53 protein-coding genes (2 of these 53 cut by a window edge) are annotated in these 56,342 nt (G+C 68.0%); 34 read left to right on the forward strand and 19 right to left on the reverse strand.

The genetic code is table 11. The features are described from left to right. On the forward strand, window positions 1-426 hold the end of the coding sequence (gene yczR / locus ABIC21_RS12265) for a MocR-like transcription factor YczR (RefSeq protein ID WP_354350673.1). 1,089 nt of this gene lie to the left of the window's left edge; 426 of the gene's 1,515 nt are visible here — the last part of the coding sequence; its start codon lies beyond the left edge, outside the window; it ends in the stop codon at window positions 424-426. 193 nt (window positions 427-619) lie between these two features. Here the strand turns inward: yczR and ABIC21_RS12270 are convergent, their stop codons facing one another. Beyond that, window positions 620-1,312: an SRPBCC family protein gene (locus ABIC21_RS12270; protein WP_354350674.1), complete on the reverse strand. Its 693-nt coding sequence runs from the start codon at window positions 1,310-1,312 to the stop codon at window positions 620-622. After that, window positions 1,305-1,985 (reverse strand): helix-turn-helix domain-containing protein, encoded by a 681-nt coding sequence (locus tag ABIC21_RS12275; protein WP_354350675.1) that lies wholly within the window; start codon window positions 1,983-1,985, stop codon window positions 1,305-1,307. Before ABIC21_RS12275 ends, ABIC21_RS12270 begins: the two co-directional genes overlap by 8 nt. 269 nt (window positions 1,986-2,254) lie before the next feature. Between ABIC21_RS12275 and ABIC21_RS12280 the strand changes: the two genes are divergently transcribed. Both ABIC21_RS12280 and ABIC21_RS12285 read left to right on the forward strand, forming a co-directional pair. After that, entirely contained in the window at window positions 2,255-3,232 is a 978-nt protein-coding gene (locus ABIC21_RS12280) for an RluA family pseudouridine synthase (protein ID WP_354350758.1), read from the forward strand. A gap of 106 nt (window positions 3,233-3,338) precedes the next feature. Continuing rightward, window positions 3,339-3,965, forward strand: a complete 627-nt coding sequence (locus ABIC21_RS12285; RefSeq protein ID WP_354350676.1) for a DedA family protein — start codon at window positions 3,339-3,341, stop codon at window positions 3,963-3,965. Between the two features lie 14 nt (window positions 3,966-3,979). On the opposite strand, the gene ABIC21_RS12290 is transcribed toward ABIC21_RS12285, so the two are convergent. From ABIC21_RS12290 to ABIC21_RS12300, 3 genes are all read right to left on the reverse strand, one after another. Then, entirely contained in the window at window positions 3,980-4,285 is a 306-nt protein-coding gene (locus ABIC21_RS12290; protein WP_354172546.1) for a hypothetical protein, read from the reverse strand. A gap of 43 nt (window positions 4,286-4,328) precedes the next feature. Then, a complete protein-coding gene (gene ppc / locus ABIC21_RS12295; protein WP_354350677.1) occupies window positions 4,329-7,145 on the reverse strand; it encodes a phosphoenolpyruvate carboxylase in 2,817 nt (938 codons plus the stop codon). A 142-nt stretch (window positions 7,146-7,287) separates the two neighbouring features. Further along, window positions 7,288-7,968, reverse strand: coding sequence for an NADPH-dependent F420 reductase (locus ABIC21_RS12300; RefSeq protein ID WP_354350678.1), 681 nt, complete (start codon window positions 7,966-7,968; stop codon window positions 7,288-7,290). Window positions 7,969-8,114: 146 nt separating this feature from the next. On the opposite strand from ABIC21_RS12300, the gene ABIC21_RS12305 reads away from it, so the two are divergent. Both ABIC21_RS12305 and ABIC21_RS12310 read left to right on the forward strand, forming a co-directional pair. Beyond that, window positions 8,115-8,726: a TetR/AcrR family transcriptional regulator gene (locus ABIC21_RS12305; RefSeq protein WP_354350679.1), complete on the forward strand. Its 612-nt coding sequence runs from the start codon at window positions 8,115-8,117 to the stop codon at window positions 8,724-8,726. Next, window positions 8,723-9,580, forward strand: coding sequence for a DUF1684 domain-containing protein (locus ABIC21_RS12310; protein WP_354350680.1), 858 nt, complete (start codon window positions 8,723-8,725; stop codon window positions 9,578-9,580). Before ABIC21_RS12305 ends, ABIC21_RS12310 begins: the two co-directional genes overlap by 4 nt. On the opposite strand, the gene ABIC21_RS12315 is transcribed toward ABIC21_RS12310, so the two are convergent. Next, complete coding sequence (locus tag ABIC21_RS12315; RefSeq protein ID WP_354350681.1) at window positions 9,577-10,803, reverse strand: acyl-CoA dehydrogenase family protein; 1,227 nt, start codon at window positions 10,801-10,803, stop codon at window positions 9,577-9,579. The two genes, ABIC21_RS12310 and ABIC21_RS12315, sit on opposite strands and share 4 nt — an antisense overlap. After that, window positions 10,800-11,633 carry an SDR family NAD(P)-dependent oxidoreductase gene (locus ABIC21_RS12320; RefSeq protein WP_354350682.1) on the reverse strand — a complete coding sequence of 278 codons (834 nt, stop codon included), beginning with the start codon at window positions 11,631-11,633 and terminating at the stop codon, window positions 10,800-10,802. The genes ABIC21_RS12315 and ABIC21_RS12320 overlap by 4 nt, the downstream gene beginning before the upstream one ends. A 139-nt stretch (window positions 11,634-11,772) precedes the next feature. On the opposite strand from ABIC21_RS12320, the gene ABIC21_RS12325 reads away from it, so the two are divergent. From ABIC21_RS12325 to ABIC21_RS12345, 5 genes are all read left to right on the forward strand, one after another. Beyond that, window positions 11,773-12,981, forward strand: coding sequence for a glycoside hydrolase family 76 protein (locus ABIC21_RS12325; RefSeq protein WP_354350683.1), 1,209 nt, complete (start codon window positions 11,773-11,775; stop codon window positions 12,979-12,981). A 145-nt stretch (window positions 12,982-13,126) separates the two neighbouring features. Continuing rightward, window positions 13,127-14,182, forward strand: coding sequence for an iron ABC transporter substrate-binding protein (locus tag ABIC21_RS12330; protein WP_354350684.1), 1,056 nt, complete (start codon window positions 13,127-13,129; stop codon window positions 14,180-14,182). A gap of 4 nt (window positions 14,183-14,186) precedes the next feature. Continuing rightward, window positions 14,187-15,779: an ABC transporter permease gene (locus ABIC21_RS12335; RefSeq protein WP_354350685.1), complete on the forward strand. Its 1,593-nt coding sequence runs from the start codon at window positions 14,187-14,189 to the stop codon at window positions 15,777-15,779. After that, on the forward strand, window positions 15,776-16,951 hold the full coding sequence (locus ABIC21_RS12340) for an ABC transporter ATP-binding protein (protein WP_354350686.1): 1,176 nt from the start codon (window positions 15,776-15,778) through the stop codon (window positions 16,949-16,951). The genes ABIC21_RS12335 and ABIC21_RS12340 overlap by 4 nt, the downstream gene beginning before the upstream one ends. A 61-nt stretch (window positions 16,952-17,012) precedes the next feature. After that, window positions 17,013-18,929, forward strand: coding sequence for a glycogen debranching N-terminal domain-containing protein (locus tag ABIC21_RS12345; RefSeq protein WP_354350687.1), 1,917 nt, complete (start codon window positions 17,013-17,015; stop codon window positions 18,927-18,929). A gap of 9 nt (window positions 18,930-18,938) precedes the next feature. Here ABIC21_RS12345 and ABIC21_RS12350 read toward each other — a convergent pair whose 3' ends face one another. Then, window positions 18,939-19,538: a YdeI/OmpD-associated family protein gene (locus ABIC21_RS12350; RefSeq protein ID WP_354350688.1), complete on the reverse strand. Its 600-nt coding sequence runs from the start codon at window positions 19,536-19,538 to the stop codon at window positions 18,939-18,941. Window positions 19,539-19,631: 93 nt separating this feature from the next. On the opposite strand from ABIC21_RS12350, the gene ABIC21_RS12355 reads away from it, so the two are divergent. From ABIC21_RS12355 to tgt, 5 genes are all read left to right on the forward strand, one after another. Further along, window positions 19,632-20,405 carry a VOC family protein gene (locus ABIC21_RS12355; RefSeq protein ID WP_354350689.1) on the forward strand — a complete coding sequence of 258 codons (774 nt, stop codon included), beginning with the start codon at window positions 19,632-19,634 and terminating at the stop codon, window positions 20,403-20,405. Between the two features lie 43 nt (window positions 20,406-20,448). Further along, window positions 20,449-20,988 (forward strand): NUDIX hydrolase family protein, encoded by a 540-nt coding sequence (locus ABIC21_RS12360; RefSeq protein WP_354350690.1) that lies wholly within the window; start codon window positions 20,449-20,451, stop codon window positions 20,986-20,988. Window positions 20,989-21,080: 92 nt separating this feature from the next. Then, complete coding sequence (locus ABIC21_RS12365; protein WP_354350691.1) at window positions 21,081-22,142, forward strand: DUF6707 family protein; 1,062 nt, start codon at window positions 21,081-21,083, stop codon at window positions 22,140-22,142. Between the two features lie 48 nt (window positions 22,143-22,190). Next, the gene (locus tag ABIC21_RS12370) at window positions 22,191-22,916 is read left to right on the forward strand and encodes an SRPBCC family protein (RefSeq protein WP_354350692.1); all 726 of its coding nucleotides are present in this window, start codon (window positions 22,191-22,193) and stop codon (window positions 22,914-22,916) included. 33 nt (window positions 22,917-22,949) lie between these two features. Beyond that, complete coding sequence (gene tgt, locus ABIC21_RS12375) at window positions 22,950-24,248, forward strand: tRNA guanosine(34) transglycosylase Tgt (protein ID WP_354350693.1); 1,299 nt, start codon at window positions 22,950-22,952, stop codon at window positions 24,246-24,248. A gap of 172 nt (window positions 24,249-24,420) precedes the next feature. Here tgt and ABIC21_RS12380 read toward each other — a convergent pair whose 3' ends face one another. Together ABIC21_RS12380 and ABIC21_RS12385 are read right to left on the reverse strand one after the other, a co-directional pair. Next, window positions 24,421-25,440 carry a sugar phosphate isomerase/epimerase family protein gene (locus ABIC21_RS12380; protein ID WP_354350694.1) on the reverse strand — a complete coding sequence of 340 codons (1,020 nt, stop codon included), beginning with the start codon at window positions 25,438-25,440 and terminating at the stop codon, window positions 24,421-24,423. After that, entirely contained in the window at window positions 25,437-26,615 is a 1,179-nt protein-coding gene (locus ABIC21_RS12385) for a Gfo/Idh/MocA family protein (protein WP_354350695.1), read from the reverse strand. Before ABIC21_RS12385 ends, ABIC21_RS12380 begins: the two co-directional genes overlap by 4 nt. A gap of 154 nt (window positions 26,616-26,769) precedes the next feature. On the opposite strand from ABIC21_RS12385, the gene ABIC21_RS12390 reads away from it, so the two are divergent. Continuing rightward, window positions 26,770-27,783 (forward strand): LacI family DNA-binding transcriptional regulator, encoded by a 1,014-nt coding sequence (locus ABIC21_RS12390; RefSeq protein WP_354350696.1) that lies wholly within the window; start codon window positions 26,770-26,772, stop codon window positions 27,781-27,783. A gap of 86 nt (window positions 27,784-27,869) precedes the next feature. Next, a complete protein-coding gene (locus ABIC21_RS12395; RefSeq protein WP_354350697.1) occupies window positions 27,870-28,811 on the forward strand; it encodes a type IV toxin-antitoxin system AbiEi family antitoxin domain-containing protein in 942 nt (313 codons plus the stop codon). 106 nt (window positions 28,812-28,917) lie between these two features. Here the strand turns inward: ABIC21_RS12395 and ABIC21_RS12400 are convergent, their stop codons facing one another. Then, window positions 28,918-29,613, reverse strand: a complete 696-nt coding sequence (locus ABIC21_RS12400) for a queuosine precursor transporter (protein WP_354350698.1) — start codon at window positions 29,611-29,613, stop codon at window positions 28,918-28,920. A gap of 146 nt (window positions 29,614-29,759) precedes the next feature. Between ABIC21_RS12400 and ABIC21_RS12405 the strand changes: the two genes are divergently transcribed. Continuing rightward, window positions 29,760-29,954: a hypothetical protein gene (locus ABIC21_RS12405; protein ID WP_502935992.1), complete on the forward strand. Its 195-nt coding sequence runs from the start codon at window positions 29,760-29,762 to the stop codon at window positions 29,952-29,954. Between the two features lie 94 nt (window positions 29,955-30,048). Here the strand turns inward: ABIC21_RS12405 and ABIC21_RS12410 are convergent, their stop codons facing one another. After that, window positions 30,049-31,461: an MFS transporter gene (locus tag ABIC21_RS12410; RefSeq protein ID WP_354350700.1), complete on the reverse strand. Its 1,413-nt coding sequence runs from the start codon at window positions 31,459-31,461 to the stop codon at window positions 30,049-30,051. Between the two features lie 141 nt (window positions 31,462-31,602). Between ABIC21_RS12410 and ABIC21_RS12415 the strand changes: the two genes are divergently transcribed. After that, entirely contained in the window at window positions 31,603-32,490 is an 888-nt protein-coding gene (locus ABIC21_RS12415; RefSeq protein WP_354350701.1) for a hydroxymethylpyrimidine/phosphomethylpyrimidine kinase, read from the forward strand. Window positions 32,491-32,725: 235 nt separating this feature from the next. Here ABIC21_RS12415 and ABIC21_RS12420 read toward each other — a convergent pair whose 3' ends face one another. Together ABIC21_RS12420 and ABIC21_RS12425 are read right to left on the reverse strand one after the other, a co-directional pair. Continuing rightward, a complete protein-coding gene (locus ABIC21_RS12420) occupies window positions 32,726-33,505 on the reverse strand; it encodes a serpin family protein (RefSeq protein ID WP_354350702.1) in 780 nt (259 codons plus the stop codon). Window positions 33,506-33,809: 304 nt separating this feature from the next. Continuing rightward, entirely contained in the window at window positions 33,810-35,321 is a 1,512-nt protein-coding gene (locus ABIC21_RS12425) for a helix-turn-helix domain-containing protein (protein ID WP_354350703.1), read from the reverse strand. Between the two features lie 142 nt (window positions 35,322-35,463). Here ABIC21_RS12425 and aceA point away from each other — a divergent pair, with 142 nt between their 5' ends. Together aceA and aceB are read left to right on the forward strand one after the other, a co-directional pair. Then, window positions 35,464-36,777 (forward strand): isocitrate lyase, encoded by a 1,314-nt coding sequence (gene aceA, locus ABIC21_RS12430; RefSeq protein ID WP_354350704.1) that lies wholly within the window; start codon window positions 35,464-35,466, stop codon window positions 36,775-36,777. A 105-nt stretch (window positions 36,778-36,882) separates the two neighbouring features. Next, window positions 36,883-38,547, forward strand: coding sequence for a malate synthase A (gene aceB / locus ABIC21_RS12435; protein ID WP_354350705.1), 1,665 nt, complete (start codon window positions 36,883-36,885; stop codon window positions 38,545-38,547). A 206-nt stretch (window positions 38,548-38,753) separates the two neighbouring features. Here aceB and ABIC21_RS12440 read toward each other — a convergent pair whose 3' ends face one another. Then, on the reverse strand, window positions 38,754-39,947 hold the full coding sequence (locus ABIC21_RS12440) for an MFS transporter (protein WP_354350706.1): 1,194 nt from the start codon (window positions 39,945-39,947) through the stop codon (window positions 38,754-38,756). Window positions 39,948-40,055: 108 nt separating this feature from the next. Further along, entirely contained in the window at window positions 40,056-41,267 is a 1,212-nt protein-coding gene (locus tag ABIC21_RS12445; RefSeq protein WP_354350707.1) for an ROK family transcriptional regulator, read from the reverse strand. A gap of 201 nt (window positions 41,268-41,468) precedes the next feature. On the opposite strand from ABIC21_RS12445, the gene ABIC21_RS12450 reads away from it, so the two are divergent. From ABIC21_RS12450 to ABIC21_RS12500, 11 genes are all read left to right on the forward strand, one after another. Next, window positions 41,469-42,209, forward strand: a complete 741-nt coding sequence (locus tag ABIC21_RS12450) for a sugar phosphate isomerase/epimerase family protein (RefSeq protein WP_354350708.1) — start codon at window positions 41,469-41,471, stop codon at window positions 42,207-42,209. Beyond that, window positions 42,206-43,348 carry a Gfo/Idh/MocA family protein gene (locus ABIC21_RS12455; RefSeq protein WP_354350709.1) on the forward strand — a complete coding sequence of 381 codons (1,143 nt, stop codon included), beginning with the start codon at window positions 42,206-42,208 and terminating at the stop codon, window positions 43,346-43,348. Before ABIC21_RS12450 ends, ABIC21_RS12455 begins: the two co-directional genes overlap by 4 nt. A 55-nt stretch (window positions 43,349-43,403) precedes the next feature. Beyond that, complete coding sequence (locus ABIC21_RS12460; protein WP_354350710.1) at window positions 43,404-44,723, forward strand: ABC transporter substrate-binding protein; 1,320 nt, start codon at window positions 43,404-43,406, stop codon at window positions 44,721-44,723. Window positions 44,724-44,778: 55 nt separating this feature from the next. Further along, window positions 44,779-45,810: a carbohydrate ABC transporter permease gene (locus ABIC21_RS12465; RefSeq protein ID WP_354350711.1), complete on the forward strand. Its 1,032-nt coding sequence runs from the start codon at window positions 44,779-44,781 to the stop codon at window positions 45,808-45,810. Next, window positions 45,803-46,642, forward strand: coding sequence for a carbohydrate ABC transporter permease (locus ABIC21_RS12470; protein ID WP_354350712.1), 840 nt, complete (start codon window positions 45,803-45,805; stop codon window positions 46,640-46,642). The genes ABIC21_RS12465 and ABIC21_RS12470 overlap by 8 nt, the downstream gene beginning before the upstream one ends. Before the next feature lie 205 nt (window positions 46,643-46,847). Then, window positions 46,848-47,990, forward strand: coding sequence for a Gfo/Idh/MocA family protein (locus ABIC21_RS12475; RefSeq protein WP_354350759.1), 1,143 nt, complete (start codon window positions 46,848-46,850; stop codon window positions 47,988-47,990). Between the two features lies 1 nt (window position 47,991). Then, complete coding sequence (locus ABIC21_RS12480) at window positions 47,992-48,987, forward strand: sugar phosphate isomerase/epimerase family protein (RefSeq protein WP_354350713.1); 996 nt, start codon at window positions 47,992-47,994, stop codon at window positions 48,985-48,987. Between the two features lie 32 nt (window positions 48,988-49,019). Then, window positions 49,020-49,934, forward strand: a complete 915-nt coding sequence (locus tag ABIC21_RS12485) for a TolB family protein (protein ID WP_354350714.1) — start codon at window positions 49,020-49,022, stop codon at window positions 49,932-49,934. 106 nt (window positions 49,935-50,040) lie between these two features. Beyond that, window positions 50,041-50,583 (forward strand): GNAT family N-acetyltransferase, encoded by a 543-nt coding sequence (locus tag ABIC21_RS12490; protein ID WP_354350715.1) that lies wholly within the window; start codon window positions 50,041-50,043, stop codon window positions 50,581-50,583. Window positions 50,584-50,638: 55 nt separating this feature from the next. Further along, complete coding sequence (locus ABIC21_RS12495; protein ID WP_354350716.1) at window positions 50,639-51,358, forward strand: DsbA family oxidoreductase; 720 nt, start codon at window positions 50,639-50,641, stop codon at window positions 51,356-51,358. Between the two features lie 136 nt (window positions 51,359-51,494). Beyond that, window positions 51,495-52,133, forward strand: a complete 639-nt coding sequence (locus tag ABIC21_RS12500) for a TetR/AcrR family transcriptional regulator (RefSeq protein WP_354350717.1) — start codon at window positions 51,495-51,497, stop codon at window positions 52,131-52,133. 15 nt (window positions 52,134-52,148) lie between these two features. Here ABIC21_RS12500 and ABIC21_RS12505 read toward each other — a convergent pair whose 3' ends face one another. Both ABIC21_RS12505 and ABIC21_RS12510 read right to left on the reverse strand, forming a co-directional pair. Continuing rightward, window positions 52,149-52,817: a LytR C-terminal domain-containing protein gene (locus tag ABIC21_RS12505; RefSeq protein WP_354350718.1), complete on the reverse strand. Its 669-nt coding sequence runs from the start codon at window positions 52,815-52,817 to the stop codon at window positions 52,149-52,151. Continuing rightward, on the reverse strand, window positions 52,810-53,109 hold the full coding sequence (locus tag ABIC21_RS12510) for a type II toxin-antitoxin system VapB family antitoxin (protein ID WP_354350719.1): 300 nt from the start codon (window positions 53,107-53,109) through the stop codon (window positions 52,810-52,812). The genes ABIC21_RS12505 and ABIC21_RS12510 overlap by 8 nt, the downstream gene beginning before the upstream one ends. Before the next feature lie 179 nt (window positions 53,110-53,288). On the opposite strand from ABIC21_RS12510, the gene ABIC21_RS12515 reads away from it, so the two are divergent. Together ABIC21_RS12515 and ABIC21_RS12520 are read left to right on the forward strand one after the other, a co-directional pair. Next, a complete protein-coding gene (locus ABIC21_RS12515; RefSeq protein ID WP_354350720.1) occupies window positions 53,289-54,203 on the forward strand; it encodes a hypothetical protein in 915 nt (304 codons plus the stop codon). A gap of 118 nt (window positions 54,204-54,321) precedes the next feature. Next, window positions 54,322-55,956, forward strand: a complete 1,635-nt coding sequence (locus ABIC21_RS12520; RefSeq protein ID WP_354350721.1) for a stealth family protein — start codon at window positions 54,322-54,324, stop codon at window positions 55,954-55,956. Window positions 55,957-55,959: 3 nt separating this feature from the next. Here ABIC21_RS12520 and ABIC21_RS12525 read toward each other — a convergent pair whose 3' ends face one another. After that, a protein-coding gene (locus tag ABIC21_RS12525; RefSeq protein ID WP_354350722.1) for a phosphodiesterase crosses the window boundary here: on the reverse strand, window positions 55,960-56,342 show its 3' portion. 559 nt of this gene lie beyond the right edge of the window; only the last 383 of its 942 coding nucleotides appear in the window; the start codon falls outside the window, past its right edge; its stop codon occupies window positions 55,960-55,962.

The raw sequence follows: 56,342 nt of genomic DNA on the forward strand, positions 1-56,342 counted from the left end.
CTCGGCGGACCGGTGGTGGAACAGCTCGCTGCGGCACACCTGGTCAACGCACTCGCCGAACCGCTCCCTGCGCGCCTGGACTCCCTGCGGGACAACCGGGACGCGCTGCTGGACCTTATCGCCGGACGGTTGCCGGGCTGGCAGAGCGAACGGCCCGACGGCGGCTTGTCCGTGTGGTGCCGCCTCCCGGCCCCGATCAGCACAGCCCTCGCCGTGGTGGCCCCGGACTTCGGCATCCGGCTGGCGGCCGGACCCCGCTTCGGCACGGGCGGCGCCTTCGAGCACTACCTCCGCGTGCCGTTTACGCTCCCTCCGGAGCAGCTCGAGACCGCGGTGGCAGCGCTGCGTTCCGCCCAGGACAAGCTGGAGGCGTCCCCGCAGTTGCGGCGCAGCCTCGGAGCCCCGCCCGCGGCAGCCATCGCCTGACACCCGCCGCCCGGGCTCGGACCGCGCGGGGGCCGCCCGGGGGTGGCCCGGCGACGCGGAAACTACTCCACGACGCGCAAAAGTCCTGGCGCGCCCTTACTCCGACGTCGCCAGGACTTTTGAGTGTCGCCCGGGATGTTCGGTGTCACCAGACAGCCTGCGCCTCGCCGCGATACCAGGAGCTGCGGACGGGTTAGGCGAAGACCTTCGCCAGGAACCCGCCCCACGCCTTCGCCGTGGAATCGGAATCCCCGCCGCCGCTGAAGTCGTGGACCGTCATGCCGACCGTGGCACCGAAGGCATTGCGGCCGAAGAACCGGTACAGCGTGTCCGCGGTGCGCAGGCCGAGAAAGTTTTCGTTGGCGAAGTCCACCTCCCCCGAGAGCCGGCCGACGCCGTCGAGCTCCAGGTCCACGGCGCTGCCGGGCTCCGCTCCTTCCACACCGAGGGCCTTCTTGAGCCGCACAAAGCCGTCGGGAGCCGCCGAGGCGGGAGGGGCCTGGATGTCCGTGAACACCACTGGTTTGCCGTCAAAGTACTTCAGGTACTGGCCGAGGGTGTGCAGGTAGAACGCGGTGTGCTTGCTGGCGCCGTCATACTGCTGGTCCCAGTCCTCGGTGAAGATGCCGCTGTGGACGTAATGCAGCCGGGCACGGCCGCCGTCGAGCGGTTCCAGCACGTGCTCCAGCTGGTTGAACCAGCCGTCCGGACCCTCCATCCTCGACACCAGATGGCGGGGGTAGTCGTCCACGGTCCGCACGGCCGGCCACTCGTCGGTGGGGAACATCCAGGCGGGGGTGTCCTTGGTCACCGCATCCCAGACCCGCTCCGGGGAGCCGGGCAGCTCCGTGTCAACGATGATTTCGAAATTGCGCTGGTCAGTCATTGTCCTGCTCCTTAGCCGATGGGTTTGTGTTGGGTGATGGGTTTGGGGGTGCTGTCTTGGGTGCTGCCGTTTTCAGTGTTGGGTGAAGCGCGACGACGAGGCGGTGCTTGCGCCCGCCGCCCGCGCTGGCGCCCTCCGCCGGGGTCCCCGGTCCGCCGTCGTGGTATTTGTCCACGAGCCGGGTCACGGCGGCGCCAAGTTCCTCTGCGAAGGCGGCCCGGTCCGCGGCGGTGCGGAAGGTGATCTCGCCGTCGATGGCGAAGGTGGCGAGGTGCTGTTGGGCAGCGGCGGCGCCGGTGATGAGCCGGCCCATCTCCTGGACCGTGCGGCTGGCGAGGGCCAGCAGCCAGAAGGCCGAAAACCTGTCCGAAAACCGGTGTGGGTCCGGGGCCACGGAGGCCAGCGCGGCCGGGGAAATCAGGTACGAGGCGGCGCTGGCCTGCAGGATCCGTTCCGTGACGTTGCCCTTGCGGCGCTCCGCCACGAGTTCCACCAGGCCGTGGCGTTCCAGGGCTTTGAGGTGGTAGTTGACCTTCTGGCGCGGGAGCCCGACCTTGGCGGCGAGCTGGGTGGCCGAGCCGGGTTCGGTGAGTTCCCTCAGGATGCGGGTCCGGATGGGGTCCAGGGAGGCCTCCGCCGCGGCCGGGTCTTCGATCACTCCGATGTCCAACATGCGTCCAGTGTGGCCACCGACAGTTTTATTTGTCAAGAACTTTTTTACCGTCGGAGCGTGATGCGCCGAGGTAGCCGGAGGCATGCCCGATCGCCGGTAGCTTACGGCGACGCCAGCAGGCTTCCGGCGATCTCGCTGGGCCCACCCAAGGCGCTACCCCACTCGAGGCCAGGCCTACAGCTCGTGGCCGGCTCACCCCAAGTCGCAGCCCACCCCGCGGCCGGCTGCCGAACGGCGCGGCGGACCCGGCAAAGTAGAATGGACCGGTGATGCAATCCCCCCTCCCCGTGCGCGACGGCGTCAATGCGACCCGCCTCCGCCTCCCGGACGAAGGGCCGTGGGACACCGCGATGGACTACATGATGCACCGCTGGGGCCACATCGACCCGCAGGGCATCGAGGACCGCTTCGACGCCGGCGAGATTGTGGGCGAGGCCGGCATCCCCCTGGACCGCGCCACCCCGCTGCGGAACCACACCTTCATCTGGTATTACCGCACGCTTCCGCCAGAGGTCCGGATCCCGGTGGAACTGGACATCCTGCACCAGGACGACCACCTCCTCGTGGTCGACAAGCCACACTTCCTGCCCACCACGCCGGGCGGCACGTACATCCAGGAGTCCGCGCTGGTTCGGCTCCGGAACCAGCTGGACCTGCCGGACCTCATTCCCATGCACCGCCTGGACCGCATGACGGCAGGGATCCTGCTGCTCTCCACGAATCCGGAGACCCGGGGCAAGTACCAGGTGCTCTTCGAGAAGCGCCAGGTCCGGAAGGAATACGAGTGTGTGGCCGCGGCCGAGCCTGCGCCTGGGAACCCCGCCGTCGACTTCCCCTTGGTGGTCCGGAACCGGATGACGAAGTCCCGCAGCTACCTGCTCGCCGAGGTGATTGACGGCGAACCCAACGCCGAGACCCGGATCGAACGGCTGCGGACCTTTGAAGGTCCCGGCGCGGCAGCGCCTGCCGGCCATGTCCCCGGCAGCGCGGCCGACGGCGACTCCCGGCGCCGTGCGCTGTACCGGCTCGAGCCGCACTCGGGCAAGACCCACCAGCTCCGCGTGCATATGGCCTCCCTCGGGCTCGGGATCGTCAATGACGCCTTCTACCCGCAGCTGCTGGACAAGGCGCCGGACGATTACTCGAAGCCGCTCCAGCTGCTCGCGCGCGGGATCCGCTTTGCTGACCCCATCACCGGCAAGCCGGTGGAGTACCGCAGCGGGCTGGAGCTCAGCGAAGCCCGCTAAGCCCTCTCGGGGAGCCACCCCCGCCGGGGAAACAGTCCAGCGGCCGGGCCGGGCCGCCGCCACGTCACGGACGGGCGCCACGGCGGATATGCGGTAACTTGTGCCCATGGACTTCGGCAGCGCAGACGGCTGGGGGGACACGATCTATTTCTGGATCATCCCGGTTGTTATGGGCGATGCCATTTTTCCGCCCCTCCCGTCCGAAATGGTGGTCATCACGGGCGGCGCCCTGTCCGCCGTCGGGCGCGCCAACGCGTTCCTCGTGGTGCTCCTCGCCGCGGCGGCGTCCTGGCTGGGCGACATCCTGGTGTTCCAGCTCTTCAAACGGCGCCTGAGCCATACCCTGGACCGCTGGCGGTGGGGCCGTGTGTTCCATCAGGCCGTGCACACCGCCACCGCGAAGGCCGGCCGGTCCACCACCTACGGTGCGATCGTCGGAGTCCGCTTCATCCCGGGCGGACGGCTGGCGACGACGGCCGCCGCCGGCATCGCCAACGTCTCCACCCGCGGATTCAGCCTCTGTGCTGCCCTCGGAGGCCTGCTCTGGGCGGTCTGGTCCGTCGGTCTCGGCTATGTCACCGGCGCAGCCACCGGGCTGCCGTTCTGGGCGAGCTCCCTGATCGGCGTCGGCGTCGGACTCCTGATCGGCGGCATCCTGGGCGTGATCGTCACGCGGAGGCGCGGCAGCCGTTCCCCCGTCGTGGACGGGACCGACGAGGAACTGGACTTCTGAGGCGGGCGTCCCGCCTAGACGGGCGCCCAGCGGCCGCGGTTGCGGCGGAGCACCATCAGGTGGCCGGTCACCGCAACGCGTTCGACGGCGTCGCGCATCATCGCTGCCGACTCCAGCGCCTGGCGGTTCTCGCCGCTGTACGAGGTGGGCTCGACCAGGAAGCGCAGGTTCAGTTGCGGCACCCCGCCGGCCAGGTCCAGCTGGTTCGCCTCGACGTGGTGCCGCGTCTCCAGGGCTTCGACGGCCGCGGCCATCACGGACTCCGGCGGGTTGCCCGGTTTGAGCCCGGTGATCTTCAGTCTGGTCTGGAACGACGGCATGGAACAACCCTATCGGGACGGGCCGCCGGCCCCCGCACCCGTTTTAGCCGGTGTTGCGCAGGCCTGCCGCCACGCCGTTGACCGTGATCAGCATGGCACGCTGGAGACGCTCGTCGATCTCGCCGCTGGGCATGCTCCCCGCGGCGGCCTCGGAACGGATCCGGCGCAGCAGTTCCACCTGGAGGTAGCTGATGGGATCAAGGTACTGGTCCCGGATCTCCAGGGAGCGCTTCAGGGTGGGCTGCGCGTCGAGCAGCAGGTCCTCGCCGGTCAGGTTCTGGATCTCGGTGACGGTCAGCTCATATTCGGCCCGGATGGCGCGGAACAGGTGGTGGAGCTCCTCCGGGACCAGGGTGGAGACGTAGTAGCCGGCGATGTCCATGTCCGTCTTCGCCAGCGTCATTTCGACGTTGGAGAGCACCGAACGGAAGAAGTGCCAGCCCTCCATCATCTCCACCAGTTGGGCCGAGTGGCCGGCCTCGCGGGCGGCCTTGAGCCCGGAGCCGACGCCGAACCAGCCCGGAACGATCTGCCGGGACTGCGTCCAGCCGAACACCCACGGGATGGCCCGCAGGCCCTCGAGGCCCGCGCCTGAATCGGGGCGCTTGGACGGCCGGGAGCCGATGTTAAGGGACCCCAGCTGTTCCACCGGGGTGGACGCCATGAAGTAGGCCGGCAGGTCCGGGTCATCGATCAGCGTCCGGTACCGGGCGAAGGCGGCGTCGGAAATGGTCTCCATCACGTGGCCGTAGCGTTCGCGCTGGTCCTCCGAGGTGCGCGGCGTGCGGTGCAGCGCGGAGCCCTGCATGACCGCCGCGAGCGACAGCTCCAGGTTCTCGCGGGCAAGTTCGGGCAGGGAGTACTTGTCCGAGATGACCTCGCCCTGTTCCGTGAACTTGATCTCGCCTTCCAGCACTCCGTTCGGCTGGGCCATGATGGCGTCGTAGGTCGGCCCGCCGCCGCGGCCCACGGAACCGCCGCGGCCGTGGAACAGGCGCACCCGGACGCCGTGCTTGGCCGCGACGTCCCGGAGCTTGCGCTGGGTCTTGTGGATTTCCCACTGGCTGGTCATCACGCCGGATTCCTTGTTGGAGTCCGAGTAGCCGAGCATGACTTCCTGCACGTCCCCGCGCAGCCGGACCAGCTCGCGGTAGGAGGAATCGGAGAGGAGCTGGTCCACGATCTCGGCCGAGGCGCGCAGTTCCTCCACGGTTTCCAGGAGCGGCGCGAAGCCGATCCTGGCATACGGGGCCGCGCCGAACAGGCTGACCAGGCCGGCCTCGCGGGCGAGCACCGCCGCGGCCAGGACGTCGTCCGCGCCGCGGGTCATCGAGATGATGTATGTCTCGATGACGTCCGGGCCGAAGGTGCGCAGGGCCCGCCGGATCTCGCGGAAGACGTCATAGGTGCCGTCGGCGACGCCGTCGAGCTTGATCGGGTGGCCGGACAGCGGGCGGCGGGAGGCGAGCTCGGACCCGAGCACCTCAAGCCGCTCGGAACGGCTGAGTTCCGCGTACCGGACGCCGGGGCCGCCGAGGCGGTCCATCAGCTGCCCGACGGCGTCGTGGTGGTGGTCCGCGTGCTCGCGGATGTCGAGGGTGGCCAGGTGCAGGCCATAGGAGGCGATGGCGCGCCGGACCCGGGCCAGGGCGCCGTCGGCGGCGAGCGCGGCATGGTGGTTGCGCAGCGAGCGCTCCAGCAGGCCCAGCTCGGCGAGGAGCTCCGCGGTGGCGGTGTAGTCGCGGCCCTGCTCGTGCGCCGATCCGGCCGCCACCCGCCGGCCCGTGTTGAGCAGCTTGGCCTTGATGCAGGTGAGCTTGAGCCGGTAGGGCTCCTGGGCGTTCAGTTCGAGGACGCGGCGGTCCAGGCCCGGCAGGTTTTTGAGGTCGACGTCGATCGAGTCCAGCAGCTCCCGGTCCGCCCCGGCGAGCGCCGTCGAGTTGGACAGGATGGAGATCAGCCCGTCGATCAGGCCGATGCTGATCCGCACGGCGTGCTGGTTCTGGATCTGCAGGATTTCGCGGGTGACGGCCGCGGTGACGTTGGGGTTGCCGTCCCGGTCGCCGCCGATCCAGGAGCCGAAACGGATCGGTGCCTTCTCCACGGGGAGGGTGACACCGTGGTCGGCGAGCAGCTCGGAGAGGTCCGAGAGCATCTCCGGCATGGCGTCGCCCAGGATCCCGGTGAGGTAGTAGATCGCGTTCCGGGCCTCGTCCACCGGGGTGGGCCGGACCTGGCGGAGTTCGTCCGTCTGCCACATCTGGTCGATCACCTCGGCGAGCTGGCGGTCCTGGCGGCGGCGCGCGGACGTGCCCTCCGCGGTGCTCTCGGCGAGGATATCGGAGAGCCGGCGGACCTTGTCCAGCACGGAGCGGCGGGAGGCCTCGGTGGGGTGCGCGGTGAAGATGGGCCGGACGTCGAGTTCGTTCACGACTTCCTGCAGCACCGAGGGCCCGGCCTGGCCGGCGATGTCGGTGACAGCCTTGGCCAGCCAGCCGTCCTTCTCCTGCCGGGTGCGCAGCCCGCGGACCCGGTGCACCTGCTCGGCGGCGTTGGCCAGGTGGAAGTAGAACGCGAACGCGCGGACCAGGTCGGTCGCCTGCTCCAGGGGCAGGGAGCCGAGCAGTTCGCGGACCTGGGCGACGACGTCGTACGAGCTCCACGGCCCGGTGGCATCCGCACCGCCACGGGCCGCTTCCTTGGACTCCTTGGTCAGCAGGCGCACCTGCTCCACCAGGTCCAGGAGCTCGGGACCGTGCTGGCGGACCAGGGATTCGCCGAGGAGGGTGGACACCCGGCGGACGTCCGCGCGCAGTTCGGAGGCGAGATCGGTGCCGGGATTCGTTGCAGTGTCAGCCATGGAATCAATCTTTCGAGAGGACTTGGCTCGTACACTGCGCTGGATACTGTGAGCCGGGTTACTTTCTTCCTGAAGATGCTACCCGCAGCCGCGGCCGACGGGGAATCCGTCTCAGATAGTGTCGGCTTCCTACCGAGCGCTCCTACCGGGCGATTTTGAAGTTGAACGCTCCCGTGCCCAGCACACCCCAGATCCGCACCCAGATCGGCAGGACCATTTCGGCGCCGCGGGCGGTGGTGATGTCGCCCAGGTCGATGATGTCCCGGTGCCCGAAGCCCGCGAGGAGCCCGCCCACAATCTCCTTGGCGGCCGCGTCGTTTCCGGAGACGAAGACGGAGTGGTCGCCCCCGGCCACGCTGGCCGGGTCCACCATGACGCTGGCGGTCATCGTGTTGAGGGTCTTGACCACCCGGGCTTCGGGGAAGGCCCGCTGGATCTGCTCGCCGAGGCTGTCGGTATTCACCGGGTTCAGCGACGGCGGAAAGCCGCGGGAGAAGTCCAGCGGGTTCGCGATGTCCATCACCACCTTGCCGGCCAGGTTTGCCGCCCCCGCTGCGGTGAGCGCTTCGAGGGAGCCTGCGCCGTTGGTGGCGTTGACGACCAAGTCCGCGCCGGCGGCGGCGTCCGCGAAGGTGGCGACGTCGATCCCGCGGTGCGCCGCGTGCCATGCGGCAAAGGGTGCGCCGCCCGTCGCGCCGGGCTCGGTCCGAGCAAGCGTCGCCTGCGGATCGCGTGTGCCGATCACGACGTCATGCCCGAGCCCGGCCAGCGCCCCGGCGATCGTGGGGCCAACGGTTCCGGTTCCCAGCACAGCAATCTTCATGGCGTCCTCAGTTCGGGATGGTTCAGGTCGGGATGACCAGTCAGGACATCCCGGGGTAGACAAATCTGTCTGCCCCTCAGCAGGAAGTTATCAGACAGACCTGTCTACGGCAAGCATAGACAGACTTGTCTGGGTACCATGGAGCCATGACGCCGACCGCCGCCAGGAGACCACAGGCCGTCCGCACGCCAGCCGGACAGGCCCGGGACAAGATCCTGGCCACGGCCTTTCGGCTCTTCTATGCCCAGGGGCTCCGCGCCGCAGGCATCGACACGATCATCGCCGAGTCCGGCGTCGCGAAGGCGACGTTCTACAAGTATTTCCCGGCGAAGGATGACCTGATCCTGGCCTACCTGGAGAAGGTCGACGGCGTCTGGACCGGGCAGCTCCACGCCGCGGCCGAAGCCGCCGGGCCCGATCCCGCGGACCGGCTGGTGGGGCTGTTCGACGCCCTGGCCAGCGCCTGCCGCCGCGACGGCTACCGCGGCTGCGCCTTCATCAATGCCGCCGCCGAGTCCGCCTCCGGAACCCGCGTCCACGAACGGACGGTGGCGCACAAGGAGCACATCAGGGCCTGGATCCGGGATCTGGCCGTCCAGGCTGGCGCCCCGGATCCGGACCAGCTCGCCCGCAGCCTGACCCTGGTCCTCGACGGCGGCCTGGCCAGCGGCGTGCTCGACGCCGACCCGGCGGCGGCCACCGCCGCCCGCCACACCGCAGCGCAACTCGTGTCCGCAAGCCTCAGGAGGAACCCGTGAACACCAGGCAACCCGATCCCGACGCCCAGCTCGCCCGCTGGCAGCGCTTCCGGAACAGCCGCAACACGGCCCTGGCCAGCGAGTACGGCTGGCTGACCCTGACGTCCTTCCAGTGGCTGGAGGACCGGCCGGCCGCCGTCGAACTCGTCCCGGGGCTCTGGTCCACGGACGGCACGACGGCGTTCCTCACCGCGGGCGCGGCGGACGGACTCACCCTCGTGGCGACCGGCGAGCCCGTGGACGGCACCATCAGCGCGGCGCTGGCCAATGAGGAATCGCTGCTGTGGGTCCAGTACGGCGGCGCGGACGGCCGGCAGGTGGTGGTGGAACTCGCCATGCGCGCCGACAGGTATGCCGTGCGCACGCGGGATTCGACGTCGCCCGTGTTCACCGAATTCGACGGCGTCCCGACCTTCGACTACCGGCCGGACCTGGTGGTCGAGGCCAGCTTCCACCCGTATCCGGAGCCGGTCGACGTTCCGATCGGCACCGCCAACCCGCTGGTCGACGGGGTCCACCGGTCGGTCGGCGAACTGGTGTTCCGGCTCCCCGGCAAGGACCACGAGTTCCATCTGCAGGCCGAAGAGGAAAAGCTCGGCGCGCTGACGGTGACATTCCACGATGAGACCAACGGAGACTCCGCTCCGGAGAAGGCAACTGCCGAGTGGCGGAAGGTCTCCACGGCCCGGCCGCGCGTCGACCCGCAGGGAAACCGCACCGTGATCCTGGACTTCAACCGGGCGATCAACTACCCGAGCGCCTTCACCCCGTACGGCACCTGCCCGATGCCGGTGAAGAACAACAGCCTGGACTACCGGATCGAGGCCGGGGAGAAAGAGCCCGCGCTGTTCTAGACGATCGCGGACACCCCGGTGACGGCCCGGCCCACGATCAGCGTGTTGATCTCGAACGAGCCCTCGTAGGTGTAGATCGCCTCGGCGTCGGCGAAGATCTTGGCCATCCGGTAGTCGGTGACGATGCCGTTGCCGCCCAGCAGGGACCGGCCCATGCCCACGGTCTCGCGCATCCGGGCGCTCACGTAGGACTTCGCCAGCGCCACCTGCGGCATGTCCGCGGCACCCTGGTCCTGCAGCTGCGCGATCCGGACCATCATGCCCATGCTCGCCACGGCATTGCCGAGCATGGTGACCAGCTGCTGCTGGACGAGCTGGAATTTCGCCAGCGGCCGGCCGAACTGCTGGCGTTCGACGGCGTACTGCCGGGCGACGTCGAACGCCGCCAGTTGCTGGCCCACTCCCTGCCAGGCGACCATGATCCGCGAGCCGCGCAGCAGCTCATTGGTGTCCTCGAAGCTGTTGATCCCGGCGAAGCGGTCCGACTCGGCCACGTGGACGTCCTTGAAGACGATGTCCGCGTTCTGCACCGTGCGCAGAGCGATCTTGTTCTCGATCCTGCTCCGGCTCACCCCCGGCAGGGTCGCGTCCACGATAAAGCCGCGGATGCCGCCGTCGGCCTCGTCCCGGGCCCACACGAGCATGTAGTCGCAGAACGTCCCGTTGCCGATCCAGCGCTTGGCGCCGTTGAGCACCCAGGTGTCCCCGCCGTCGGGCGCCCCGCCGGGAACACGCCGGGCGACGGTCTCCATGCCGCCGGCCACGTCGGAGCCATGCTCCGGTTCGGTGAGCGCGAACGCGCCGGTGGTCCGGAGGCTGGCGGCGTCGTCGAGCAGGCGCGCCTTTTGCTCCTCGGAGCCGAAGCCGTAGAGCGATTCGACAAAGAGGTCGTGGTGGACCAGGAAGAACGTCGCGAGCGAGGTGTCCACCCGGGTCATCTCGGCGATGACCAGCCCGGCGAACAGGTTGCTGTAGCCGCGCTGGGCCGGTGCGCTGAGCTCCAGGGCCGCGAGCTTGGGCAGGATGTGCGCGGGGAACTCGGCCTTGTTCCACCACTCGCCGGCGAACGGAGCGACCTCGCGGGCCAGGAACACCCGCAGCTCGGCCAGCTTTGCCTGCTCACCGGCGTTGAGCATCGCCTCGAAGTCGAAGAAATCGGCGGTCGGCAGCCCCGCGACGGAATCCGCGGGGGCGGGGGAATGGGCGAGCCCGGCCGGCATCATTTCGGCCCCATCCGGATGGCGCCGTCGAGGCGGATGGTCTCCCCGTTGAGCATGGCGTTCTCCACGATGTGCGCGGCGAGGTTGGCGTACTCGGCCGGCCGGCCCAGCCGGGACGGGTGCGGCACCTGCTGGCCCAGGGAGTCCTGGGCTTCCTGCGGCAGTCCGGCCATCATGGGCGTCTCGAAGATGCCCGGTGCAATGGTGGCTACGCGGATCAGCGAGCGCGCCAGTTCGCGGGCGATCGGCAGTGTCATCGCGTGCACGGCACCCTTGGAGGCCGCGTAGGCGGGCTGGCCGATCTGGCCGTCAAACGCGGCGACGGAGGCGGTGTTGATGATGACGCCGCGCTCCGGCCCGCCAAGCTCGGTCACGGCCGGCTCGGTCGCCGCCATCGCGGCCGCGGCCAAGCGGATGACGTTGAAGGTGCCCACGAGGTTGATCTGGATGACGCGGTTGAAGCTCTCCAGCGGCAGCACGCCGTCCCGGCCCAGCACCTTGCCGGGGGTGGCGATCCCGGCGCAGTTGACCACGATCCGCAGCGGACCGAGGGCGACGGCGGCGTCGACGGCGGCCTGCACGTCGGCCTCGCTGGTGACGTCGGCGGGAACGAAGACCGCACGGCCTCCCGGCTGCACCGGGCTGCCGGCCTCGGACGCCTCCGCCCGGGCGTTGCCCCGGGCGTTCAGCTCGGCGGCGAAGGCTGCGCCGGCGGAGCCTGGCAGGTCCACCAGGACCACCGAGGCGCCGGCGTCGAACAGGCGCCGCGCCGTTGCGGCCCCCAGGCCGGAAGCTCCGCCCGTAATCAGCGCAACAGTACCTTTGATGTCCATGCATCCTCCTTGATGTGGAACCCGAGCCCGCCGCGACGCCGTGGGAAGCGTCACGAAATTACCGCGAACATTAGTTAGTGAATGTTAACTGGAATGCGGGCTTTCCGCACCTTCACCCTGCCGCTACTAGGCTGGGCCCATGACCCCGGCAGACATTCCCACCTCCCCCAACTGGTCCTTCCGGGCAGATGAGGCGGCCCGCTCGGTGACCAGGCTGTTCGGGCAGCGGCTCTTTTTCCTGCCGGGAACCCATATCGCCGCGATCGTCCGGCCCTCGGGCCGGCTCAAGAACCTGGCCCGGCCCTGGCACTACTGGTGGCAGGCGCACTACGTGGACTGCCTGGTGGACACCGGCCGCCGCGAACTCGGCACGGACGGCCGGCCCGGGGGACGGTTCGACGGCGGGGACCGGCCCAGCGCCGGCCGGCTCGCCTCCCGGCTGGTCACCGGCATCCGGCTCCGCAACTTCCTCACGGTCGTGAACAACTACTACGACGACATGGCCTGGCTGGCGCTGTCCACGCTGCGGCTGGAGAACCTCGCCCGGGACAGCCGCAGGAAGGCTGGACGCCGCCGCAACGCCAGGGTCCTGAAGAGCCTCACGCTGCAGTTCGACTCCGCCTCCACGGACGACCTCGGGGGCGGCACTTTCTGGAGCAAGAAACGCGATTTCAAGAACACCCCGGCCACGGCCCCGGTGGCGCTCTATTACGCGCGCACCGGCCAGGCGGCCAGGGCGCAGGCGCTGCTGGACTGGCTGGACGCCCGGCTGTTCGACCCCGAACAGGGCCTGTACCGGGACGGCCTCCGGATGGCCCCCGGCGGCGAGGTGGTGCTTGAAAGCGCCATCTACACGTACAACCAGGGGCCGGTCCTGGGTGCGCTGCTGGAACTCGGAGGCGAGGCCAACCTGGCCCGCGCAGCCACCCTCGTGGCGTCGGTGGCACGCAGCCTCACCCTCCCCGCACCCCTCACGGGCCGCAGCTCTACGGTGCTGCGCTGCGAAGGCACCGGCGACGGCGGCCTGTTCACCGGCATCCTCGCCCGGTACCTGGCCCTTGCCGCGGCCGACGGGCGGCTGCCCGCCGCGACCCGGGCGACGGCCGCGGCGCTCGTCAACGACACCGCCGAGGCCTTCTGGGAGGGCCGCCGCGTCCTGCCGGCCGGGGACCCGCTGGCCCGGAAGGGCGGCCGGGTCCTGTTCTCCATCCGCCCCGAGCTGCCGGCGCGGGACACCTGCCCGGCGGGCGCCGCCGTCGAACTGTCCACCCAGCTGCAGGCGTGGATGGTCCTGGAAGCGGCCGCCTCCATCGCCGCAAAGGAATTAAGTCACGCAATAGTTTCGTAATTGATGTGATCCTCATCACATAAGGCGCCCTCAACTTGGTTGCTTAGGTTTGGCTAACCTACAGTTTTTCGTAGTGAGCATGCCCTAACTTCCCCCGCTCACAGGGGGCTAGGGTTCCTACGACCTTCCTCCAGAAAGCAGCCCCATGAAGATCCGCAAGAACGCGCTGGCAGGTATCGCACTTGCCGCCACCGCCACTCTCGGCCTGGCCGCCTGCGGCTCCGGCGCCTCCTCCGCCCCCAGCAGCAGCGCCGCCGCTGACGGTAAGATCTCCGGTGAAATCACGGTCTACAACGCCCAGCACGAGTCCCTGACCAAGGAATGGGTGGACGCGTTCACCGCGGAAACCGGCGTCAAGGTCACCATGCGGCAGGGCTCGGACACCGAGATGTCCAACCAGATCATCCAGGAAGGCCAGGCCTCCCCGGCCGACGTCTTCCTCACCGAAAACTCCCCGGCTATGGCCCAGGTGGAAAACGCCGGTCTCTTCGCCGACGTCGACAAGGCCACCATCGACCAGGTGCCCGCCGAGTTCCGCCCCTCCACCAACAAGTGGACCGGCATCGCAGCCCGCTCCACCGTGCTGGTGTACGACAAGGCCAAGCTGAGCGAAGACCAGCTGCCCACCTCCATGCTGGACCTGGCCAAGCCGGAGTGGCAGGGCAAGTGGGCGGCATCGCCGTCCGGCGCCGACTTCCAGGCGATCGTCTCCGCCCTGCTGGAACTCAAGGGCGAAGCCGCCACCGAGGAATGGCTGCAGGGCATGAAGGCGAACTCCAAGGCCTACAAGGGCAACAGCACGGCCATGAAGGCGGTCAACGCCGGTGAGGTCGACGCCGCACTGATCTACCACTACTACTACTACGGCGACCAGGCCAAGACCGGCGAGAACTCCAAGAACGTCACCCCGTACTACTTCAAGAACCAGGACCCGGGCGCGTTTGTGTCCGTCTCCGGCGGCGGCGTGCTGAATTCCTCGAAGAACGCTGCGGCGGCCCAGGCCTTCGTCAAGTTCATCACCGGCAAGAAGGGACAGGAAGTCCTCCAGAACGGCACTTCCTTCGAGTACGCCATCGCCTCGGACGTCCCGGCCAACGAGAAGCTCGTCCCGCTGGCGGAACTGCAGGCTCCCACGGTGGATCCGGCCAAGCTGAACTCCGCCAAGGTCACCGAGCTGATGACCAAGGCAGGATTGCTCTAACCACGTGACAACCAAGCTGGTGGCTCCCGGAACATCCGGGAGCACGACGACGGCGGGCAGGGGCAAGCGCCCCCGCCCGCCTTTCGGCGTTTCCATAGTCGCCGTCCTGGCGGTCCTGATCGCCCTCTTTTCGCTGATTCCGCTGGGCTACGTCATCGTCATGACGGGCGCCACCGGCTGGGACACGGCCGTGGACCTGATCTTCCGGGCACGCGTCGGCGAGCTGCTGCTCAACACCGTGCTGCTGATGGCCGTCACCGTGCCGCTGTGCCTCATCCTCGGTGTGGGCGGAGCGTGGCTGGTGGAACGCACCCAGCTCAGGGGGCACAAATGGTGGGCCGTGCTGCTCGCGGCCCCGCTGGCCATCCCCGCCTTCGTCAACAGCTACGCCTGGGTTTCCGCGGTGCCGTCGCTCGAGGGCCTGTGGTCCGGCGTGCTGATCGCGACGCTGTCCTATTTCCCGCTCGTCTACATCCCGGCCGCCGCCACGCTCAGCCGGCTGGACCCGGCCATCGAACAGTCCGCCGCGTCCCTGGGCCTTGGCGCGTGGCGCACCTTCTTCCGGGTGGTGCTGCCGCAGCTGCGGATTGCGATGACCGGCGGGGCGCTGCTCGTCTCCCTGCACCTGCTGGCCGAGTACGGCGCCTTCGCGATGATCCGGTTCGACACCTTCACCACAGCGATCATGGTGCAGTACCAGTCCACCTTCAACGGCACCGCCGGGAACATGCTGGCCAGCGTGCTCGTGTTCCTTTGCCTGATCCTGCTGCTGGTTGAAGTGCGCAGCCGCGGCAGCGCCCGGTACGCCAAGATCGGATCCGGGGCCCAGGCCCGCGCCCTGCGCCTGCCGCTGCACGCCTACCAGCTCCCGGCCCAGCTGTTCCTGGCCGCCCTCACCGCACTGGCCTTCGGGCTGCCGCTGACGTTCGTGCTGCGCTGGATTGTCGCCGGCGGCCCGGACATCTGGGCCGCCGACGAGTTCCTGCCGGCCCTACTGCAGACGCTGATGTACGGCCTCGCGGGCGCCCTGGCCACCACCGTCGTGGCGTTCCCGATGGCGTATTTGGCCGTGCGGCACCCCAGCTGGTTCAGCAAGGCCCTGGAGCTGTCCAACTACATCACGAGCTCCATGCCCGGCATCGTGGTGGGCCTGGCCTTCGTGACAGTCAGCATCAAGGCGGCGCCCAGCCTCTACCAGACCACGGCGCTCCTGATCGCGGCCTACGTGCTGCTGTTCCTGCCGCGCGCCCTGGTCAATATCCGCTCCGGCCTGGCCCAGGCGCCGAAGGAACTCGACGAGGCCGCCCAGGCCCTCGGCAAGCCGCCGCTGCTGGCCTTCCTCCGGGTCACGCTGCGGCTCACCGCTCCGGCGGCCGCGGGTGGCGCCGCGCTGGTGTTCCTGGCAATCGTCAATGAGCTGACCGCGACACTGCTGCTCTCCCCCAACGGCACCCGGACACTCGCCACCGAATTCTGGAGCAAAAGCAGCGAAATCGACTACGCCGGCGCCGCGCCGTACGCCCTGCTGATGATCCTGATTTCCGCCCCCATGACCTACCTCCTCTTCCAGCAGTCCAAGAAAGCAGCGGGACAGTGACCCAGTACAGCCCTTCCCGGCTCCCGGAACCGCGGGTCGCCGCATCCGTGGCCACGAGCACCAACAACCACCTGGAAATCGACGCCGTCACCAAGAACTTCGGCTCGCAGGCGGTCCTCATGGGTGTCAACCTCTCGGTGGCCAAGGGCGGCACGACGGCGATCGTGGGGCCTTCCGGCTCCGGCAAGACCACGCTGCTGCGCCTGATTGCCGGGTTTGAGCACCCGGACACCGGCAGCATCTCGCTCAACGGCGCCAAGGTGGCCGGCGACGGCGTCTGGGTGCCCGCGCACAAGCGCCACGTGGGCTACGTGGCGCAGGACGGCGCGCTGTTCCCGCACTTGAGCGTCGGGCAGAACATCTCCTTCGGCCTCGACGCCGGCAAGCTCCCCGGCGGGCACCGCAGCGTGAAGGCCCGGGTGGCCGAACTACTGGACATGGTCTCCCTGGACGCCGCCATGGCCAAGCGGCGCCCGCACGAGCTCTCCGGCGGGCAGCAGCAGCGGGTGGCCCTGGCCCGTGCCCTCGCCCGCGAGCCCGAACTGATGCTGCTGGACGAGCCGTTCTCCGCCCTGGACGCGGGCCTGCGCGTCGCCACCCGCCGCGCGGTGGGCAAGGTGCTCCAGGACGCGGGGGTCACCACCATCCTGGTCACACATGACCAGGGCGAGGCGCTGTCGTTCGCGGACCAGGTGGCGGTGATGCGCGGCGGACGCCTCGCACAGATCGGCAACCCGTTCATCGTCTACACACGCCCTGCGGACCGCGCCACCGCGGAATTCCTGGGCGACGCCGTCATCCTCGATGCCTGGATGGAAGGCTCCCTCGCCACCTGCTCCCTGGGCGGCATCCCCGTGCGCCGGCCCCCGGCGCAGGGCCGGGTCCAGCTCATGCTGCGGCCGGAACAGATCCGGATCGCGGAGGACGGCCCCATCCGCGGCGTTGTGGTGGACACCGATTACTTCGGGCCCGAAACCACCGTGCGGCTCAAGCTCGCCGTCCCGCCCGTCCTCGCGGAAGGCGCCGTCGCGGACCACCGCTACCCCGGCGGCGGGGAGATCATCACGATCCGGCACTGGAACGCCTCGATCGCCCGCCCGGGCACGGAACTCTGCCTCCGCGTCGTCGGCGAAGCAGTGGCCTTCCCTGTGGAAGACCTGCCGCAGGTGTAGCCACGGGGCGGGCCCGCGCGTGCCGTTGAGCCGGCCCGGCTCCCGGCATAGGGTGGGGCGCATGACTGTTCAGCCAGCGCTCCACCGCCAGCACTGCTCCGTTGCCGCCCCCACCCAGTTGTGGCTCGATGCCGACGGGCGGCTCGCCAGCGGCCACGGTGCCACCGATGCCGCCGGCTCCTCCGGCGCAGCGGGTGGCGGCTGGTTCACCGGCCTGCTGCACGGGGACACCCGGATGCTGTCCCGGGCCGAGGTGCGGGTGAACGGCCTGGAGCCGGAACCCGCCACGGTGGAGGCTGAGGCCGGCGGTGTGCTTCGCGTGCGGGGGCTGGTCCGCGGCATCCCCGGGCCCACCGAGGACCCCGCCGTCGAACTGCTCCAGACCTGGACGGTCACACCCGGCGTCGTCCGGCACTCCCTGCAACTGCGCACGTCCCTCGAGTCGCTCGATGTGGAGATTGAAATCCAGCTCGCCGCGGACTTCACCGACATGGCCGCCATCCGGCTCAGCCGCTTCCGGGAGCCCTCCGAGCCGTTCGCCGCGGACGATTCCACACTGCGCTGGCGCGACGGCGGACGGACGCTGACCGTCGCCGCCCCCGGAAGCGTCGCTTCCGGCGAACGGCTCCTCTGGCGCGGCAAGGCAGGGCGCGGCCGCCCGTTCGACGTGGAGTGGCAGGCCGTCCTTGCCGACAGCGAGGACGCCGTGGTGCCGGCCCCGACGCCCGCCTCGCGCCAGGTCCGCGCCGAGCCGTCCGGCGCCCTGGGCCTGCTGCTGGACAACGCGCTCGATGAGCTCGCCGGCCTCCGCCTGGCTACCCGGACACTGCCCGACGCGCCGTTCGCTGCCGCCGGGGCGCCCTGGTACTTCACCCTGTTCGGACGCGATTCGCTGTGGGCCGCGCGGCTGCTCCTGCCGCTCGATGCCGGGCTCGCCGCCGGCACGCTGCGCGCCCTGGCCGCGTTCCAGGGCACGAAAACCGATCCAGGTGCCGCCGAGGAAGCCGGCAAGATCCTGCACGAGCTCCGGGCCAAGGAACTCATCCTGGAGAGCCAGAGCCTGCGCCTGCCCCCGGTCTACTACGGTGCCGTGGATTCCACCCCACTGTGGCTGTGCCTGCTTGCCGAACTCGGCCAGGCCGGCCTGGACGACGCCACGGTCCGCTCGCTCCTGCCCAACGCGGCCCGTGCGGTGGAATGGCTGCTGGCCGCCGCGGGCGCGCCCGGAACCACGAACGGCGGGTTCCTCAGCTACCAGGACGCCACCGGCCACGGGCTCAGCAACCAGGGCTGGAAGGACTCCGGGGACGCCATGCAGTACCGCGACGGCCGGCAGGCCGACGGCCCGATCGCGCTCTCCGAGGTGCAGGGCTACGCCTACCAGGCCGCCGTGGACACCGCCGATCTCTTTGACGCCTATGGCGAGCCCGGCGCCCAGGCGCTGCGGGACTTTGCCGAGGTGCTGCAACAGAACTTCCGCGAGCGCTTCTGGGTCGAGGACGACGACGGCCCCTTCCCGGCGATGGCCCTCGATGGGCACGGCGAGCCGCTGGACATCCCGGGCTCCAACATGGGTCACCTGCTCGGCACCGGAATCCTGGACGCCTCGGAAGCCCGGCTCGTGGCGGACCGGCTGCTCAGCCCCGAGCTGTTCTCCGGCTACGGCGTCCACACGATTTCCCGGCGCGCCGCCGGTTTCTGGCCGTTCAGCTACCACTGCGGTTCGGTCTGGAGCCACGACACCGCGATCGCGGTCCGGGGGTTGCTCGCCGAGGGATTCCTCGCCGAAGCCCGGACCATCGCCGAGGGCCTGCTGGCCGCGTCCGGCTCCTTCGGGCACCGCCTGCCGGAACTGTTCGCCGGCATCACGGCCGAGGAGGCAGGCCACGCGGTGCCCTATCCGGCGTCGTGCCATCCGCAGGCGTGGTCCTCGGCGTCTGCCGTCGTGATCGCCCAGGCCATGGGCGTCGGGTTCTAGACGTGCCGGTCACGGTGCCGGCGGACGCCTGGTCTGCGGGTAGGGCGTTTCGTGCCGGGCGAGCATCTCGACGAAGCCCGCGATCTTCCTCGCCCTCGTGGCCGGCTGTTTGACGGCGTTGGTCCGGTAAATCAGGGCGAACCTGTTCACCGAAGTCAGGACATCGAACATCGCCTGCGCCCGGGGGTCGGCGGCGATGGCGGCGGCCAGGTCCCCGGGCACTTCCGCCGTCGCCGCGCCGGAATAGGCGGCTTCCCAGCGGCCGTCCGCCTTGGCGCTGTCGACGGCGGCGCGGCCGGCCGGGGCCATCCGGCCGGCGGCCTCAAGGCGCCCGATGCGCTCCACATTCCGCGCGGACCACATACTTTTCGGGCCCCGGCGGGTCATCCGCTGGAACGAGCTCTCATCATCCCGCCGCCGGCCCTGGCCGTCGATCCAGCCGAAACACAGGGCCTCCTGCAGGGCGGCCTCGTAGTCCAGCTCCGTCGCCGCGCCACCTTTCTTGTGCAGCACGAGCCACACCCCGGGGCTCTCCGCGTGGTGGCGCTCCAGCCACGCGCGCCACTCGGCGGCATCCTTCACCAGCAGTTCCTCAAGTTCACCAGCCATGGCACCATTCTGCTCCGCACTGACCCACGGACACCGATTTGGTGGGACTATATCCCTGAGAGCCGCAAACCGTCACAACCTTGAGGAGCAAAGATGCTGCGTGTCCGCCCGATCCACTTCACCTCCCGCCTTGATGCATGGGAGCGGCTGCTCACCGGCCTGGGCATGGTCAAAACCGTCGACGAGCCCACCTGGCGGGAGTTCGACGCCGCCTCCGGCCGCCTCGCCCTGCATTTCGTCGAGCAGGGCTCCGCCGACGACGGCATCACGCACCTCGGCGTCGAGGTGGGTGACCTGAAGGAATTCGCCCGCCGGACCAAGGAGGCCGGCGCGGCCGAAGGGGGCACCACCGCGGAACTCATCGACGCGGACCACGGCCCGTCCTGCCGCATCACGGCTGCGGACGGCTTCAGTTTCCTCGCCGACCCGGCCACCCGGGCCACGGACGGCAGCTGGGGCGGGTCAGCGGAAGCGGACCCGGGTATCGCCGTCGTCGGGGTCTGGTTCTCCGAGGACGCCGTCGAGGCCGCCCGGACACTGCGTGACATCGGTGCCCAGCCCCGTCCGCTCCCGGGCAGCGGCCCCGGCTCCGGCGCTGACGACAACACAGCCGAATCCGAAGCCTTCCTGGCGAAGAACGGCGGGATCCTGATGGTCGGCGCCGGCTCCGGGACCGGGAGTGCCGGCCTGGGCTTCGAATACGCCGGCGACCTGACTGCCCTCCGCGAGCGTCTGAGCGAGGCCGGGCACGAGGCCGCGGTCATCGAGGAAGCCGCCATCCCCACCCTGCACGTGGCCAACCCCGATGCCGACGGCACCGCCGCCCACCCGCCGCTCTGGATTTCCGCGGCGCCGTCCGCCGGGTGAGTGCGACCACGCCCCGGCCGCAGGGATGGGGTAGAACTTAACCATGAACGTTCGCACTCCTGACCCGAACCCCGGCTGGCTCTCCGACGAAGATTTGTTCGAGGCGCGCGGCCGGCTGCCCATGGTCTACGTCGAGGCCGTCCCGGTCCGGCTGGATCCGCTCGGGTTTGTGAACGAGGTTGGCACGCTCCTGCAGGCCGACGAGGACGGCACGATGGTCCGCTCCCTGGTGTCCGGCCGGGTGCTGTACCGCGAGACCATCCGCGCGGCCCTGCTGCGCCACATGGAGAAGGACCTCGGACCGCTGGCCTTCCCGCAGCTGCCGATCAGCCCAGTGCCGTTCACGGTGGCCGAATACTTCCCGTCCCCGTCCCACACGGGGTTCACCGACGACCGCCAGCACGCCGTCGCCCTGGCGTACATCATCCCCGTCACGGGCGAATGCTCGCCGCGGCAGGACGCGCTGGAACTGACCTGGATGACCCCGCAGGAAGTCATGAGCTCGGATGTCCAGCTGGAATTCAGCGGCGGCCGCGGCGCCCTGATCCGCCAGGCCCTGGCCTTCGCCGGCGTCGGGAACTGACCGGAGGCGGCTGCGGCAACTGCCCTCCGCTGGCTGCCCGCGCGCGCCTTTGTAGACTGTTGGGCGGACCGCAAAAGAATTTAAGGACTCCAATGACCTACCCCCCGGCCGCCCCGAACTACATCGAACAGCAGGCTGGATCTCTGCAGAGCGGCGATCATCTGCTCCTGCCCGACGGCAACCGCTCCGCCGAAATTCAGCGCGTTGACGTCGAAACCGATGATTTCGGGACCCCCGCCATGGTCCTGGCGACGCTCACAGGAGGCGGCGGCCTGCGGATCGCGGCGTCCTCCACCGTCCTGATCCTCGGGGCTCCCGCCGAGACCGGGGACACCACGGTCGAGGAGGCCGGCTCCCCGCTGCAGCCCCCCGAACCGGCCGGCGATGAGACCGGGGTCCCGGGCGAAGTTCAGGGCAGCGGCGCGGCCGGCACGGGCGGGCAGGACCGGGACGAGGAGGCCGACGGCGCCGCCGCGCCCGCCGTCGTCGTCCCTCCCCTGCCGCCCGTTCCGCCGGTGGTGAGCGGTCCCAGCGACGAGGATCTGGCGCTGATCCCCGCCCTCGAGGGAACGCCCGAGTCCGTGGTGCTGGCCGCCGCCGAGGCCCACCCCAAATCCGCGGGGGTGCTACTGCTCAGCGAACGGCTGGCCAAGGGCATCAACACGAAGTCCGGCAGCTGCCTCAAGGACCTCAGCGACCTCGCGCAGGAGCTGTTCATCATCCTCAAGGACGCCGAACACGCCCTCGCCGTCGCGGACCTGCTCAATGTGCTGCCCTTCGACGGCAACCGCGGCCGCTGGGCATCGGTGGAAGCCTCCCTCGCCCTGTCCAGCTACATCTGCCGCCAGCTCGGCCAGGAGGAACGGGCCGCCGTTTACGAGAAGTTCCTGCGCGCCCCCGATGCCATGGAGACGGACCCGTTCAAGGCCCGGATCAACGCCAAGGTCCGCCAGCGCTCGCTCAACGAACCGAACCTGTACGACAAGGAAATTTTCCGCTCGATGGACAATTCGAACCCGGATGCGGAACGCGAGTGGCGGCTCCTGCGGCTCGAGGCGCTGCTCTTCCTGCGCGCCCACGGCGGCTCCGAAACCATCGGCGCCCCGGAACTGGACCGCCGGATCGGCAACGAACTCGAGTCCGTCCGTTCCTGAGGCGTTTGGCCCCTACCACCCCACGGCCGGGCGTTGTAGATTCACCCCATGACGAACAATCTGAGCGTTGTGATCAACTCCGACGCGCAGCAGGTTTGGACAATGCTGCGCGAGCCCGCCAAGGTAGCCCAGTGGCACGGCTGGGACGCCGACGACCAGGCGGCCGAGATCAATGAGATCTATTTCAGCCCCAATGTCGTCGAAGGCGCCGACCACACTTCCCTGGTGGTCGACGGCGGGGACGTGTTCACCTTGAAACCGGTCCCGACCGGCACGGAAGTCAGCGTCACGCGGGCCGCGGTGGACCACAATTCCGAGTGGGCCGCCTGGGACGAGGACATCACCCAGGGGTGGCTGACCTTCATCCAGCAGCTCCGCTTCGCCCTCGAACGGCATCCGCACGGCAAACGCCGGACCTTCTTCTTCTCCGTCCCGGGGAACGAAGGGTCCGCGATCGAAAATCTGGGCCTGTCGGACGTCCCCAAGCCCGGCGAACCGTACTCGCTCACCCTGGCCACGGGCGAGGAAGTCGCCGGCAAGGTCTGGTTCCGCAGCAACCACCAGGTGGGGCTCACGGTCCACCACTACGCGGAACACGGCGAAGGCCTGGTGATCGTGGCGGACCAGCCGGCCATCAAGGACATCCGGCCCGAGGGCGGGTCCCTGGTCATCGTCTCCACCTACGACCTCGGGGCGCACCAGCTGGAGTCCATCCGCAACTACTGGGACAAGTGGCGGGCTGAGAACTACCCCACATCCGATCCGCTGCACTAAGGGTTGAAGGCTGTTAGCTGGCACACTTGAACGGTGCCAGCCAAACCTGAAACACCCGTGTCATCGCTCCTGCCGGCCCGGCAGTCCGAGTTTTCCTTCCGTGTGGGCAAACGCCTGAGCGAAAGCTGCCCGCCATCGGAGGCCCAGGTCAGTGCCAACGGCGGGGAGTTCCTCGGCCGCACGGGCACCATCACCACACCGCACGGCGAGATCCAGACCCCGGCGTTCATCGCGGTCGGCACCAAGGCCACGGTCAAGTCGGTGCTCCCGGAGTCCGTTGCCGAGCTGGGAGCGCAGGCCGTGCTGGCCAACGCCTACCACCTGTACCTGCAGCCGGGCGCGGACATCCTGGACGAGGCCGGCGGGCTGGGCGCCTTCATGAACTGGCGCGGGCCCACGTTCACGGACTCCGGCGGGTTCCAGGTGATGAGCCTGGGTTCGGGGTTCAAGAAGGTCATCGACATGAAATCGGTGGACACTTCCGGGCCTGACGACGCCGTCGCCCCCGGCAAGGAACGCCTGGCCCATGTGGATGAGGAAGGCGTGTGGTTCAAGAGCCACCTCAACGGCGACCGCCACCGCTTCAGCCCCGAGATCTCCATGAACGTCCAGCACCAGATCGGCGCGGACATCATGTTCGCGTTCGACGAGCTCACCACCCTGCAGAACTCCCGCGGCTACCAGGAGGAATCCCTGGAGCGCACCCGGCGCTGGGCCGAGCGCTGCATCACCGAGCACTTCCGGCTCACGTCCGAGCGCGCCGGCAAGCCCTACCAGGCGCTCTTCGGTGTCATCCAGGGCGCCCAGTACGAGGACCTGCGCCGCAAGGCCTGCCGCGACCTCGGTGCGATGAACTTCGACGGCTTCGGCATCGGCGGGGCGCTGGAGAAGGAAAACCTGGGCACGATCGTGCGCTGGTGCAACGAGGAACTGCCGGAGAACAAGCCCCGGCACCTCCTCGGCATCTCCGAGCCGGACGACATCTTCACCGCTATCGAAAACGGCGCGGACACCTTCGACTGTGTCTCACCGACCCGGGTGGCCCGGAACTCGGCGTTCTACCACCCCACCGGCCGGTACAACCTCTCCGGTGCCATGTACAAGCGCGACTTCGGCCCGCTGCAGGAAGGCTGCGACTGCTACGCCTGCCTGAACTACTCCCGGGCCTACATCCACCACCTGTTCAAAGCCAAGGAGATGGTCTCCGCCACGCTGATCTCGATCCACAACGAGCGCTTCGTGGTGAAGATGGTCGACGACGCCCGCCTCGCCATCGAGGCCGGCAACTTCTTCGACTTCAAGGCCGAGACCCTGGGGCAGTACTACTCCTAAGGGCCTCCCGCCGCCTGGGTACAGCCCGCCTCCTGGGTACAGCCCGCCGTCGAACTCGCCGGAAAGCTGCGGCCCCGGCGTCGAAGTCGCCGGAACTGTGCCCGATCGCCGGAACGCTCCGGCGATCGGGCAGCGTCCCGGCGACCTCGTGGCTTGCCGGGCCATCAGGCCGTCAGTTCGTGAGGTGCAACGACGCCGAGAGGGCCGCGTCGGCGTCGCGCAGGACCTTGGCCGCCACCTGGAGGCCTTCGATCCGGCCCAGGGACACGTCCTCGTGCTCGATGTTGACGAGCATGTCCGGGTCCACCTCGTACAGCGCGCGCAGGAACTCGGTCCAGTACGCGGTGTCGTGCCCGCGCCCCAGCGCCACGAAGTCCCACGCCGAGTCCTTGGGCCATTCGTTCGCCCACTCGTCGCCGCCGAGATTGGTGCGGTTTTCCTCCGGGGAAAGCCGGCGGAAGCTGTTGTCGAGGACACCGTAGAGCGCGGCGTTCGCGGTGTTGATGCGGACGTCCTTCGCCGCAGCCTGGAAGACCAGCGGCCCGAGTTCGCGGACCACCGCGACCGGGTCCATCTGCTGCCAGAAGAGGTGGGAGGCATCCAGTTCGACGCCGACATGGGTCGCGCCGGTGAGCTCGATGAGCTTGTGGACGTCGGCGGTGTTGAACACGATGTTCTGCGGGTGCAGCTCGAGGGCCACCTTCACACCGTGGTCCGCGGCGAGCCGGTCGGTTTCCTTCCAGAAGCCGGCCGCGATGCCCCACTGATAGTCGAGCACTTCCAGGGCCGCCGAGTTCCAGGCGTTGACGACCCAGTTCACCGTGGTGGCGCCGGGCTCCCCGCCGGGCAGGCCGGACATGGTCACCACGCGGTCCTGTCCCAGCCGGTGCGCCAGCCGGATGGAGCGGCGGATGTCCTCGGCATGCTTCTCGCCGATTTCACGCTTGGGGTGCAGCGGGTTGCCGTTGCAGTTCAGGCCGGCAATCGCGACGCCGGTCCCCTCGAAGATGGCGAGATAGTCGTCGCGGGCCGCGTCGCTTTCGAGGATCTGGTCCATGTTGGGGACGTGGACGGCCGGCAGGAATCCACCCGTGTTGATTTCGATGCCGGTCAGTCCTAGGTCGGAGATGACCTTGAGGGCCTCGGGCAGGGGCCGGTCGTGCAGGATGGCGTTGTAGACACCGAGTTTCATAGCGTGACTTTCTTGCCGTTGTTGAGTGCCGATTCGGTGACCGCACCGAGGAGTTCCATGTTGCGCACGCCCTCGTCGAAGGTGGCGCAGCGCGGCAGCGAGGATTCTTCGCTGAGGCCGGCGACTTCCTCGAGGAACGCCCGGGCCTGGTAGCCGAAGGCGTCGTTCTGGCCGAAGCCGACGCTGGGTGCGTCCATGGCCAGGCCGCCGGCGATGTAGGGGTGTCCGGGGCCGAGGATGACCTGGCGGTAGCCGTTCTCGTTGGCCGGTCCGTCGTTGAGGAACAGTTCGATCTCCGCAGGGCGGCGCTGGTCGAACCTGGCGGCGCCGTTCTCGCAGAAGACTTCGAAGATGAGGCTGTTGGCGTGCCCGGCCGCGACGCGCGAGACCTCGAAGCCGCCGGCGCCGTTCTCGAATTCGGCTGAAAACACCGCGTAATCGTCGTTTTCGACGGGCTCGAAGGTGTCGCTGACCGCGGCGTGGTCATGGCCCATGACGGCGCCGAGCGGCAGCGGGCGCTTGCCGATCACGGTGCTGAGGCGGCCTCCGCTGATGGATTTGATGTCGCCGCAGAGGAATTCCGCGACATACGTCAGGTGGCTTCCGACGTCGGCCAGCGCGCCCGAGCCGGGGCCGCCCTTGTAGCGCCAGCTCATGGGGGCGGAGGGGCTGAACCCGTAGTCGGTCCAGTAGCGGCCGCTGAAGTGGAGGACGTTGCCCAGGACACCGGACCGGATGAGGTCGCGGATGTACGCGATGCCCGGCGTGCGGCGGAAGGTGAACCCGATGCGGGCGATCGAGCTGGCGTTGCGGGCCGCCTCGGCCATGGCGCGGGCGTCCTCGATTGAGTCGCTGAGCGGCTTTTCGCACAGCACATGCTTCCCGGCGGCCAACAGTCCTTCCACGACTTCGCGGTGGAGGGAGTTCGCGATCACGACGCTGACGACGTCGATGTCGTCGGCTTCGGCGATCGCCTGCCACGAGGTGTCATTGCGTTCGTAGCCAAAACGCTTCGCCGCCAGCGATCCGAACTCGGCATTGACGTCGCCGATGGAAACCAGCCGGATGGGCGGAAGGACCGGGCTGTAGAGCGCGGACGCCGTGCGGTACGCGGCAGCGTGGGCCTTGCCTGCCATGCCGGCGCCGATTACAGCGACTCCTAGACTGTCGGCCATCGATTTCTCCTTTGAAATTCGGCCAGGCCAGCGGCCCGGTCCGGTAAAATTGGAGCGCTACAAAATCTGGCGCTGAACAAAAGCGTAGCTATGTGCATATGTCCTGTCAATGGTTGGGCGGTTATCCTCGGATGAGACATGAAAGGCTCTGCAGATGACGCTGAACCCCTCCCGAACCCGGCGCCCGACGATCTACGACGTCGCCAAGAGCGCCGGCGTCTCCCCATCGCTGGTGTCCCTCGTGCTGCAGAACCCGTCGAAGGTCAGCGAGAAGCGCCGGGCGGCAGTCCGCGCCGCCATATCAGAGCTGGGGTACCGGCCCAGCCGTGCAGCCACGACGCTGGCCAGCAGCCAGACCAAAAGCATCGGGCTTGTCATTGACGACTTCCGGAACCTCTGGTTCGTGGACCTGTTGCGCGGCCTGGAATCCGCGCTCTCCCCCCACGGCTACCAGGTCACCCTCGCGGATTCCCGCCCGGGCGAGAACCGCATCACGGAGGCCACGGACGGCCTGCTGGCCATGCACGTGGAGGGCCTCGTGATCGCCGCCGAGCCGAGTGAGTCGATGTTGACCGGAACCTGGGTTCCCGCCGTCGTCGCGGGCTGGCGGGACGGGGTCCCCGCCGGGGCAAGCCTCATCACGAATGACGACGACGAGGGCGGGCGCATGGCCGCGGACCACCTGCTGGGGCTCGGCCACACACGGATCGGGCACCTCTCGGGCTCCGGCGGTGCGGCTGCCCACCGGCGGGAAGGGTTCCGCAGCCGCATCGTGGAGGCCGCCGTCGAGGTCCGGATTGCCGGCGAATCCCAGGGGACCTCCGAGGAAGATGGCTACGCGGCCGCCTGCTGGATTCTCGACCACCATCCCGACACCACGGCCCTTTTCGCGGCCAATGACACCATGGCCTTGGGCGCCCTCGCCGCCGCCAAGGCACGCGGCCTGTCCGTCCCGGCGGACCTCTCCGTGATCGGCTACGACAACTCCCAGCTGGCCAAGTCGCGGTACCTGGACATGTCGACCGTGGACAACCGCAGCGACCTTGTCGGCGTCGACGTCGCCAACACGTTGCTGGCACGGATCCAGGACCCCACCCTTGAGCCCGAGCGCAAGCTGATCGAGCCGGCCCTCATCGTCCGCGGCACCACAGCCCGAGTACCCGGCTGACGGCGGCAGCCCCCGCCGGTATCGGGTTTTCCACATAGCGACGTCGGAGCCTGCCGCCCGCGCCGTTGGCAGCTGAAGCTGGTCGTATGACGAAGATCCACCCACTTGAGTTGCCGCCCACGGGCAACCTCTGGCGCACCGAACAATTGCTGGAACTCGGTTATGGCTCACGGGCCATCCGCTCACTCCTGGAGTCGGGCACCCTCGTCCGGCTCCGACAGGGCTGCTACATCCGGGCAAGCGTTTGGCTCGCGCAGTCCCCGGATTCCCGGAGCAGGCAGCTCATCTTTGCGCATGCCCACGGAACGCGGACGACGTCGACTGGCCGCTTCCTCTATAGCCACACGTCAGCGGCGCGCCTCCGCCGGCTTCACCTGTGGGACGTGGATGACGCGATCCATATCCTCCAAAAGGTGCGGCCGTCGAACGAGCGCCACGGCAGGGACGTCCGCTGCCACACCCGTCCCTACGCCGATCAGGACGTCGCTGTTGTCAAAGGACTTCAGACAACGTCCCTGGAGCGCACCGTCGCCGATTGCGCCATGATGCTGCGCTACCGGCAGGCATTAATTCTCACGGACCATGCGCTCCGCCTGGGCGCGGACGAATCCGCCCTGCAGGCCATGGCAGATGCGCTGGACGGCCGTCGGGGGATCCGGACATTCCGCCGCGTCCTGGCCACGGCAGATCCGCGGTCCGAGTCTCCCGGGGAAAGCCTGACCCGAGAGCTGATTTTTCGGTTGCGGATTAGGCCGCCGGTGCCGCAGCTTGAAGTGTCAAGCCGCGCCGGGCGGCATCGACTGGACTTTGCGTGGAAGGAGGAGAAGGTCGCTCTCGAGTTCGACGGCAAAACCAAGTACTTCGACTACAGGCCGACACCGGAAGTGATCTTTCAGGAGCGGCGCCGGGAGAAGGCCCTGGAGGAAGAGGGCTGGCGGTTTGTCCGCCTTGAGTGGAAGGACCTCTTCCGGGAGCAGGAATTCAAGAACCGCCTGCTCCGCGCGCTGGCTGGCCACCCGAGGCCCTGAGCGGCGAACTCGCCGATACGCTGCGAGGTCGCCGGATGGCAACGGCGATCGGGCACCCTACCGGCGACCTAGGGTTGAGAGCCCCGCTGCCTACCGGCGGGCCGACTTACGCCCCGTAGCTCGGTTCGCGCTTCTTGATCCAGCCGATCGCGGCCGCGGTGACCGGGACGAAGAGGAACTCCACGAGGGTCTTGTAGAGGAAGCCCACGACGACGTAGTTCACGAACGTGCCGACGTCGGTAATACCGATCACGGAGGCGGCGATGCTGCAGAAGATCAGGGTGTCCACGAACTCGCCGGCGACCGAGGACCCCATGATGCGCGCCCAGAGGGACTTCTCCCCCGTGCGTGCCTTCATCTTCACGAGGATCCACGCGTTGATGGTCTGCCCGGCCAGGAACGCCAGCAGGGAGCCCAACACAATCTGCGGAACCGGGCCCAGTGCGCCTTCCAGCGCGGCCTGCTTGGCGACACCGAAGTCATCGGCGAAGCCCGGCAAGGCGATGATGATCCAGTAGCAGAGCGACGCAAAAACGGACAGCGCGAAGGCAGTGATGATGGCCTTGCGAGCCACCCTGAAGCCATAGACCTCACTGATGACGTCCCCGAGGATGTAGGCCAGCGGGAAGAGGAAGAAGCCGCCGTCGGTGATGACCGGGCCGATCGCCACGCCCTTCGATGCCCCGATGTTGGACAGAATCAGCACCACGGCCATGACGGCCAGCAGAATGCCGAAGTAGGAGGAACCAATTGAGGCGTATTTTGGCGGCGCTGCGGCCGGGAACGTCTGGGCGGTAGTCATGGGTGTTCCATTCATAGTGGTTCGCTCGGCGCCCGGATCCTCGGGGAGGACCACGCTGGGCAGCCGGCTGTATTAGCACTGGACGGGTCCGGAGAACTAGCTGCGGAGCCGTCTACCATTCTCTCACCCGTTGCCCGGAGCTGTGGTTGGAGCTGCGGGCCGCGGGCACATGCCTCCCGGCAGGTGGCGTGGGGGTCGAAACCCTGTCCGGACTTTTCGTCCACGGCGATACCCTGCCTTGGCAGTTCTTCCTGCTCACGCTGATCGAAGAATCCCTGGAAATGACCGGGATCGCGCTGGGCGTCGCCGCCCTTCCGGAGACCGAACCGGCAACCCCGTGAACGACGGCGGCGGGCCGCCGGCTGCCGGACCAAAGTCCAGGAGCCGGCAACCCGCCGTCGTCGTACGCACCGCCGGGTTCGGCGGTCCACCAAGCTAGCGGCGCGAGGCGTCGACGAGGTCCTTCTCGTCGTCCTTGCGCCCGCCGCCCGGAACAGCCGGGGCCTCAGCGGGCTCCCATGCGTGACCCTGTTCGTGGTCCAGGTGTGTGGACTTCTTGTTCTTCAGCGCGAAGATGTAGACCAGCAGCGAGATGCCAATGCCCACGGTGATGTAGGTGAAGAATATTTCGACCTGACCGGCCTTCTGGAAGGCCGCACCCACCAGCGGGGTGGTGCCGCCGAAGAGCGAGTTGGCAATCGCGTAGCCGAGTCCGACGCCGAGGGCCCGGATGGAGGCCGGGAACAGCTCGGCCTTCACGAGGGCGTTGATCGAGGTGTAGCCGCCGACAATCAGCAGCCCGCCCATCATCAGCAGGAACGCGGTGAACGGGTCCTTGGTCCCGGCCAGCGCGGACAGCAGCGGCCAGGTCAGCAGCACGCCGCTGATTCCGAACCAGAGCAGCAGCGGCCTGCGGCCAACGCGGTCCGAAATCATTCCGTAGACCGGCTGCAGGAGCATGAAGATGAACAGGGCCCAGAAGCTGATGACGGACGTGGTTTCCTTGGCGATGCCGCTGGTGTTCTGCATGAAGGACAGTGTGAAGTTGGTGTAGGTGTAGAACGCCATCGTGCCGCCCAAGGTGACGCCGATGCAGATCAGCAAGGACTTCCAGTGCTGGGTGAACAGCAGCTTCATCGTTCCGGGTTGGGCTTCACCGCCGGTCGCCCCGGCCTTGGCGGCGGCAGTCTGCTCCGCAGAGATGGTTTCCTCCATGGATCGGCGTATCCAGAAAACCACCAGCGCGGCAACGCCGCCGAGTGCGAACGGAATCCGCCAGCCCCACTCCCCCAGGACGTCCTTGCCAAGGGTACGTTCCAGGATGACGAGCACCAGGAGCGCCAGCATCTGCCCGCCGATGAGTGTGACGTACTGGAAGCTGGAGAAGAAGCCGCGCCGCTTGGCGGTGGCAGCCTCGGACATGTATGTGGCGCTGGTTCCGTACTCGCCGCCTACGGAGAAGCCCTGCAGCAGCCGGATGAGGACCAGGAGGACCAGCGCCCAGATGCCGATGACCTCCTTGGTGGGCAGCAACGCAATGGCGAAGGAACCGGCGGACATCATGGTCACACTCAGGGTCAGCGCGGCTTTGCGGCCGTTGCGGTCCGCGTAGCGGCCAAAGAACCAAGCGCCGATCGGGCGCATCAGGAACGTGACGGCGAAGACGGCCATTGCTTCGAGGTTGCTCTGCAGCGGGTCCTTGGAGCTGAAGAAGTGGACGGCAAAGTAGGCGGAGAATGCCGTGTAGATATAGACATCGAACCATTCGACGAGGTTGCCGGCAGAGCCTTTGAGAATATTGCTGACGGCTCGTCTCGTCTGCGCCGATTCGGACAGCTGGGTGCTCATCAATGAACCTTCCTGGATCCGGCGCCGCAAGAGGCAACACCGTCCGCCACCGTATTCCCGGTCACCCGGGACACGTGGGTTGTGTTCATATTGGTCATGCGCACAATGCGGCGGGATTTCCGGCAATGGCAGGATAGGTCCATGACTTCCACCGCCTTTGACTCCGCCGCCCTGGCTGTTTCCGATACCGCTTCCGACGCCGCCGCGGCCGCTCCCGCCGTCGCCCTGACCATCGCAGGCTCCGAAGCGACGGGCGGCGCCGGCGCGCAGGCTGACCTGAAGACCTTCCAGGAGCTCGGCGTCTTCGGGATCGCCAACCTGACGTGCATCGTTTCCTTCGATCCGCAGGACAACTGGAACCACCGCTTCGTCCCGATCGACCAGCAGGTCATCGCTGACCAGCTCGAGGCAACGACGGCGGCCTACGGTGCCGCGTCCGGCGCACCGTCCGCGCTGGATACCGTGAAGATCGGCATGCTGGGCAGTCCGGCGACGATTTCGACGGTTGCCGCGGCGCTGTCCGGCGCTGCGTTCAAGAACGTGGTGCTGGATCCGGTGCTGATCTGCAAGGGCCAGGAGCCGGGCCACGCGCTGGACACGGACCAGGCGCTCAAGGCGCAGATCCTGCCGCTGGCCACGTTTGTCACCCCGAACCACTTCGAGGCCGAGTCCCTCTCCGGCCTGGAAATCACCGACCTTGAATCGCTCAAGGCCGCCGCCGTCCGGATCCACGAGCTCAGGGGCGCCGCGGTGCTCGCCAAGGGCGGTGTGCGCCTGGCCGGGCCCGACGCCGTCGACGTCTACTACGACGGCGGGACGCTGGAAGTCCTGTCCGCCCCGAAGGTGGGCGAAGTGGCAGTCTCCGGTGCCGGCTGCTCGCTGGCCGCCGCCGTGACGGCCGAGCTGGCCAAGGGCGCGACGCCGCTGGAGGCAGCCCGGACGGCCAAGGCTTTTGTGACCGCCGGGATCCGGAACCGGGTGGCCTCGGGAGCGCCGTTCGATGCGCTCTGGCAGGGCGGCCCTCGCTAGCCGTACTCACATTTGACGCTCCCTCACGTCTGGCAGCTCCTGCCCGGACGCCCCCTCACGTCTGGCAGCTCCTGCCCGGACGCCCCCTCACGTCTGGCAGCTCCTGCCCGGACGCTCCCTCACGTCTGGCAGCTCCTGCCCGGACGCTCCCTCACGTCTGGCAGCTCCTGCCCGGACGCTCCCTCACGTGCTGAGGAGGCGTCAGGTTTTTGCCTACAGAATCAGAGGGAGCGTCTCATGATGAGCGGGGGTCGGACACCCTGCCCATGAACAGCGGCAGCCCGGTCTCGACGTGCACGATCTCGTAGTGGAACGGCCGGTCGAAGCGGACCACGTTCAGCGGAGCCAAGCCGCCCGCGCTGAGCAGGCTGAAGGTGTTTTCGCGGCTGTACTTCGCGGGCGCCTTCTTGATTCGTCCGCCGGTGTTCTGGTTCACCCAAGCGTCGATCGCAGGCTTGGTGACGTCCTCATCCAGGAACTCCACCGGGTACACGCCCGCCCCGTAGTACTGCGCAAGGGATCGCAGATAGCCGTCGCCGGTGGGCACGCCCTTGTCCACAAACAGGCCGTTTGCGCTGTGCAGGACGGGCCGGCGCGGAGGATTCTTTTCGTCCACCGAGCCGGGGTCGCCGTTGAAAGCATCTAGGGAGGCCAGCAGCGCGTTCATGGCTTCGTCGCGGTGCGCCGAGGGCAGGCCGAGGGCGCTGTCCATCTCGGCAGCCGTGTCCCCGGACGCGCCTGCCCGCAGCATGGCCAGGGCGATCAGCAGGCTGCCCGGGGACGCCACCACGTTGCCGTTGCCGGCATCCCCGCCGTCGGCCAGGAGGGCGGCTCCCAGCGTCCGCGCCGACGCCCTGAGCTGGGCCAGCTCCGCCGGGTAGGCGGACCGGTCCGCCGCAAGGCGTGCGACGCCGTCGGCCTTCAGCAGCGCCGGCGGCGAGGCGGAACAGGCCGTCAAGGCCAGCGCCACGGCCGCCGCGGCGGCGACACGCCGCGCCCAAGACTTCTGTTTCATCGCGACTCCAAGGCCCGCACAACAGCGACAGATGGCGGGGATCCGCCTGGGGCCAGTCAACCAGCGGGCCGTCAAAAGGGCGACCGCGCCCGGGTTACGATTTGATGCCGTTTTGTTCAGGCCATCCAGCACTGGCGCCGTCCGGTTCGCGCCCCCCGCTCCGACCCACTCGGTTCACCTCACCCGGTTCGCCAAATCACCGTACGCTCCCGCACCTGATCCGAGGGAGCGTCGGGCAGCTTGTGGCGGAATTTGCGGGAGCGTCCCGCCAAGAACCGCAGGAAGGGAGGGAGCGTCCGGAGGGTCAGCTGCCGGAGTGCGCCTGCAGGAAGCTGTAGACCTCGGTCTCGTCCACGCCGGGAAAGGCGCCGGGCGGCATCGCGGCGAGCAGGTGCGAATGCGCCCGCGCCGAGGGCCAGGCGTTGCCGGCCCATTCCGAGGTCAGAGCCGCTGGCGGGCGCCGGCAGCAGCTTTCGTCCGGGCAGGTCGACTTGGACCGCTCCGTGGTGTCCCGGCCGCGGAACCACTTCACCTGGGCGTACGGGACGCCGACCGAAAGCGAGAACTCGCCGTTGGCGGAGCGCTCGGTCCGGGCCGTGCACCAGAAGGTCCCGGCCGGGGTGTCGGTGTACTGGTTGTACGCGGAGAACTTGTCCGGGACGTCGAAGACCACCCGGGAGGTCCAGTTCTTGCAGGACGGCTGGCCCTCGATGGCGCCGGTATGGTCCTGCGGAAACGTCACGCCGTCGTTCTCGTAGGCCTTGTAGATGATGCCGCTCTTGTGGGTCTTCTGGAAGTGCGTCCGCAGGTCCAGGTGCTGGGTGGCGAGGTTGGTGAAGCGGTGCGCGGCGGTCTCGTAGGACACGGCGAAGGCATCCCGAATGTCCTCCACCGCGATCTCCTTGGCCTGCTTGGCTTTCTGCAGGAATTCCACGGTGGCCTGCTCGGGGAGTAGGAGCGCGGCGGCGAAGTAGTTCGTGGCCACGCGCTGCATCAGGAAGTCACCATAGTTCGTGGGGGTCTGGTGCCCCAGCACATAGTGGCCCAGCGCCTGCAACAGCACCGACCGCGGGTCGTGGTCACTGCGCGCGTTCTGCGTGAGATAAATCCGGCGGTTCTTAAGGTCGGTCACCGAACGGGTGGAGTGCGGCAGATCGCCCACGTGGTGGAGGGTGAACCCGAGGTGCCCGGCGATGTCGGCAATGACGTGATGGGACAGCGGACCGCTCGTGTGCCCGACGGAGGCCAGCACCTTCTGCGCTTCGGCCTCGTACTCCGGGAAGTAGTTGTTCCGCTCGCGCATCATGGCGCGCAGTTCCCCGTTCGCGCGGCGGGCCTCTTCCGGCGTCGCGATCTGCTCGTTGAGCCGGCGTTCCAGCTCGTGCTGCAGCCCCACCATGGACTCCAGCACATCCATCGGGAGCCGCGAGCTGATGCGGATCTTGGGCAGCTTGAGGGACTCATAGATGGGGCTGCGCTGGTAGCGCTCCAGCTCAATCTCCAGAGCGGCGCGCCGGTTGGGCGGCTCCGCGCCCAGCAGCTCGTCGATGCTCACCCCCAGCGCCGCCGCGAGCTGCTGGAGCAGTCCGAGTTTGGGCTCGCGTTTGCCGTTCTCGATCAGGCTCAGCTGGCTGGGGGCCGTACCCACCGTGGCGCTCAGGTCATCGAGCGTGAGGCCGGCGGCCTTGCGGAGGTGGCGGACGCGCCGGCCCATGCTGATGACGTCCACTTCCGGGACAGCGGGCGACGAAGCTGCGGACGCGGGGCGGTTCCAACTGGCGGGGTGCATTTCTTGAGAATACGCGAAGAAGTGCATTTCTTTCCACTCTTTTCATCTAGAAAGGCGGTTGAAAGTACAGAAAAGTAGGTCTTACGGAAAAGTTACACCGCGCCGGATCATCCAGTCGCACTGCGAGGAAGCAGTAAGGCAGGCCCGGGGCCCCACTAAGGAGACAAAGATGACTGCAGCATTTGAGCCCACCCAGACGCCCGAACAGCAGGCCACCGCACTGGAGCTCGAGTGGGCTGCCAACCCGCGCTGGGAAGGTGTCACCCGGGACTACAAGGCCTCCGACGTCGTCCGCCTCCGCGGCCGCGTCTCCGAGGAACACACCCTCGCCCGCCGCGGCTCCGAAAAGCTGTGGAAGCAGCTGACCACGGAGCACCAGGAAGGCAAGTACACGAACGCCCTGGGCGCCCTGACCGGCAACCAGGCCGTACAGCAGGTCAAGGCCGGCCTCCGCGCCATCTACCTCTCCGGCTGGCAGGTCGCCGCCGATGCCAACAACTCCGGCCACACCTACCCGGACCAGTCCCTGTACCCGGCCAACTCGGTTCCGACCGTGGTCCGCCGCATCAACAACGCCCTGCTCCGCGCCGACCAGATCGAGTTCTCCGAGGGCATCCAGACCGTCGAGGACTGGATGGTCCCGATCGTCGCTGATGCCGAGGCCGGTTTCGGCGGCCCGCTCAACGCCTACGAGCTGATGAAGTCCATGATCCAGGCCGGCGCCTCGGGTGTTCACTGGGAAGACCAGCTCGCCTCGGAAAAGAAGTGCGGCCACCTCGGCGGCAAGGTCCTGATCCCCAGCCAGCAGCACGTCCGCACACTGAACGCCGCCCGCCTGGCCGCCGACGTCGCGGGCACCCCGTCCGTCATCATCGCCCGCACCGACGCCGAGGCAGCCACCCTGATCACCTCCGACGTCGATCCGCGCGACCAGGAATTCGTCACCGGCGAGCGCACCGCGGAGGGCTTCTACAAGGTCCGCAACGGCATCGAACCCTGCATCGCCCGCGCCAAGGCCTACGCCCCGTACTCCGACCTCATCTGGATGGAGACGGGCACCCCGGACCTGGAGCTGGCCCGCAAGTTCGCCGAAGCCGTCAAGGCCGACTTCCCGGATCAGATGCTCTCCTACAACTGCTCCCCGTCGTTCAACTGGAAGAAGCACCTCGACGACGCCACGATCGCCAAGTTCCAGCGCGAACTCGGCGCCATGGGCTTCACGTTCCAGTTCATCACCCTGGCCGGATTCCACGCCCTGAACTACTCGATGTTCGATCTCGCCCACGGTTACGCCCGTGAAGGCATGAGCGCTTACGTCGAGCTGCAGGAGAAGGAATTCGCCTCCGAATCCCGCGGCTACACCGCGACCAAGCACCAGCGCGAAGTCGGCACCGGCTACTTCGACGACATCGCTACCGCGCTCAACCCGAACGCATCCACCCTGGCTCTGGTGGGATCCACCGAAGAAGGCCAGTTCCACTAATCCCCAGCTTTTCCCGCCAGTTGCCCTATCACTTTTGGTCCTCATCGACCTCCTTTGGAGACCAAAAGTGATAGGGCAACGGCGGACATTCAAGGAGCAACTCCCATGAACAGCTTCACTGACAACTTCACCATCAACGGGGTTACGTTGACCGCACAGCCGATTTGCCGGCAGAGCGAGGTCCTGACTCCTGATGCCTTGGCATTTGTTGCCAAGCTGCACAAGGCGACCAAGGGACGGCGGCTGGAGCTGTTGCAGGCCCGCCGGGACCGCCGCCAGCAGATCGGCAAGGGCCAGGACCCGCGGTTCCTCCGGGAGACCGAGTCCGTCCGGAACGATCCGAACTGGCGCGTGGCTCCCCCGGCTCCGGGCCTGATGGACCGCCGCGTCGAAATCACCGGCCCGGTGGACAAGAAGATGACCATCAACGCGCTGAACTCCGGCGCCAAGGTGTGGCTCGCGGACATGGAGGACTCCTCCACCCCGTCGTGGCGCAACGTCATCCAGGGCCAGCTCAACCTCACCGATGCCCTGGAGCGCCGGATCGACTTCACGTCCCCCGAGGGCAAGGAGTACAAGCTCCGCCCGGCCGGGGAGCTGCCCACCATCGTGGTCCGCCCCCGCGGCTGGCACCTGCCGGAAAAGCACATGCTCATTGACGGCACGCCGATCGCCGGCGGCATCGTCGACTTCGGCCTGTACTTCTTCCACAACGCCCGCCGGCTGATCGCCCAGGGCAAGGGCCCGTACTTCTACCTGCCGAAGATCGAGAACCACCTCGAGGCCCGCCTGTGGAACGACATCTTTGTCCTCGCCCAGGACCTGCTCGGCATCCCGCAGGGCACCATCCGCGCCACGGTGCTGATCGAAACCATCACGGCGGCCTTCGAAATGGAGGAGATCCTTTACGAACTGCGCGACCACGCCGCAGGCCTGAACGCCGGCCGCTGGGACTACATCTTCTCGCTGATCAAGAACTTCCGCACCCGCGGCCCGCGCTTCGTCCTGCCGGACCGCAGCCAGGTGACCATGACCCAGCCGTTCATGCGCGCCTACACCGAACAGCTGGTCCGGGCCTGCCACAAGCGCGGCGCCATGGCGATCGGCGGAATGGCCGCGGCCGTCCCCAACCGCAAGGACGCCGAAGCCAACGCGATCGCCATCGAGAAGGTCCGCGCGGACAAGACCCGCGAGGCCGGCGACGGCTTTGACGGCTCCTGGGTGGCCCACCCGGACCTGGTTCCGGTCTGCCGCGAGGTGTTCGACGGCGTCCTCGGCGACCGCCCGAACCAGCTGGACCGGCTCCGCGAGGACGTTACCCCCGACGACCGCGCCCTGCTCGACATCGCCTCCACCACCGGCACCATCACCGAACAGGGGATCCGGAACAACATCGAGGTCGGCATCCGCTACATCGAGTCCTGGCTCCGCGGCAACGGCGCCGTCGCCATCCACAACCTGATGGAGGACGCCGCCACCGCGGAGATCTCCCGCTCACAGCTGTGGCAGTGGATCTTCTCCCGGGCCATCACGGACCAGGGCGAGGTCATCACCCGCGACTGGGTCGAGGACATGCTGGACGAGGAGTTCGCCAAGCTCGAACGCTTCGAAGGCGACCGCTTCGCCGATTCCCGGGACATCTTCGAGGAAGTCACGCTCACCCCGGCGTTTCCGGCCTTCCTGACGCTTCCGGCCTACGACCGGTTCCTGCATGAAGCGCGCGACGGCGGCGACCTCCCCACCGAGGATCCCGCCCTCGTCCCCGCCTAGGGCCGGTACACACCGGTTGGTACAGATTTCCGTCTGCTGGGCTGCCATGCCCTTCGCAACAGGCACCCCCGAGATCCGGGGCGGTGGCCCAGCGACGGAAGACCCCCTCGGGGACTCGACAACGGCGTCGATGACAGTTGAGGCCCATGTTCGCATGAACATGGGCCTTTACTGTGACACCGGCGCGGCAGGCGCGGCAGTGCGGGTCAGTGCGCCTTGGGGACGTGGCGGAGGGAGAGCGCGGTCCCGAGGATGAACATCGCGACCGAGCCGAGCACCATCAGCAGCGGACCGGTCCACGATCCTGAGACCCCGTTGACATAGCCCAGCAGGGTTGGTGCCAGGGCACCGAAGGAGTAGCCCACACCCTGCACGACGGCGGACATCCGGCCGGCGGAGGCCTGGTCCCGGGCCAGCCGGATGATGGCAATGAAGATGAGCGTGATGCCGCCGCCCTGGGCGATGCCGCCCAACGAGGACCACAGCCACCACAGCTCCGGCGCCAGCAACAGGCCCACCGGCACGGTCAGCCACAGCAGCCCCAGGGTGAGTCCCACCGTCGTCGTGCTGGCGAAACGGGCCGCGAGCGGTACGCCCAGGCCGCCCACGATGGCGAGGATCTGGAACAGCGACGAGCCCGCACCTGCTTCCGCGGCCGTCATGCCGAGTTCGTCCGCGAGGATGCTGGGCAGCCAGGCGGTCACACCGTAGTAGGAGAACGCCTGCCCCGCGAAGCCCGCGGTCAGCCCGACCGTGATCCAGCGCGACGCCCGTTTGATCCCGGCACGGGCCGGCTCCGGGGCGGGAACGGGTTCTGGCCGGAACGCCCGGCTGCCGAAGGCGAGCACCCAGGCAATGAGGGCCGCGACGGCGAAGAGCCCGCAGGCGGCGAGGGCCAACCGCCAGCCGAACAGTTCGGCCAGGGGCGCCATCACCATGGCGGTGACAAAGGAGCCGATGTTCAGGGCGGCGGTGTAGATGCCCATCGCCGTGCCCTGCCGGGCGGGGGCGAAGTCGCGCCGGATGATCAGCGGTACGACGATGTTGCCGATCGTGATGGCTACGCCGAGAATCACCGTGCCCAGCATGACGACGGCGCCGTTGCCTGCCGATCGCACAATCACGCCCAGCAGGACACCGAACAGGGTGAGCGTGATGGCGACTTCCGCGCCGAGCTTGCGTCCGGTCAGCGCGGCGAGCGGCGCGGCAAGGGCGAAGCACAGCACCGGGATGCCGGTCAGGAGACCAAGTTCCACCGGGGAGAAGCCCAGTTCCGCCTGCATCGGGCCGACCACCGGCGCCACAGCCACGAACGGGCCGCGCATGTTCAGGGCGATGAGCCCGATGGCGGCCAGCAGGATCCAGCTGCGCGGCACCTTCGCCAGGACGTCGGCGCTCATGGGTGCCGCGGCTCGGCCGGCGGGCAGAAATATGCTTTCATCAGTCCCATTGCTATCACGGGCGCCCGCCGGATCCGGCGATTGTGGCACCTGCGCGGATGCCCGGCGTCAGCCCGTCGCCTGCAGGGTCGCTTCGATCACGGCAGGCGAGAGCACGTACTGGGTGACCATCTGGCTGGCACCCAGGATGGCGGACTGGTCCCCCGCCAGGGACAGCCCGATCCGCAGATGGGTGGTGGCCAGCGGCAGCGAGCGCCGGTAGACCACCTCACGGACCCCGGCCATAAGGTGTTCGCCGGCCTGGCCGAGGCTGCCGCCGATCACGATGACGGAGGGATTGAGCAGGTTCACCACGGTGGCCAGCACGTCGCCGAGGTCCCGGCCCGCCTGGCGGAGGGCCTGGATCGCCTGCAGGTTGCCCTCGGACACGAGCCGCAGCACGTCCCCGCCGTTGCCGGCCTGCAGTCCCTGCAGGGTCAGGGCATGCGCGACGGCGGGACCGGACGCGAGCGCCTCAAGGCAGCCGTAGTTGCCGCAGCGGCAGAGCACGTCGTCGCCGCGCGGCACGCGGACGTGGCCAAGGTCCCCGGCCGTGCCGTTGGCTCCGCGCTGGAGCTGGCCGCTGCTGATGATGCCGGCGCCGATTCCCGTGGCGACCTTGATGAAGAGGAAGTTGTCGTGGTCCGGCCAGTAGGCTGTCCGCTCGCCCAGCGCCATGATGTTGACGTCGTTGTCCACCAGCACGGGGACCGGCAGCGAGTGCTGGACGTGCCGGACGACGTCGAACCCGTCCCAGCCGGGCATGATCGGCGGCTTCACGGGCATCCCGGTGGCATGTTCAACCGGGCCGGGCAGGCCGATGCCGATGCCGGCGAGGCCGTCCTTGCCGCGGCCGGCCTGGCCCAGCAGTTTGGTGCCTTCCGCCACCACCCGGTCCAGCACGGCCTCCGGGCCATCGGCGACGTCCTGGGCCAGCCGGCGTTCGGCCAGCACCGTTCCGCTGAGGTCAGTGACGGCGATGAGCACGTGGGTGGCCCCCACGTCGACCGCCAGCACCACGCGGGCGGCAGGGTTGAAGGCAAAGCGCGACGGCGGCCGGCCGCCGCTGGAGCTGGCCTCGCCCGCAGGTCCGACCAGCCCCGAGTGCATCAGGGCGTCAATGCGGGACGCGACGGTGGACCGGGCCAGGCCGGTGGTGAGGGCCAGTTCGGCGCGGGTGCGGGCTTTGCCGTCGCGCAGTAGCTGGAACAGGTCCCCGGCACGGGACAGACTGCCGGCGGCCTCGGGGGCGGCGGGTTCAGTGCCGGTGGGCGTGCTCATGAGTAAGTGATAGCACGAAGTTCTTATGCCTGTCACGCTTCAAAAAGTTTGACACTGATTTTACAACTTTTGCTTGACGATCGACAAAAGTCGTTCTAGCTTTGGTGTGAGGCAGCTCACTTACCCCGCATACACCGGTTGTCCCCCTGGGGCGGCATCGGGCGGGGGCTGCCGCTCATCCCCCAACGACGAGGAGAGACAGTGTCATACTCGATCCAGCTCTACACGGTCCGTAAGGCCCTTGAAGAGGATCTCGCTGGAACCATCCAGCGCCTGGCCGAAATCGGCTTCACCATGGTTGAGCCCTACCGATTCGTTGCCAAAGCCGCTGAACTGAAGCAGGCCATGGCCGAGAACAACCTCACCGCCCCCTCCGGCCACGCTCCCCTGCTCAGCGATGACCAGGACGCCATCTTCGCCGCCGCCCAGCACTTGGGGATCGGCACGGTGATCGATCCGCACGTTCCGATCGAGCGCTGGAACACGATCGAAGACATCAAGGAAACAGCCGCCCAGCTCAACGCCGCCGCCACCAAGGGGGCCGGCTACGGCGTCCGCGTCGGCTACCACAACCACTGGTGGGAACTTGAGTCAATGATCGAGGGCAAGACCGCCCTGGAACACCTCGCTGACTATTTGGCCCCGGAGGTCGTCCTCGAGCTGGACACCTACTGGGCTGCCGTCGGCGGCCAGAATCCGGCCGAACTCCTCGCCCGCCTGGGTGATCGGGTGAAGTTCATCCACATCAAGGACGGCCCCGTCACCGCGGACCCCTCCAGCCAGCTCGCCGTGGGCGACGGCAAGATGCCCGTCTGGGATGTGCTCGCAGCAGCAGGTTCCCTCGAGGCAGGCGTAATCGAACTCGACGACTTCCAGGGCGATATGTTCGACGCCGTCCGGGACAGCTACAACTACCTCAGCGCCGGAAAGGTCTCCGCATGAACCACGCAGCAGGAGCCGGCTTCGGACCCCTCGGATCAGGACCGGTCGGCGTTGGCATCATCGGCGCCGGAGTCATCAGCAAGCAGTACCTGGACAACCTCACGAGTTTCCCGGACGTAAGGGTCGTCGCGATCGGGGACCTCTTCGAGGACGCCGCCGCCGCCCGCGCCGCGGAGTATGGGATTGAGAACCACGGCGGCGTCGAGGCCGTCCTCGGTCACCCCGACGTCGAGATCGTCATCAACCTGACCATCCCGGCGGCCCACGTCGAGGTGGCCACCCAGGCAGTCAACGCCGGCAAACACGTCTGGAGCGAGAAGCCCTTCTCGCTGGACCGCGAAAGCGGCCGTGGGCTGCTCAAGGCGGCCGACGCCGCCGGTGTCCGCCTCGGCTGTGCCCCGGACACGTTCCTCGGCGCCGGCCTGCAGACCGCGCGCCGGATGATCGAACGCGGCGACATTGGCACGCCGCTGACCGCCCTTACCCTGATGCAGTCCCCCGGTCCGGAATCCTGGCACCCGAATCCCGCATTCCTGTTCCAGGACGGCGCCGGACCCCTGTTCGACATTGGTCCGTACTACCTCACCACCCTGGTCCAGACCTTCGGCAGCGTCCGCAGGGTGGCGGCGTTCGGTTCCAAATCCCGCGAAACACGTGTGATCGGCTCCGGACCCAAGGCCGGCGAGAAATTCGCCGTCACCGTCCCGACGCACGTCAGCTCCATTCTGGAGTTCGAAGGCGGCGAGTCCGGACAGAGCATCTTCAGCTTTGATTCACCGTTCAAGCGCGCCGGCTTCGTCGAGATCACCGGTTCCGACGCCACCATTGCGCTGCCGGATCCAAACAACTTCGACGGCGATATCCGGATCTGCGCACTCGGCTCCGACGACTGGACCACCGTGCCATCCATCGGCTCCACCGCCAGCCGCGGCGCCGGTGTGCTGGAAATGGCCCGCGCCATCCGCGAAGGCCGGCCGCACCGGGCCCAGGGTGAGCTGGCATTCCACATCCTCGACACCATGGCCTCCATCACCGAGTCGATCGACACCCGCGCCTTCGTTGATGTCGACAGCTCCGCCGCCAAAGTCCCGGCCCTGCCCGAGGACTGGGACCCGACCGCGGCCACGCTTTCCGCCTAGCAATCCAGCCCGACCCCACCAGCCCCAGCTCGACGACGAGAAACCCGGAGCAACCATGAAGAAACCCCTTAGAGTCCTGTCGGCCCTGGCCGCCACGGCAACCCTGGCACTCGGAATGACCGCCTGCGGCGGCAGCAGCCAGGCCTCCAGCGACACCATCACCTACTGGGCCTCCAACCAGGGCAACAGCCTCGAGGACACCGCGGCCAAGCTCAAGCCAAGCCTGGACCGCTTCACCGAGAAGACCGGCGTGAAGGTCAAGCTTGAGGTGATCGGCTGGAACGATCTGTACAACCGCATCCTGACCGCCGTCACCAGCGGCGACGGCCCGGACGTCCTGAACATCGGCAACACCTGGGCCGTCACGCTGCAGGAAACCGGGGCGTTCGAGCCGGTGGAAGGCGCCCTCCTGGAGGCGGTCGGGGGCAAGGACCGCTTCCTGCAGAGCAGCTGGTCAACGGGCGGCGCCGAGGGGAAAACCCCGACGTCGGTCCCGCTGTACGGGCTCGCGTACAACATGTACTACAACCCGAAGATGTTCAAGGAAGCCGGCATCGAGACGCCGCCGGCGACCTGGGATGAGTTCGTCGCGGACGCCAAGAAGCTGACCAAGGACACCAACGGCGACGGCAAGCCGGACCAGTGGGGCTTCACGGCCGCCGGTGCCTCGGTCTCCGCCAACTCCCACCAGGCCTTCGTGCGCGGTCTGCAGAACGGCGGCACCCTGTTCGACAAGGACGGCAAGCCGACCTTCGACAGCGCCGCCCAGGTCGCGGGAGTCAAGCAGTGGATTGACCTGATGGCCACCGACAAGGTGATGTCGCCGTCGGACGCGGAGATCTCGGACGGCGCCCAGAAGGTCGACAACCTGATCAACGGCAAGGCAGCCATGCTGTTCGACCAGAGCCCGGTCAAGAACTTCGAGGCCCGCGGCTTCACGGACTGGGCCGTCGCCCCCGTTCCCATGATGACGGCCGGCGCCAGCGGTCCCGAGGGCACGCAGAGCCACGTCGCCGGCATCAACCTGAGCGTGTTCAAGAACTCCAAGAACAAGGAAAACGCGATCAAGCTGACCGGCTGGCTCACCAACGACGCGGAGCAGGTCGCGCTGAACAAGGCCTTCCGTTCCCTGCCCGTGGTCACCGGCGCCTCCTCGGACGCCGCTTTCCAGACCGACGAGGTCAAGCTCAAGAACGACGCGCTGGCCAACCACGCCCTGCCGATGCCGCTGATCCCCAAGGAGGGCCAGATGGAGACCCTCACAGGCACGGCCATCAAGAACCTCTTTGCCAAGGCAGCTACCGGGACTGTCAGCGAAGCCGATGTCCAGGCCGCCCTCAAGGACGCCAACAACCAGATGGCCGCGGCCCAGTAACAATGCCTGACGGGTGCGGGGGCTACGCCCCCGCACCCCTGGCCAAGGAGCTTCCATGACCCACTCAGCATTGGACAGCGGCACCGCCGCACCCGGCGGCGACGCCGGCCCGCAACCCGTTCTCGCCCCGAGCCCCGTTCCTGCCCCTCCCGCGGCAGGGACCGCCCCGCCGGTCCGCAAGAAGAAAAAGTCCTTCCTCCCCTACGGCCTCGTCCTGCCGGCCGCCCTGCTCGAACTGCTCATCCACATTGGCCCGATGATTCTGGGCGTGTGGATTGCCTTCATTTCACTCACCCAGCTCAACCTCACCAACTGGCTCAATGCCCCGTTCGTTGGCCTGCAGAACTTCATCAACGGCCTGAACCCCGAAAGCACCATCGGCCAGGCGTTCTTCAGCACCGTCGGCCGGACCATGCTCTATACCGTCACGGTGGTTGGCTTCTCGTGGGTCCTGGGCATGGCCGGCGCGGTGTTCCTCTCCTCGAACTTCAGGGGCCGCGCCATCCTGCGGACCTTCTTCCTGGTTCCCTATGCGCTGCCCGCCTATGTGGGCACCATCGCCTGGGCCTTTATGTTCAACCAGCGCGACGGCGCCGTGAACCAGATCCTCGTCGACACCCTGCACCTTTTCGGCGACGAACGTCCCTTCTGGCTCCTGGGCGAGAACTCCTTCGGCGCCATGATCGTGGTGAACGTCTGGCAGCTGTGGCCCTTCGCGTTCCTGATGCTGATGGCCGCCCTGCAGACCGTCCCCGCCGACGTCTACGAGGCCGCCTCGATCGACGGCGCCTCGCTGTGGCAGCAGTTCCGCAGCATCACCCTGCCGATGGTCCGCCCCGCGAACGGCGTGCTGCTGCTGGTGATGTCCCTCTGGACGTTCAACCAGTTCAACATCCCGTTCGTGCTCTTCGGCGCAGCCTCCCCGAAGGAAGCCACCCTGGTCTCGCCGCTGATCTACCAGAACTCCTTCGGCAGCTGGAACTTCGGCCTGGGCGGCGCCATGAGCGTCCTGCTCCTGATCGCCCTGTTCATCGCGTCCTTCTTCTACATCCGCATGGTGCTGCCCAAGGGGGCCGACAATGATTGAGACCCGCAACTTCCGCATCCTGCGGAATATCGTCCTGACCATCCTGTCCCTCTGGGTGGCCATCCCGCTCTACGTCGTGGTGTCCACCTCGCTCAAGCCCCTCAAGGATGTCTCCGGGCTGTTCCAGTGGATTCCGGACGAGCTCACCGCCGCACCATACTTCGACATCTGGACCACGGTGCCGCTGGCAAAGTACTTCCAGAACAGCCTTATCATCACCGTGGCCGCCACGGTCTGTTCGGTCACTGTCGCGGTCCTGGCCGCGTACGCCGTCGCCCGGCTGCAGTTCCGCGGACGCCGCGCCTTCAGCCTGACCGTATTGTCCACCCAGATGTTCCCCGGCATCCTGTTCTTGCTGCCGCTGTACCTGATCTTCACCCAGATCCGGAACATCACCGGGCTGCAGCTCCAAGGGTCCTACCTCGGCCTGATCATCACGTACATGACCTTCACGCTTCCTTTTGCCATTTGGATGCTGACGGGGTATTTCGCCGCCATCCCCAAGGAACTCGAGGAGGCGTCGATGATCGACGGCACCGGCCGGATGGGCGCCCTCATCCGGGTGATCCTGCCGGTCGCCAAGCCGGGCATCATCGCGGTGGCGGTGTACTCGTTCATATCCGCTTGGGGAGAAGTCCTGTTCGCCTCGGTCCTGACCAACGAGGCCACCAAGACCCTCTCGCTGGGGCTCAAGTCCTATGCCAGCGAATCGGACGTTTTCTGGAACCAACTCATGGCCGCCTCCGTCGTGGTCAGCCTGCCCGTGCTGATCGGCTTCATCCTGGTCCAGAAGCACCTCGTCGCGGGCCTGTCCGCCGGCGCGGTGAAATAGACGACGCAACGCCGGGCACGTTGAGTTCAACACCGCCCCCATCCCCATCCAGGCCGGCCAGGCGAGCGCCGTTGCGGCCGGCCACCACAGTTACGAGGAGCACCACATGACGACGGCGCACACGCCACCGCCGGCGCAGACCGGCACCAGCAACCACGCCCCGCCCGGCCCTTCCGCCGGGACCGGTTCCCCGCTGGGCGTGGCCATGATCGGCTACGCGTTTATGGGCAAGGCCCACTCGAACGCCTGGCGCAATGTGGCCAGCTACTTCGACGTCCCGGCCTTCGAACAGCGCGTACTGGTCGGGCGTGACGCTGCCGGGGTTGCCGACGCCGCCGCCAAATACGGCTGGGCGGAATCGTCCACGGACTGGCGAGCGGTCATCGCCCGCGACGACATCCAGATCGTGGACATCTGCGCCCCCGGCTTTATGCACGCGGAGATCGCCGTCGCCGCGCTCGCGGCCGGGAAACACGTGCTCGTGGAGAAGCCGCTCGCCAACACCCTGGCGGAGGCCGAGTCCATGACCGCGGCGGCCCGGTCGGCCCGCAGCAGGGGTGTCCAGTCCATGATCGGCTTCAACTACCGGCGCATCCCCGCCCTGGCCCTGGCCCGGGAACTGATCGGCGAGGGCCGGCTGGGCGCGATCCGGCATGTTCGGGCGGCCTACCTGCAGGACTGGCTTGTGGACCCGGAGTCGCCCATGACGTGGCGGCTGAACAGGGAAACCGCCGGCTCCGGGGCGCTGGGCGACATTGCCTCCCACGCCATCGACCAGGTGCTGTTCCTGCTGGGCGACCAGGTCACCGAGGTCACCGGCCGGCTGCACACGTTCACCTCGCACCGCCCCGGCCGTGACGGTCCGGAAGAGGTGACGGTCGACGACGCCGCCTGGGCGACGCTCTCGCTCGCATCCGGGGCCGTCGCCTCGGTGGAGGTCTCCCGCATGGCCACCGGCCAGAAGAATTCGCTCAAACTGGAGATCTACGGCGAGAAGGGTTCCATCCTCTTCGACCTCGAGGACCTGAACGAACTGGGCTTCCTGGACGCCACCGTCCCCGTCCGGGAACAGGGCTTCCGGCGCATCCTGGTCAACGAACCCGAGCACCCCTATGCCGCTGCCTGGTGGCCGCAGGGTCACGTGATCGGCTGGGAGCACACCTTCACCCATGAAATCCGTGACTTCCTCGCCGCGATCGGCAACGGCAGCCAGCCCTCGCCGTCGTTCGAGGACGGCCTGACCGTCCAGCGTATTCTGGCCGCAGTCGAGGAAAGCGCGGCGGCCAAGAGCGCCCTCATCCAACTGGCCTCCGGCCCCGCCACCGATCCGTCAACCGAAGGAGCCTGAAATGGCCCGCCCGTACACCCTGTTCACCGGCCAGTGGGCCGACCTGCCCTTCGAGGAAGTCGCGCGCCTGGCCTCCGGCTGGGGCTACGACGGCCTCGAAATCGCCGTATCCGGCGACCACTTGGACGCCTGGCGCTGGGACGAACCCGGCTACGTCGAGGCCAAACTCGCCGTGCTGGAGAAATACAACCTCAAGGTCTGGGCCATCTCCAACCATCTCAAGGGCCAGGCCGTCTGCGATGACCCCATCGACTTCCGCCACGAGGCCATCGTCGGGGCCAGGGTCTGGGGCGACGGTGACCCCGAAGGCGTCCGCACCCGCGCCGCCGAGGAAATGCAGCACACCGCCCGGCTCGCCAGGGCCCTCGGCGTCGACACCGTCGTCGGGTTCACCGGTTCTTCCATCTGGCAGTACGTCGCGATGTTCCCGCCCGTCCCCGCCTCGGTGATCGAGGCCGGCTACCAGGACTTCGCCGACCGCTGGAACCCCATCCTGGACGTCTTCGACGAGTGCGGCGTCCGTTTCGCCCACGAGGTCCACCCCTCCGAGATCGCCTACGACTACTGGACCACCGTCCGCACCCTCGAGGCGATCGGCCACCGGGAGGCCTTCGGGCTGAACTGGGACCCGTCCCACTTCATGTGGCAGGGCATCGACCCGGTGTCCTTCATCTGGGACTTCAAGGACCGGATCTACCACGTCGACTGCAAGGACACGAAGCTGCGCCCCACCGGCCGGAACACCGTGATGGGTTCGCACCTGCCCTGGGGCGACCCGCGCCGGGGCTGGGACTTTGTCTCCGCCGGCCGCGGCGACGTGCCCTGGGAATCGTCCTTCCGGGCGCTGGCCGCGATCGGCTACGACGGCCCCATCAGCGTCGAATGGGAGGACGCCGGCATGGACCGGCTCCACGGCGCCCCCGAAGCCCTCGCCGCCCTCAAAAAGTACGACTTCCCGGCGTCGAACACGTCCTTCGACGCCGCGTTCAAGCAGTAAGTCCGGGAAGCTTCAGGTCTTGCCACGCCGCCATGAACGAGCCCCTGCATGCTGAAAACCCGGCCACCAAGCCCGTGCCTCGCACGCTCAGGTATGGCCAACGCTGTGAAGTCTGGGTGGGGTCCGCCACCACCGGTTCCCGCGAGCGCATCTTCGCCAGCGACGACCTGCTCCTGGAGGCCCCCAACTGGACACCCGACGACTCCGCGCTCATCCTCAACGGCGCCGGGGCCCTGTGGCGGCTGAACATGTCCAGCGGCTCGCTCGCGGAGGTCCCCCTCGCGGGCATTCCCGATCTCAACAATGATCATGTGCTCGCACCCGATGGCGAACGGATCTATCTCTCCGCGAATGACGGCCACATTTATCGGGCAGACATCCGCGGCGGGAACGCGACGCGGATCACGGCCGAGGACGGATACTTCCACTTCCTGCACGGCGTGAGCCCGGACGGACGCGAACTCGCTTATGTGGGGATGGAGGCAGGCAAATTCACGAAGCCGGGACGCCTCATGACGATGCCTTCCGCCGGCGGACCCCCGGCATCGGTCGACACAGGGGCTGGGCATTGTGACGGCCCGGAGTATTCACCCGACGGCGAATGGATCTACCTCAATACCGAGACCTTCAGCAGTCGGCCCGGGCATGCCCAGATCGCCCGCGTGCGGGCCGATGGGACAGGACTGGACCGGATGGTTCACAGCGGGACAGTCGACTGGTTCCCGCACATCTCACCCGACGGGCAGCGCGCCAGCTATCTCCGCTTCCCGGCAGGAACCCTGGGCCATCCCGCCGATCTGCCTGTCGAAATCGTCACCGTTTCGCTGGACGACTGGAACGCACCGCTGAACACTTGGGCCCTGTTCGGCGGCCAGGGGACCCTCAACGTCAACAGCTGGTCACCCGATTCCAGCCGCGTCGCCTATGCTGCCTACCCGGTCCGCTGACTGCCCGGTGTCGAACGCGCGCGTCGGCCCAGCCTGAACCTGCAGCTGGGCCGCAACATCGCTTCACGAAGCGAAGGCGTCCCGCTCCGCGGATTAGGGTTCTGGCATGACGCACGTAATCCGAAAGGCAACCGCGGACGACGCCGGCAGGCTGGCCGGGCTGGCGGCCGTCACCTTCCCGCTGGCCTGCCCGCCGGGATCGCCCCCGGCAGACATCGCTGCGCACCTCGCCAATACGCTCAGCGAGGCCCACTTCCGCCGCTATCTCGCCGACCCTGACGTCACTGTCCTGGTCATCGATGCCGGCGGCGAGCTCCGGGGCTACAGCCTCCTGGTTGCCCGGGCCACCCAGGACCCGGACGTGGCCGCGGTCCTGACCCAACTCCCGTGCACCGAACTCAGCAAGTGCTACGTCCACCCGGACCACCACGGGCTGGGCGCCGCCGCCGAACTGATGCATGCGAGCATCGACGCGGCCGCGGCGGCCGGCGCCCGCGGACTCTGGCTGGGCGTGAACAGCCAGAACGCCCGGGCCATCCGCTTCTATGAGAAGTCAGGCTTCCGCCGGGTCGGTACCAAGTCCTTCACACTCGGGAACACGGTGGAACACGATTTCGTTCTGGAACGCCCGCTTTTACGGACCCCGTGACCAAGCCGACAGTCCGCCGGGGAATGGAGCCGCCTGTCCCGGGGTTGTGGCGAGCATGAAGATTGAGATCTGGTCCGACGTCGCCTGCCCCTGGTGCTACATCGGCAAACGCCGCTTTGAAACCGCGCTGGAGGCCTTCCCGCACCGCGAGGCTGTGGAGGTGCAGTGGCGCAGCTTCCAGCTGGATCCGTCGCTGCCCGACCACTACGACGGCACCGAACTGGACTACCTGAGCACCCGCAAGGGCATGGCCCCCGCCCAGGTCGCCGGAATGTTCGCGCACGTGGCGGAGCAGGCCAGGGGCGAGGGCCTCCATTACCGTTTCGACGACGTCGTGGTCGCCAACAGCTTCACAGCCCACCGGCTGATCCACCTCGCAGCCGCGCACGGGCAGCAGGACGCCGCAAAGGAACGACTGCTCAGCGACCACTTCGAGCGGGGCTTGGACATCGGCAGCAGGCAATACCTGACCTCGCTGGGGCTGGATCTGGGGATCGGCGCGGCCGAGTTGGAGGAACTGTTCACTACCGACAAATACGCTGACGACGTCCGGCTGGACTTCGAGGAAGGGCGCGCGCTGGGCGTCACCGGCGTCCCGTTCTTCGTCATCGACCGCAAATTTGGGCTCTCCGGCGCCCAGCCCGCCGAGACCTTCACGGCCGCGCTCGAGCAGGCATGGCAGGACAGCCGTCCCCTGGAAATGGTCAGCGCCGCCCGCGGCACCGACGCCCACGGAACTGCAGACGCCTGCGGCCCGGACGGCTGCGCCGGCTGAGCCCGCCGACGTCGAACCCGCCGGAAACCTGCCCACTCGCCGCAAACTTCCGGCGACTGGGCAGGTTTCCGGCGAACCCCGCACTTTGGCCCCGTCGCAGCCCCGGTTTGCTGACAGATCGCGCTAAAGTGTCCGTATGCCCAGGATTTCGGCCGCGAGCAACGCCGCCCAACGAGCCGAGACCCAGCACCGCATCCTGACGGCGTTCGGCGAGCTCCTGTTCACCCATGGGCTCCCGGGACTGACCATGACCGACGTCGCACGGCACGCCCGGATCGGCCGCACCGCCGTGTACAACTACTACGCGGACATCGAAGAGCTTCTGATCGCCTATGCACTGGACGAGACAGAACGGTTCCTGATCGACCTGCGCGAGTCCCTGGCTGCGCTGGAGAACCCGGTGGACCGCCTGGCCCTCTACGTTCGCGCCCAGGTCGAGGACCTCAGCCGGCGGCACCTGCCGCCCGGGCCTGCCATGGGTGCCGTGCTCTCGCCGGCCTCGTTCGCGAAGCTGGCCGACCACGTCGGTGAGCTCAGCGTCCTTCTGCAGGGCATTCTTCGGGACGGCATCGCCGGGGGCTACCTGCCCGAGGCAGACATCACCCAGCTCGCGCAGCTCATCCACGGCACCCTGTCCTCCAGCGCCGCCCGCGGGGACGGTGCCGGCCAGGACGCCGAGGCGGAGGCCCGGATTGCCCGCACCGTGCGGTTCGTCCAGCTCGGCGCGGGGGCACGGTTCGACGACGACGGCCGTCCCCTCCGCGTGGCCTCCTGACGTCCGGTTCCGGTGCTACCCCGCTGGCGTCGGCGTCACGGGCCACCCGGATTCGTCCACGATCCGCCGGTCCTCGCGGGGGCAGCTGAGCTGGCCCGGGGTCTGGTCCACCAGTTCCGGTTTCGCCAGTTCCTTGAAGTCTCCGGTCAGGATGACGTCCACGCTGGGGTCCGTGCGGCCGTCCTGGAAATAGTCCGAACCCGGCAGGTTCCGCTGCACAGTGAACGCCGCGGACTGGCCGGCGGCGCCGGAAACGACCAACGCCACGCCGCGGTAGCTCGACGTCGTATTGGCGACGGCCCCGACCAGGAACTTTCGGGCCGCCAACTCATCGGCCACGGAACGGGCCAGCCCCGGGCGGGACGTCGAGTTGAAGACGTTGAGGTTGATCGTCTCCGGCGGCGCGTAGTCGAAGCGCGCTTCCGGGCAGAGGGACGCGGCGGCCTGGCTGCGCTCCGCCGTCGGAATCTTGATCTGGCCGTTCATGATCGCCAGCGCAACCACAATCGCGGCGGCCATCAGCCCGACGAGCAGCACCAGGACGACGCCGTGCAGGACGCGTCGTCGTGTCCGGACGGGCGTGTCATGCTGTTCGTCATACTCCACGAAGGTGGCCCGCAAATCCGAGCCGGTAATGACCTGGTGCCCATGCAGGACGGTGACGTCCTTCGGCTTTCTAGCCATTTATCACCAGCACGCGCGCGTGGATCGCCGTGCGCTGGTGCAGCGCTGTCCGGACGGCGCGGTGCAGGCCGTCCTCCAGATACAGGACGCCGCGGTACTCCACGACGTGCGGGAACAGATCGCCGAAGAACGTCGAGTCCTCTGCCAGCAGCGCCTCAAGGTCGAGCGTGCGCTTGGTGGTCACCAGCTCGTCCAGCCGGACCGGGCGCGGCGGCAGCGCCGCCCAATCTTTGGGCGTGCTGTAACCATGGTCGGGGTAAGGGCGTCCCTCGCCCACGGCTTTGAATATCACCCTGCAAGCCTAAGGAACTTGGGCGGTCAAAGGAATCGATGACTCCCGCCGCCGGGAGGTTGTAGCCAAACAGTGACCATTTGTCACACCGGTGGCCCCGCGGTGTCACAGGCAATGCCCTGTCCGAGGCACGGTCCACAGCACATGCAAAGATGCCTGCCTGCTGGGAGAATGGGGCCATGACATTTCCCGAGACCTCAGCTTCCCTCTCGCCGTCGACCCCTCCGCTGGCACTGCTGCTCGACGTCGACGGTCCCGTAGCGAGCCCCGTCACCCGTGCCGTACAGCCGGCGATCATCGCGGATTTGCTGGCGCTGGCCGCGGCGGGGATCCCGGTCATCTTCAACACGGGCCGATCGGCCGACTTCATCCGCGAACAGGTGATGGAACCGATGATCGCCGCCGGAATGCCAGCCGGCACGCTGATCCATGCCGTGTGCGAGAAGGGCGCCGTCTGGTTCAGCTACACCTCCGCGGGACCCGGGCCGGTCCACGTCGATCACGATCTGGCCATCCCACGGACCTTCGGTGACGACGTCCGGCGCCTGGTGGCCGAGGATTACGCCGAGCACATGTTCTTCGACGAGACCAAGCTGGCCATGGTCTCCGTGGAGCAGCACATCGCCGTCGAGAACTCCGACTACCGGGCCGAACAGCAGCTGTTCGACGCCGATGCCATGGACCTCATGGGCCGGCACGGCCTCGGTGTGGTGCGGCTGGACCACCATGCCCCGGACTCCGACGACCGGGTCGACTACCGGGTGGATCCGACCATCATCTCCACCGACATCGAGTCGGTCCGGCTCGGCAAGGACCTCGGCGCGAGCCGGGCCGTGGAACTGCTGGCGGCGCAGGGCGTCACCCCGCAGGCCTGGCGCACGGTGGGCGACTCCCGCACCGACTACGCCATGGCCGACTGGTTGCACCACAACGACCACCCTGTGAAGCACGTCGACGTCCGGCCCGCCGACGGCGTCCCGGTGAAACCCTACGACGTCCTCACCGCCGCGGACCTGGGACTTGGCGAGGACGTCATCCACGACGACGCCGGGGCGGCTTTCCTGCGCAGCTGGCGCCGGGCCCTGCTGGGCTGAAGCGGCGGGCTGAGGCACCCCCGGTCCAGGTTTCCGGGTGTGGACGAGGGCTCTTGCGGCCCACACTGGCGGCGTTTCAGCCGCGAAAATTCGGGTCGATTTTGGGGCGGACGTTATCATGCAAGTAGGGACACATTCACGCAAGGAATCACGGAGAATCAAAATTTCAGAAGCATTGGTCCAGGACGAGATCTACTACGGCAGCCAGGCATCGGTAGACGCCCATGATGAGGTCACCTCCGCGGCTGCCGTCGCGAGATTCCGGGCGCGCCAGGACGTTGTGCGCCGCCGGGGCCGCTACGGCCTGATCAACGAGAACCGCACGCCGTACCAGGCCATGGTCGAGGACCTGATGTTCATCCGCTCGGTACTGGACGGCGCCGGCCTCGACTACCTTCTCGTCCGCGGTAACAACCACCGGCCCGTCATTGCAGTGGACTGGAAGAACCGCAAAAAACTCCGCGACGCGCTCGTGGCGGCCTGCCGCGACGAGCCCTTCTACTCAATGAGCGTCGACGCCAAGAAGAAGTCCTCGGTGCTGATCGCCGACGGCGAGCTCTCCCCCAACCGGCAGTCCCGGATCTTCCGGCTGTACCGTCCCCGGGTCGAACCGGAAGGCGGCTTCGAGTTCGGCGCCTCGGCCGGCGTGCAGCTGGAACTGTGGAGTTTCGAGGGCGACCAGCTGATCCTCCCGATCGAGAACTCGCTGACCCGGCGGACGCTGCTGGCCCAGGACGCCGTCCGCGGCACGGTGGAGCGGTACGGCCACACCTGGCCCACCATCGAGAACATGTTCGCGGACCACGCCAGTGACATCAGCTTCGACATCGACCTCGTGTTTTCCTGGGTAGACGGCAGCTCCCCGGAGTACATCGCGGCGCGGCGCGCACGGATGGCCGGCGTCGTCGTGGGCGAAGGCGACGACCACGAAGCCCGCTTCCGCCAGATCGACGAACTCAAGTACGCCCTGCGCTCGGTCTACATGTTCGCGCCCTGGATCCGCCGGATCTTCATCGCCACGGACTCCCCCGCGCCCTCCTGGCTGGCAGATCATCCGAGTGTCACGATCGTCCGCAGCGAGGAGTTCTTCGCGGACCCCTCCGTGCTGCCCACGCACAACTCCCAGGCAGTGGAGTGCCAGCTCCACCACATCGAAGGCCTGTCCGAGCACTTCCTGTACTCCAATGACGACATGTTCTTCGGCCGGGCCGTCGGACCGGACATGTTCTTCACACCTGGCGGCATCACGAAGTTCATCGAGGCGGAAACCCGGATCGGGCTCGGGGACAACGACACCGAGCGCAGCGGATTCGAGAATGCCGCCCGGGTGAACCGGAAGCTGCTCTGGGACCGCTTCGGCCGGATCACCACCCGGCATCTGGAGCACACGGCTGCGCCGCTGCGGCGCAGCGTCGTGGCCACGATGGAGCAGGAGTTCCCCGCGGAGTTCGCGAAGACGGCTGCGAGCACGTTCCGCGCGGCCGACAACATCTCGGTGACCAATTCGTTCTACCACTACTACGCGTTGCTCACCGGCCGTGCCGTCACCCAGACGGCGGCCAAGGTGCGCTATGTGGACACCACCGCCCGGGCAGGACTCAACTACCTGCCCAAGCTTCTCGCCAAGCGGAACATGGACTTCTTCTGCCTCAACGACGGTAGCTTCCCCGAGGTCCCGGCCGAGGAACGGGCCGAACTCGTGACGGATTTCCTGGAGAAGTACTACCCCATCAAGGCTCCCTGGGAGAAGTAGGGGTTAGTTGCTGGCAGTCAGCCGGCGGTGGCCGGGCGTCCTGGCCGGGTCTTCGAGCTTCGCCTTGACCGGGATGCGGATTCCTGCCGCGGCGATCCGCCGCTGGGCTTCCTCGGCCGAGACGAGCTCGCCGACTGCCGGGGTGTCGCCGAGCAGGACCACGGAGTGCACGATCGTGTGCTCGTAGACGTGGACCAGGTTGAAGGCCTGCCCGCCGTCACGTCCGCGGGTTCCGCCCACCGGAACGTTGAGGTCCTGCGTGTAGCAGGTGGCCGATGCCACCGAAACCGGGATCCCCGCAAAGGTCGCCGTCGTCGAATAGTGCAGGTGGCCGCCCAGAATCGAACGGACGTCGGAGTTCCGCAGAACCCCGGCCAGCGCCGCCT

The sequence above is a fragment of the Pseudarthrobacter sp. PvP090 genome, assembly GCF_040547365.1.
Taxonomy (GTDB): Bacteria; Actinomycetota; Actinomycetes; order Actinomycetales; family Micrococcaceae; genus Arthrobacter.

Coding starts and splice junctions, on each gene's coding strand:
- ABIC21_RS12270 (WP_354350674.1), bottom strand. CDS start 1,312: ATGACTGACCAGCGCAATTTCGAAATCATCGTTGACACGGAGCTGCCC.
- ABIC21_RS12275 (WP_354350675.1), bottom strand. CDS start 1,985: ATGTTGGACATCGGAGTGATCGAAGACCCGGCCGCGGCGGAGGCCTCC.
- ABIC21_RS12280 (WP_354350758.1), top strand. CDS start 2,255: ATGCAATCCCCCCTCCCCGTGCGCGACGGCGTCAATGCGACCCGCCTC.
- ABIC21_RS12285 (WP_354350676.1), top strand. CDS start 3,339: ATGGACTTCGGCAGCGCAGACGGCTGGGGGGACACGATCTATTTCTGG.
- ABIC21_RS12290 (WP_354172546.1), bottom strand. CDS start 4,285: ATGCCGTCGTTCCAGACCAGACTGAAGATCACCGGGCTCAAACCGGGC.
- ppc (WP_354350677.1), bottom strand. CDS start 7,145: ATGGCTGACACTGCAACGAATCCCGGCACCGATCTCGCCTCCGAACTG.
- ABIC21_RS12300 (WP_354350678.1), bottom strand. CDS start 7,968: ATGAAGATTGCTGTGCTGGGAACCGGAACCGTTGGCCCCACGATCGCC.
- ABIC21_RS12305 (WP_354350679.1), top strand. CDS start 8,115: ATGACGCCGACCGCCGCCAGGAGACCACAGGCCGTCCGCACGCCAGCC.
- ABIC21_RS12315 (WP_354350681.1), bottom strand. CDS start 10,803: ATGATGCCGGCCGGGCTCGCCCATTCCCCCGCCCCCGCGGATTCCGTC.
- ABIC21_RS12320 (WP_354350682.1), bottom strand. CDS start 11,633: ATGGACATCAAAGGTACTGTTGCGCTGATTACGGGCGGAGCTTCCGGC.
- ABIC21_RS12325 (WP_354350683.1), top strand. CDS start 11,773: ATGACCCCGGCAGACATTCCCACCTCCCCCAACTGGTCCTTCCGGGCA.
- ABIC21_RS12330 (WP_354350684.1), top strand. CDS start 13,127: ATGAAGATCCGCAAGAACGCGCTGGCAGGTATCGCACTTGCCGCCACC.
- ABIC21_RS12345 (WP_354350687.1), top strand. CDS start 17,013: ATGACTGTTCAGCCAGCGCTCCACCGCCAGCACTGCTCCGTTGCCGCC.
- ABIC21_RS12350 (WP_354350688.1), bottom strand. CDS start 19,538: ATGGCTGGTGAACTTGAGGAACTGCTGGTGAAGGATGCCGCCGAGTGG.
- ABIC21_RS12355 (WP_354350689.1), top strand. CDS start 19,632: ATGCTGCGTGTCCGCCCGATCCACTTCACCTCCCGCCTTGATGCATGG.
- ABIC21_RS12360 (WP_354350690.1), top strand. CDS start 20,449: ATGAACGTTCGCACTCCTGACCCGAACCCCGGCTGGCTCTCCGACGAA.
- ABIC21_RS12365 (WP_354350691.1), top strand. CDS start 21,081: ATGACCTACCCCCCGGCCGCCCCGAACTACATCGAACAGCAGGCTGGA.
- ABIC21_RS12370 (WP_354350692.1), top strand. CDS start 22,191: ATGACGAACAATCTGAGCGTTGTGATCAACTCCGACGCGCAGCAGGTT.
- ABIC21_RS12380 (WP_354350694.1), bottom strand. CDS start 25,440: ATGAAACTCGGTGTCTACAACGCCATCCTGCACGACCGGCCCCTGCCC.
- ABIC21_RS12385 (WP_354350695.1), bottom strand. CDS start 26,615: ATGGCCGACAGTCTAGGAGTCGCTGTAATCGGCGCCGGCATGGCAGGC.
- ABIC21_RS12390 (WP_354350696.1), top strand. CDS start 26,770: ATGACGCTGAACCCCTCCCGAACCCGGCGCCCGACGATCTACGACGTC.
- ABIC21_RS12395 (WP_354350697.1), top strand. CDS start 27,870: ATGACGAAGATCCACCCACTTGAGTTGCCGCCCACGGGCAACCTCTGG.
- ABIC21_RS12400 (WP_354350698.1), bottom strand. CDS start 29,613: ATGACTACCGCCCAGACGTTCCCGGCCGCAGCGCCGCCAAAATACGCC.
- ABIC21_RS12410 (WP_354350700.1), bottom strand. CDS start 31,461: ATGAGCACCCAGCTGTCCGAATCGGCGCAGACGAGACGAGCCGTCAGC.
- ABIC21_RS12415 (WP_354350701.1), top strand. CDS start 31,603: ATGACTTCCACCGCCTTTGACTCCGCCGCCCTGGCTGTTTCCGATACC.
- ABIC21_RS12420 (WP_354350702.1), bottom strand. CDS start 33,505: ATGAAACAGAAGTCTTGGGCGCGGCGTGTCGCCGCCGCGGCGGCCGTG.
- ABIC21_RS12425 (WP_354350703.1), bottom strand. CDS start 35,321: ATGCACTTCTTCGCGTATTCTCAAGAAATGCACCCCGCCAGTTGGAAC.
- aceA (WP_354350704.1), top strand. CDS start 35,464: ATGACTGCAGCATTTGAGCCCACCCAGACGCCCGAACAGCAGGCCACC.
- aceB (WP_354350705.1), top strand. CDS start 36,883: ATGAACAGCTTCACTGACAACTTCACCATCAACGGGGTTACGTTGACC.
- ABIC21_RS12440 (WP_354350706.1), bottom strand. CDS start 39,947: ATGAGCGCCGACGTCCTGGCGAAGGTGCCGCGCAGCTGGATCCTGCTG.
- ABIC21_RS12445 (WP_354350707.1), bottom strand. CDS start 41,267: ATGAGCACGCCCACCGGCACTGAACCCGCCGCCCCCGAGGCCGCCGGC.
- ABIC21_RS12455 (WP_354350709.1), top strand. CDS start 42,206: ATGAACCACGCAGCAGGAGCCGGCTTCGGACCCCTCGGATCAGGACCG.
- ABIC21_RS12460 (WP_354350710.1), top strand. CDS start 43,404: ATGAAGAAACCCCTTAGAGTCCTGTCGGCCCTGGCCGCCACGGCAACC.
- ABIC21_RS12465 (WP_354350711.1), top strand. CDS start 44,779: ATGACCCACTCAGCATTGGACAGCGGCACCGCCGCACCCGGCGGCGAC.
- ABIC21_RS12470 (WP_354350712.1), top strand. CDS start 45,803: ATGATTGAGACCCGCAACTTCCGCATCCTGCGGAATATCGTCCTGACC.
- ABIC21_RS12475 (WP_354350759.1), top strand. CDS start 46,848: ATGATCGGCTACGCGTTTATGGGCAAGGCCCACTCGAACGCCTGGCGC.
- ABIC21_RS12480 (WP_354350713.1), top strand. CDS start 47,992: ATGGCCCGCCCGTACACCCTGTTCACCGGCCAGTGGGCCGACCTGCCC.
- ABIC21_RS12485 (WP_354350714.1), top strand. CDS start 49,020: ATGAACGAGCCCCTGCATGCTGAAAACCCGGCCACCAAGCCCGTGCCT.
- ABIC21_RS12490 (WP_354350715.1), top strand. CDS start 50,041: ATGACGCACGTAATCCGAAAGGCAACCGCGGACGACGCCGGCAGGCTG.
- ABIC21_RS12495 (WP_354350716.1), top strand. CDS start 50,639: ATGAAGATTGAGATCTGGTCCGACGTCGCCTGCCCCTGGTGCTACATC.
- ABIC21_RS12500 (WP_354350717.1), top strand. CDS start 51,495: ATGCCCAGGATTTCGGCCGCGAGCAACGCCGCCCAACGAGCCGAGACC.
- ABIC21_RS12505 (WP_354350718.1), bottom strand. CDS start 52,817: ATGGCTAGAAAGCCGAAGGACGTCACCGTCCTGCATGGGCACCAGGTC.
- ABIC21_RS12515 (WP_354350720.1), top strand. CDS start 53,289: ATGACATTTCCCGAGACCTCAGCTTCCCTCTCGCCGTCGACCCCTCCG.
- ABIC21_RS12520 (WP_354350721.1), top strand. CDS start 54,322: ATGCAAGTAGGGACACATTCACGCAAGGAATCACGGAGAATCAAAATT.